The 57671-nt window shown below is 33.9% G+C and carries 63 protein-coding genes, 3 pseudogenes and 2 riboswitches; of the genes and pseudogenes, 19 read left to right on the forward strand and 47 right to left on the reverse strand.

From position 1 onward, the window contains the following. Positions 1–328: 328 nt before the first annotated feature. The 4 genes from thrB to ACH6CY_RS09470 form a co-directional block, all read right to left on the reverse strand. On the reverse strand, positions 329–1216 hold the full coding sequence (gene thrB, locus ACH6CY_RS09455) for a homoserine kinase (protein ID WP_374067094.1): 888 nt from the start codon (positions 1214–1216) through the stop codon (positions 329–331). Continuing rightward, on the reverse strand, positions 1213–2274 hold the full coding sequence (gene thrC, locus ACH6CY_RS09460) for a threonine synthase (RefSeq protein WP_374067095.1): 1062 nt from the start codon (positions 2272–2274) through the stop codon (positions 1213–1215). The genes thrB and thrC overlap by 4 nt, the downstream gene beginning before the upstream one ends. 3 nt (positions 2275–2277) lie before the next feature. Beyond that, the gene (locus ACH6CY_RS09465) at positions 2278–3570 is read right to left on the reverse strand and encodes a homoserine dehydrogenase (protein ID WP_374067096.1); all 1293 of its coding nucleotides are present in this window, start codon (positions 3568–3570) and stop codon (positions 2278–2280) included. 118 nt (positions 3571–3688) lie between these two features. Continuing rightward, positions 3689–4651, reverse strand: coding sequence for a protein kinase family protein (locus ACH6CY_RS09470; protein WP_374067097.1), 963 nt, complete (start codon positions 4649–4651; stop codon positions 3689–3691). A 132-nt stretch (positions 4652–4783) separates the two neighbouring features. On the opposite strand from ACH6CY_RS09470, the gene ACH6CY_RS09475 reads away from it, so the two are divergent. Next, a complete protein-coding gene (locus ACH6CY_RS09475) occupies positions 4784–5299 on the forward strand; it encodes a phosphatidylglycerophosphatase A family protein (protein WP_374067098.1) in 516 nt (171 codons plus the stop codon). 47 nt (positions 5300–5346) lie between these two features. Here ACH6CY_RS09475 and ACH6CY_RS09480 read toward each other — a convergent pair whose 3' ends face one another. Together ACH6CY_RS09480 and ACH6CY_RS09485 are read right to left on the reverse strand one after the other, a co-directional pair. Then, positions 5347–5799: a flavodoxin domain-containing protein gene (locus ACH6CY_RS09480; protein WP_374067099.1), complete on the reverse strand. Its 453-nt coding sequence runs from the start codon at positions 5797–5799 to the stop codon at positions 5347–5349. Between the two features lie 410 nt (positions 5800–6209). Beyond that, a complete protein-coding gene (locus tag ACH6CY_RS09485) occupies positions 6210–6485 on the reverse strand; it encodes a YutD family protein (protein WP_374067100.1) in 276 nt (91 codons plus the stop codon). A 209-nt stretch (positions 6486–6694) separates the two neighbouring features. Between ACH6CY_RS09485 and ACH6CY_RS09490 the strand changes: the two genes are divergently transcribed. After that, positions 6695–7657, forward strand: coding sequence for a M23 family metallopeptidase (locus ACH6CY_RS09490; protein ID WP_374067101.1), 963 nt, complete (start codon positions 6695–6697; stop codon positions 7655–7657). Positions 7658–7708: 51 nt separating this feature from the next. On the opposite strand, the gene ACH6CY_RS09495 is transcribed toward ACH6CY_RS09490, so the two are convergent. The 15 genes from ACH6CY_RS09495 to ACH6CY_RS09565 all read right to left on the reverse strand — a co-directional run bounded on the left by ACH6CY_RS09495 (position 7709) and on the right by ACH6CY_RS09565 (position 24746). Then, on the reverse strand, positions 7709–7807 hold the full coding sequence (locus tag ACH6CY_RS09495; protein ID WP_374067102.1) for a MetS family NSS transporter small subunit: 99 nt from the start codon (positions 7805–7807) through the stop codon (positions 7709–7711). 19 nt (positions 7808–7826) lie between these two features. Next, entirely contained in the window at positions 7827–9308 is a 1482-nt protein-coding gene (locus ACH6CY_RS09500; protein ID WP_374067103.1) for a sodium-dependent transporter, read from the reverse strand. A 200-nt stretch (positions 9309–9508) separates the two neighbouring features. Continuing rightward, on the reverse strand, positions 9509–11065 hold the full coding sequence (locus tag ACH6CY_RS09505; protein ID WP_374067104.1) for a Na+/H+ antiporter NhaC family protein: 1557 nt from the start codon (positions 11063–11065) through the stop codon (positions 9509–9511). Positions 11066–11206: 141 nt separating this feature from the next. Next, positions 11207–11383, reverse strand: a riboswitch (Lysine riboswitch). A gap of 56 nt (positions 11384–11439) precedes the next feature. Continuing rightward, positions 11440–12222 (reverse strand): sporulation protein YunB, encoded by a 783-nt coding sequence (gene yunB, locus ACH6CY_RS09510; protein WP_374067105.1) that lies wholly within the window; start codon positions 12220–12222, stop codon positions 11440–11442. Between the two features lie 60 nt (positions 12223–12282). Further along, positions 12283–13362 (reverse strand): HD-GYP domain-containing protein, encoded by a 1080-nt coding sequence (locus tag ACH6CY_RS09515; protein ID WP_374067106.1) that lies wholly within the window; start codon positions 13360–13362, stop codon positions 12283–12285. Between the two features lie 101 nt (positions 13363–13463). Then, a complete protein-coding gene (locus ACH6CY_RS09520; RefSeq protein ID WP_374067107.1) occupies positions 13464–14906 on the reverse strand; it encodes a bifunctional metallophosphatase/5'-nucleotidase in 1443 nt (480 codons plus the stop codon). Between the two features lie 1415 nt (positions 14907–16321). Beyond that, complete coding sequence (gene sufB / locus ACH6CY_RS09525; protein ID WP_374067108.1) at positions 16322–17719, reverse strand: Fe-S cluster assembly protein SufB; 1398 nt, start codon at positions 17717–17719, stop codon at positions 16322–16324. Between the two features lie 24 nt (positions 17720–17743). After that, complete coding sequence (gene sufU, locus ACH6CY_RS09530) at positions 17744–18175, reverse strand: Fe-S cluster assembly sulfur transfer protein SufU (protein ID WP_374067109.1); 432 nt, start codon at positions 18173–18175, stop codon at positions 17744–17746. Then, positions 18165–19385 (reverse strand): cysteine desulfurase, encoded by a 1221-nt coding sequence (locus ACH6CY_RS09535; RefSeq protein ID WP_374067110.1) that lies wholly within the window; start codon positions 19383–19385, stop codon positions 18165–18167. Before ACH6CY_RS09535 ends, sufU begins: the two co-directional genes overlap by 11 nt. Beyond that, positions 19385–20689: a Fe-S cluster assembly protein SufD gene (sufD, locus tag ACH6CY_RS09540; protein ID WP_374067111.1), complete on the reverse strand. Its 1305-nt coding sequence runs from the start codon at positions 20687–20689 to the stop codon at positions 19385–19387. Before sufD ends, ACH6CY_RS09535 begins: the two co-directional genes overlap by 1 nt. Before the next feature lie 22 nt (positions 20690–20711). Then, on the reverse strand, positions 20712–21497 hold the full coding sequence (gene sufC / locus ACH6CY_RS09545; protein WP_374067112.1) for a Fe-S cluster assembly ATPase SufC: 786 nt from the start codon (positions 21495–21497) through the stop codon (positions 20712–20714). 295 nt (positions 21498–21792) lie between these two features. After that, positions 21793–21978, reverse strand: a complete 186-nt coding sequence (locus ACH6CY_RS09550; protein ID WP_374067113.1) for a YuzK family famiily protein — start codon at positions 21976–21978, stop codon at positions 21793–21795. 189 nt (positions 21979–22167) lie between these two features. After that, complete coding sequence (locus tag ACH6CY_RS09555; RefSeq protein ID WP_374067114.1) at positions 22168–22998, reverse strand: MetQ/NlpA family ABC transporter substrate-binding protein; 831 nt, start codon at positions 22996–22998, stop codon at positions 22168–22170. Positions 22999–23059: 61 nt separating this feature from the next. Continuing rightward, positions 23060–23728, reverse strand: a complete 669-nt coding sequence (locus tag ACH6CY_RS09560; RefSeq protein ID WP_374067115.1) for a methionine ABC transporter permease — start codon at positions 23726–23728, stop codon at positions 23060–23062. A gap of 1 nt (position 23729) precedes the next feature. Then, complete coding sequence (locus ACH6CY_RS09565; RefSeq protein ID WP_374067116.1) at positions 23730–24746, reverse strand: methionine ABC transporter ATP-binding protein; 1017 nt, start codon at positions 24744–24746, stop codon at positions 23730–23732. A 157-nt stretch (positions 24747–24903) separates the two neighbouring features. Further along, positions 24904–25018, reverse strand: a riboswitch (SAM riboswitch). 182 nt (positions 25019–25200) lie between these two features. Between ACH6CY_RS09565 and ACH6CY_RS09570 the strand changes: the two genes are divergently transcribed. After that, positions 25201–25614 carry a TlpA disulfide reductase family protein gene (locus ACH6CY_RS09570; protein ID WP_374067117.1) on the forward strand — a complete coding sequence of 138 codons (414 nt, stop codon included), beginning with the start codon at positions 25201–25203 and terminating at the stop codon, positions 25612–25614. Here ACH6CY_RS09570 and ACH6CY_RS09575 read toward each other — a convergent pair. From ACH6CY_RS09575 to ACH6CY_RS09590, 4 genes are all read right to left on the reverse strand, one after another. Further along, positions 25609–25923 carry a thioredoxin domain-containing protein gene (locus tag ACH6CY_RS09575; protein WP_374067118.1) on the reverse strand — a complete coding sequence of 105 codons (315 nt, stop codon included), beginning with the start codon at positions 25921–25923 and terminating at the stop codon, positions 25609–25611. The two genes, ACH6CY_RS09570 and ACH6CY_RS09575, sit on opposite strands and share 6 nt — an antisense overlap. An 11-nt stretch (positions 25924–25934) precedes the next feature. Next, on the reverse strand, positions 25935–26297 hold the full coding sequence (locus tag ACH6CY_RS09580) for a toprim domain-containing protein (protein ID WP_374067119.1): 363 nt from the start codon (positions 26295–26297) through the stop codon (positions 25935–25937). A 100-nt stretch (positions 26298–26397) separates the two neighbouring features. Further along, positions 26398–26784, reverse strand: coding sequence for a glycine cleavage system protein GcvH (gene gcvH, locus ACH6CY_RS09585; RefSeq protein ID WP_374067120.1), 387 nt, complete (start codon positions 26782–26784; stop codon positions 26398–26400). 50 nt (positions 26785–26834) lie between these two features. Beyond that, positions 26835–27191: an arsenate reductase family protein gene (locus tag ACH6CY_RS09590; protein ID WP_374067121.1), complete on the reverse strand. Its 357-nt coding sequence runs from the start codon at positions 27189–27191 to the stop codon at positions 26835–26837. 174 nt (positions 27192–27365) lie between these two features. On the opposite strand from ACH6CY_RS09590, the gene ACH6CY_RS09595 reads away from it, so the two are divergent. From ACH6CY_RS09595 to ACH6CY_RS09615, 5 genes are all read left to right on the forward strand, one after another. Beyond that, positions 27366–27635 (forward strand): hypothetical protein, encoded by a 270-nt coding sequence (locus ACH6CY_RS09595; protein ID WP_374067122.1) that lies wholly within the window; start codon positions 27366–27368, stop codon positions 27633–27635. Between the two features lie 16 nt (positions 27636–27651). Beyond that, on the forward strand, positions 27652–27972 hold the full coding sequence (locus ACH6CY_RS09600; protein ID WP_374067123.1) for a spore coat protein: 321 nt from the start codon (positions 27652–27654) through the stop codon (positions 27970–27972). Positions 27973–28105: 133 nt separating this feature from the next. Next, positions 28106–28558, forward strand: a complete 453-nt coding sequence (locus ACH6CY_RS09605) for an OsmC family protein (protein ID WP_374067124.1) — start codon at positions 28106–28108, stop codon at positions 28556–28558. Positions 28559–28894: 336 nt separating this feature from the next. After that, positions 28895–29140 carry a hypothetical protein gene (locus ACH6CY_RS09610; RefSeq protein WP_374067125.1) on the forward strand — a complete coding sequence of 82 codons (246 nt, stop codon included), beginning with the start codon at positions 28895–28897 and terminating at the stop codon, positions 29138–29140. A 48-nt stretch (positions 29141–29188) separates the two neighbouring features. Further along, positions 29189–30295, forward strand: coding sequence for a putative manganese transporter (locus ACH6CY_RS09615; RefSeq protein WP_374067126.1), 1107 nt, complete (start codon positions 29189–29191; stop codon positions 30293–30295). A gap of 461 nt (positions 30296–30756) precedes the next feature. On the opposite strand, the pseudogene ACH6CY_RS09620 reads toward ACH6CY_RS09615, so the two are convergent. From ACH6CY_RS09620 to ACH6CY_RS09630, 3 genes and pseudogenes are all read right to left on the reverse strand, one after another. Then, a pseudogene (locus tag ACH6CY_RS09620) lies at positions 30757–31073 on the reverse strand (metal-sensitive transcriptional regulator). A gap of 149 nt (positions 31074–31222) precedes the next feature. Then, complete coding sequence (locus tag ACH6CY_RS09625; RefSeq protein ID WP_374067127.1) at positions 31223–32521, reverse strand: MFS transporter; 1299 nt, start codon at positions 32519–32521, stop codon at positions 31223–31225. Between the two features lie 30 nt (positions 32522–32551). Then, positions 32552–32995, reverse strand: coding sequence for an Rrf2 family transcriptional regulator (locus ACH6CY_RS09630; RefSeq protein WP_374067128.1), 444 nt, complete (start codon positions 32993–32995; stop codon positions 32552–32554). 265 nt (positions 32996–33260) lie between these two features. On the opposite strand from ACH6CY_RS09630, the gene ACH6CY_RS09635 reads away from it, so the two are divergent. The 5 genes from ACH6CY_RS09635 to crcB (ACH6CY_RS09655) are packed head-to-tail and all read left to right on the forward strand — an operon-like array spanning position 33261 to position 36043. Continuing rightward, positions 33261–34019 carry a metal ABC transporter ATP-binding protein gene (locus tag ACH6CY_RS09635; RefSeq protein WP_374067158.1) on the forward strand — a complete coding sequence of 253 codons (759 nt, stop codon included), beginning with the start codon at positions 33261–33263 and terminating at the stop codon, positions 34017–34019. Between the two features lie 17 nt (positions 34020–34036). Then, complete coding sequence (locus ACH6CY_RS09640; RefSeq protein WP_374067129.1) at positions 34037–34888, forward strand: metal ABC transporter permease; 852 nt, start codon at positions 34037–34039, stop codon at positions 34886–34888. Beyond that, positions 34888–35313 carry a Fur family transcriptional regulator gene (locus ACH6CY_RS09645; RefSeq protein ID WP_374067130.1) on the forward strand — a complete coding sequence of 142 codons (426 nt, stop codon included), beginning with the start codon at positions 34888–34890 and terminating at the stop codon, positions 35311–35313. Before ACH6CY_RS09640 ends, ACH6CY_RS09645 begins: the two co-directional genes overlap by 1 nt. Further along, positions 35286–35690, forward strand: a complete 405-nt coding sequence (crcB, locus tag ACH6CY_RS09650; RefSeq protein ID WP_374067131.1) for a fluoride efflux transporter CrcB — start codon at positions 35286–35288, stop codon at positions 35688–35690. Before ACH6CY_RS09645 ends, crcB (ACH6CY_RS09650) begins: the two co-directional genes overlap by 28 nt. After that, the gene (gene crcB, locus ACH6CY_RS09655; protein ID WP_374067132.1) at positions 35687–36043 is read left to right on the forward strand and encodes a fluoride efflux transporter CrcB; all 357 of its coding nucleotides are present in this window, start codon (positions 35687–35689) and stop codon (positions 36041–36043) included. Before crcB (ACH6CY_RS09650) ends, crcB (ACH6CY_RS09655) begins: the two co-directional genes overlap by 4 nt. A gap of 39 nt (positions 36044–36082) precedes the next feature. Here the strand turns inward: crcB (ACH6CY_RS09655) and ACH6CY_RS09660 are convergent, their stop codons facing one another. The 12 genes from ACH6CY_RS09660 to ACH6CY_RS09715 all read right to left on the reverse strand — a co-directional run bounded on the left by ACH6CY_RS09660 (position 36083) and on the right by ACH6CY_RS09715 (position 47590). After that, on the reverse strand, positions 36083–36880 hold the full coding sequence (locus ACH6CY_RS09660; RefSeq protein WP_374067133.1) for a VLRF1 family aeRF1-type release factor: 798 nt from the start codon (positions 36878–36880) through the stop codon (positions 36083–36085). A gap of 408 nt (positions 36881–37288) precedes the next feature. Further along, the gene (locus ACH6CY_RS09665; RefSeq protein ID WP_374067159.1) at positions 37289–37708 is read right to left on the reverse strand and encodes a universal stress protein; all 420 of its coding nucleotides are present in this window, start codon (positions 37706–37708) and stop codon (positions 37289–37291) included. A gap of 273 nt (positions 37709–37981) precedes the next feature. Continuing rightward, the gene (locus tag ACH6CY_RS09670) at positions 37982–39478 is read right to left on the reverse strand and encodes a SulP family inorganic anion transporter (RefSeq protein ID WP_374067134.1); all 1497 of its coding nucleotides are present in this window, start codon (positions 39476–39478) and stop codon (positions 37982–37984) included. 236 nt (positions 39479–39714) lie between these two features. After that, positions 39715–40632 (reverse strand): M14 family metallopeptidase, encoded by a 918-nt coding sequence (locus ACH6CY_RS09675; RefSeq protein ID WP_374067135.1) that lies wholly within the window; start codon positions 40630–40632, stop codon positions 39715–39717. Positions 40633–40928: 296 nt separating this feature from the next. Further along, entirely contained in the window at positions 40929–42158 is a 1230-nt protein-coding gene (locus tag ACH6CY_RS09680) for a methyl-accepting chemotaxis protein (protein ID WP_374067136.1), read from the reverse strand. 57 nt (positions 42159–42215) lie between these two features. Further along, on the reverse strand, positions 42216–42575 hold the full coding sequence (locus tag ACH6CY_RS09685; protein WP_374067137.1) for a response regulator: 360 nt from the start codon (positions 42573–42575) through the stop codon (positions 42216–42218). A gap of 24 nt (positions 42576–42599) precedes the next feature. After that, positions 42600–43061 (reverse strand): chemotaxis protein CheW, encoded by a 462-nt coding sequence (locus ACH6CY_RS09690; protein ID WP_374067138.1) that lies wholly within the window; start codon positions 43059–43061, stop codon positions 42600–42602. Between the two features lie 114 nt (positions 43062–43175). Further along, the gene (locus ACH6CY_RS09695; protein WP_374067139.1) at positions 43176–43634 is read right to left on the reverse strand and encodes a chemotaxis protein CheX; all 459 of its coding nucleotides are present in this window, start codon (positions 43632–43634) and stop codon (positions 43176–43178) included. A 247-nt stretch (positions 43635–43881) separates the two neighbouring features. Continuing rightward, a complete protein-coding gene (locus tag ACH6CY_RS09700; RefSeq protein ID WP_374067140.1) occupies positions 43882–44844 on the reverse strand; it encodes a siderophore ABC transporter substrate-binding protein in 963 nt (320 codons plus the stop codon). 103 nt (positions 44845–44947) lie between these two features. Further along, a complete protein-coding gene (locus ACH6CY_RS09705; RefSeq protein ID WP_374067141.1) occupies positions 44948–45706 on the reverse strand; it encodes an iron ABC transporter ATP-binding protein in 759 nt (252 codons plus the stop codon). Then, on the reverse strand, positions 45700–46647 hold the full coding sequence (locus tag ACH6CY_RS09710) for an iron chelate uptake ABC transporter family permease subunit (protein ID WP_374067142.1): 948 nt from the start codon (positions 46645–46647) through the stop codon (positions 45700–45702). Before ACH6CY_RS09710 ends, ACH6CY_RS09705 begins: the two co-directional genes overlap by 7 nt. Then, a complete protein-coding gene (locus ACH6CY_RS09715) occupies positions 46637–47590 on the reverse strand; it encodes an ABC transporter permease (RefSeq protein WP_374067143.1) in 954 nt (317 codons plus the stop codon). Before ACH6CY_RS09715 ends, ACH6CY_RS09710 begins: the two co-directional genes overlap by 11 nt. Positions 47591–47809: 219 nt before the next feature. Here ACH6CY_RS09715 and ACH6CY_RS09720 point away from each other — a divergent pair, with 219 nt between their 5' ends. Next, positions 47810–48235 carry a BrxA/BrxB family bacilliredoxin gene (locus ACH6CY_RS09720; RefSeq protein ID WP_374067144.1) on the forward strand — a complete coding sequence of 142 codons (426 nt, stop codon included), beginning with the start codon at positions 47810–47812 and terminating at the stop codon, positions 48233–48235. 89 nt (positions 48236–48324) lie between these two features. Here the strand turns inward: ACH6CY_RS09720 and ACH6CY_RS09725 are convergent, their stop codons facing one another. The 3 genes from ACH6CY_RS09725 to ACH6CY_RS09735 all read right to left on the reverse strand — a co-directional run bounded on the left by ACH6CY_RS09725 (position 48325) and on the right by ACH6CY_RS09735 (position 52273). After that, positions 48325–49491 carry a coiled-coil domain-containing protein gene (locus ACH6CY_RS09725; protein WP_374067145.1) on the reverse strand — a complete coding sequence of 389 codons (1167 nt, stop codon included), beginning with the start codon at positions 49489–49491 and terminating at the stop codon, positions 48325–48327. Positions 49492–49785: 294 nt separating this feature from the next. Then, positions 49786–50556, reverse strand: coding sequence for a type I 3-dehydroquinate dehydratase (gene aroD, locus ACH6CY_RS09730; RefSeq protein ID WP_374067146.1), 771 nt, complete (start codon positions 50554–50556; stop codon positions 49786–49788). Positions 50557–51388: 832 nt separating this feature from the next. After that, positions 51389–52273, reverse strand: coding sequence for a DNA/RNA non-specific endonuclease (locus ACH6CY_RS09735; protein WP_374067147.1), 885 nt, complete (start codon positions 52271–52273; stop codon positions 51389–51391). Between the two features lie 324 nt (positions 52274–52597). On the opposite strand from ACH6CY_RS09735, the gene ACH6CY_RS09740 reads away from it, so the two are divergent. Next, on the forward strand, positions 52598–52744 hold the full coding sequence (locus ACH6CY_RS09740) for a hypothetical protein (RefSeq protein WP_374067148.1): 147 nt from the start codon (positions 52598–52600) through the stop codon (positions 52742–52744). A 213-nt stretch (positions 52745–52957) separates the two neighbouring features. On the opposite strand, the gene ACH6CY_RS09745 is transcribed toward ACH6CY_RS09740, so the two are convergent. The 3 genes from ACH6CY_RS09745 to ACH6CY_RS09755 all read right to left on the reverse strand — a co-directional run bounded on the left by ACH6CY_RS09745 (position 52958) and on the right by ACH6CY_RS09755 (position 54584). After that, positions 52958–53317: a DUF5412 family protein gene (locus tag ACH6CY_RS09745; RefSeq protein WP_374067161.1), complete on the reverse strand. Its 360-nt coding sequence runs from the start codon at positions 53315–53317 to the stop codon at positions 52958–52960. A 58-nt stretch (positions 53318–53375) separates the two neighbouring features. Then, positions 53376–53528 (reverse strand): type I 3-dehydroquinate dehydratase, encoded by a 153-nt coding sequence (locus tag ACH6CY_RS09750; protein ID WP_374067162.1) that lies wholly within the window; start codon positions 53526–53528, stop codon positions 53376–53378. Between the two features lie 204 nt (positions 53529–53732). Then, a complete protein-coding gene (locus ACH6CY_RS09755; protein ID WP_374067149.1) occupies positions 53733–54584 on the reverse strand; it encodes a VOC family protein in 852 nt (283 codons plus the stop codon). A gap of 167 nt (positions 54585–54751) precedes the next feature. Between ACH6CY_RS09755 and ACH6CY_RS09760 the strand changes: the two genes are divergently transcribed. From ACH6CY_RS09760 to ACH6CY_RS09775, 4 genes and pseudogenes are all read left to right on the forward strand, one after another. Continuing rightward, positions 54752–55060, forward strand: coding sequence for a winged helix-turn-helix transcriptional regulator (locus ACH6CY_RS09760; RefSeq protein ID WP_374067150.1), 309 nt, complete (start codon positions 54752–54754; stop codon positions 55058–55060). Positions 55061–55529: 469 nt separating this feature from the next. Further along, positions 55530–55766, forward strand: coding sequence for a hypothetical protein (locus ACH6CY_RS09765; RefSeq protein WP_374067151.1), 237 nt, complete (start codon positions 55530–55532; stop codon positions 55764–55766). A gap of 216 nt (positions 55767–55982) precedes the next feature. Then, positions 55983–56117 (forward strand): annotated as a pseudogene (locus tag ACH6CY_RS09770) (IS3 family transposase); the annotation flags it as partial. Between the two features lie 23 nt (positions 56118–56140). Continuing rightward, positions 56141–56296: pseudogene (locus tag ACH6CY_RS09775) on the forward strand (ATP-binding protein); the annotation flags it as partial. A gap of 297 nt (positions 56297–56593) precedes the next feature. Here ACH6CY_RS09775 and ACH6CY_RS09780 read toward each other — a convergent pair. Beyond that, positions 56594–57553: an IS30 family transposase gene (locus tag ACH6CY_RS09780; protein WP_374067152.1), complete on the reverse strand. Its 960-nt coding sequence runs from the start codon at positions 57551–57553 to the stop codon at positions 56594–56596. Between the last annotated feature and the right edge of the window lie 118 nt (positions 57554–57671).

A 57671-nucleotide genomic window follows, 5' to 3' on the forward strand; every position in this document is an offset into this window, starting at 1 on the left:
AATCGGGTTTATCGTTCACTCGTGGTCAGAAAATTAGGCGATGTGTTCGATAAATCGGGTTTATCGTTCACTCGTAGTCAGAAAATTGGGCGATGTGTTCGATAAATCGGGTTTATCGTTCACTCGTGGTCAGAAAATTAGGCGATGTGTTCGATAAATCGGGTTTATCGTTCACTCGTAGCAAGAAAATCTGTTGAAATGTTCGATAAAACGGATTTATCCAACATTTGTGAACATAAAACTAGTAAATATGTCTGTTAAACATTATTCACAAAATAGAAATGGTGGAGTGAAAATCACACCACCACATTTAACACAGAATCTGATATTATATTTCATTTACCGTTACTCCGTTATTTTCCACTTGCAACGTTAGCCATTGAAAAGCGGGATAGGCATTTTTCCATTGTTCTAGCTTTTGATTAATTATCTCTTCATTTGCCAGCGCAATCATGGTTGGACCAGCTCCGCTTAAAAATACGCCATAAACATCTTCTTTTACAAGCTCCGTTAATGCATCATAATGAGGAATTAACGCTTTTCTGTAAGGCTGATGGAAACGATCCTTCTCCATCATTTCACCCAACAACTCCCAGTTCCCTTGACAAATTGCAGCTACACTAACATTGGCCACACTACTAGCTTGTACACTTTCCTTATAAGAAAATGTTGCTGGCAGGACAGACCTTGCTTCGGTTGTTTTTAATTCAAAAGAAGGGATAATCGCTAAAAAAATCAGATCATGAATTGGAACATGAATCCAATTTAATTCATTATCATAATGCCCAATGACGCACCCACCTAGTAAAGAAGGAGCAACATTATCAGGATGCCCTTCAACCGCTGTGGCAATCTCTAATTTTTGCTCTGTAGTTAAAGTTAGCTTTAACAGCACATTTGCTAGTTCAATCCCAGCAACAATAGCGGTAGCACTACTTCCTAATCCTCTCGCTAAAGGAATATCGCTTGTCATCTTCACCCTACATGCCGGAACTTCATTGTACCCAAATTGATTGGCTACTTGAAAAGCAATTTGATATATTAAATTCGTTTTATCGGACGGAAGGTCATCCATTCCATCAGAGAGAGGAATGAATTCCCATTCCTCTGATAATTCAGCTTCTAAAGTTAAATATAAATTTAACGCTACACCGATTGAATCAAAGCCAGCCCCCAAATTTGCAGTGGTTGCTGGCACACGAATCACCCAACTCATACAGATACACTACCTAAGATTTCTTTCATTACTGTCTCTTCTTCATTGGGAAGGACTTTTGGCTTTATTGCACTATAATCAATCGCAGTATTTGGATCTTTCAATCCATTACCTGTAAGTACACAAACTACTTTTGATCCTTTTTTAACTTTGCCTTGTTCTAGTGCTTTGAATAAACCTGCTACTGATGCATTAGATGCTGGCTCAGCAAATATTCCTTCATTTTCCGCCATCCATTGATAGGCTTCAATCATCTGTTCATCTGTTATTTCATCAATTGTTCCTCCAGATTCATCACGTGCAGCCACTGCTTGTTTCCAGCTAGCTGGATTACCAATGCGAATCGCAGTACCAATTGTTTCAGGATTTTCAAATACACGATCATGTACAATCGCAGCTGCACCACTCGCTTCATACCCCATCATTTTAGGTGAGCCAGTATGTTTTTGTTCATGATACTCCTTAAATCCTTTCCAATAAGCAGTAATATTTCCCGCATTACCTACTGGAATAAACAAATACTCAGGCGCGCTACCTAATACGTCACATATTTCAAAGGCTGCTGTTTTCTGTCCTTCGATTCGATGTGGATTGACAGAGTTCACTAAAGTAATTCCATCTTGTTCACCCAATTTGCGAACAATGCGTAATGCATCATCAAAATTTCCTTGAATCGAATAGATTTCAGCACCATACATGACTGCTTGCGCTAATTTTCCTTGTGCAATTTTACCTTCAGGAATAACAATGATACAACGTAAACCTGCACGTGCAGCATATGCAGCTGCTGATGCAGATGTATTTCCTGTTGATGCACAAATAACTGCTTTTGTACCATCTTCAATTGCTTTAGCCATCGCCATTACCATTCCACGGTCTTTAAACGAGCCAGTTGGATTAATTCCTTCTACCTTGGCATATGCTTCTACATCATATTTTTCGGATAGATTTTCTAGCTTAATTAATGGTGTATTACCTTCATGTAATGTAAGTAATGGTGTCTCTTTTCCTACAGGTAAATGTGATTGATAATGTTTTAATAATCCTTCCCAAGCCATTTTTTATTCCTCCCCATCTACTCGATAATGGCTAATTAAACGTTTAACAACACCTAATCCTTCTAATTTTGCCATACTCTTTAATAATTGCTCTCTACTAATTTTGTGTGTAACCATTACAATTTCTGCCGTTTTCTCTTGATCACCCGGTAATTGAAGAATTTTCGCAAAACTAACCTCATGATCAGAGAATACATTCGTTATTTCTTGAAATGCACCAGCCTGATCATCTACATCTAAGCGAATAAAATGACGCGAATATTTTTCTTTGTCTTCTTTTAATTGACGATCGAATTGTGGATCGACATGTGCATTACCACTAATTCCTAATCTGATATTTTTAACCACTTCCATTAAATCTGATACTACTGCTGTCGCTGTTGGTAAGCTGCCGGCACCAGGTCCATAAAACATCGTTTCTCCAACCGCTTCACCGTATACATATACCGCATTAAATTCATTTTTCACTAGTGCTAAAGGGTGATCTTTAGGCAATAAAGTCGGCTCTACAGTAACCTCTGCCTTTCCATCACTCATTGAAGCAATCCCAATTAATTTAATCGTATATCCAAGGCTGTCAGCGAAACTAATATCTTCTTGCGTAATATTTCGTATACCTGAAACATCGACATCTTCTAAATGAAGTTCCATTTTAAAAGCTAAATTTGCAAGCAATGTCATCTTTCTTGCCGCATCTAATCCGTCTACATCAGCAGATGGGTCTGCTTCAGCAAAACCTAAGTCTTGCGCTTCTTTTAATACTTCTTCATAAGCAAGTCCTTCATCAGACATTTTAGTCATCATATAGTTTGTTGTCCCATTGACAATACCCATTATTTTTTGAATATGGTCAGATGCCAATCCATCTGATAATGAACGAAGAATAGGTATTCCACCTGCTACACTCGCATCATAAAGAATATCGCAGTTGTTTTTCTTAGCTAATCGTAACAACTTTTGTCCATGTACAGCCATAAGGTCTTTGTTAGCTGTGACAATATGTTTTTTATTCTCTAATGCTCGTTCTAATAATTTATTCGTATCTTCAATACCGCCCATTACTTCAATAATGACGTCAATATTTCTGTGATCGACCAGTTCTTTTGGATCACTCGTTAACCAATCTCGTTTAATAACAACATCTCGTTTTTTCTCCATATTGTTCACAAGCACTTTAGTAATCTCTATTTCGCAACCAAGCTTATGCTTAATATGTTCTTTATGGTCTTGTAGAATCTTAACTACACCCGTTCCAACTGTTCCTAGACCACATAAACCGACATGAATTTTTTCCACAAAGAACGCCTCCCCCTGTTTTCTTTAAAAACACATTTGTTTATCTATAGTGGACATTATACCTTCCCTGTGTCACTTATTCAAGAAGCAATTACCTAAAATTTCTGAAAAAATAAAATTACCAATCTAATTCATATATTTGATTCTTAAAAGGATCTATTCTATTATTTTGAAAAAATGATTTAAGATGTGTTTCATAGTTGTGTTGATTATCTAATAATTTTCGGTAAGCAAAGTACGTTTCTTCGCTATTTGATTCTTCGATTGCCTGATCAATAAAATCAAATAAATGAATGGGGAGAATCAGACGAGCATACAACAAACGCCAGCTAAATATGGATAAAGGAGCTATATCTTCATATTTTTCCAAAAAGTGAACAACTTCTTTATGACCATCTTTTTTTAGAAAGTACGGTCGTATATATTCTGCTACATCTCTAACAGGATGATCGTATATAAATTGATTGGAAAGTATAAACGGCTGTTCCAATTGATTCGTATAGCGTTTAAATGCAATACATCCTTGATCAGATAAAGTAAATCTTGTTTCTAGATTTGATTCGTTTAAATATTGAATCGCATTTTCTGTTACGCCTATTATATATGGAAATGTATCAACAAGTAACCGCTGATATCGCGTAACAGGTCGAACTTGTAGTTGTGATTGATAATATGCTTCATATAACTTGATTTTTTGCTCCCATAGGTTCTGCCACTCACCATAAGCGTTAGCATAGCTTGGTAAGTAAGCATAATTTTTTCCTATAGAATGAAATGTGGCCAATCTAGTCGGTGTATCTAGCGTTTCATAAGGGTGCTTCATTGCTTGTAATGCGATATAATTTTGATCATTTTCTTCAGAAATATATACCCCTTGTATATTTTTTATTGGTTTTGCAATCCTTAAATAATCTTGTTCAATTAAATGATTCGCAAACCAACTTTGTTCCATGTGAACATGCTCTATGTCATCAGTAGGAATAATGAAATAGTAGTATCCTTCAACATAATAAGCCTGTCGATCACCAACTTTTACTAAATCCCCATTAAAATATGGTACATATTGATGTATAATATCCATTATACACGCTCCTTTCTGATGGTATACTTTACGTATCAACTCTTTAGAAAAGAACCGTTTCTATTTGTTTGAATTAACTGTAGAAGGGTATAGTAAAGGTAAAAGTTTGTAAATGGATGGTGGGATAATATTATGATGAAACAAAGATCACGAACAGCATTAGAACAAAAAGCAAGAGATTGGCTATATGAACGTGGTGTAACCATTGAGGATATTGGTGAGCTCGTTTACTATTTGCAAAGTAAATATCATGACGATTTAACAATGGAGAATTGTATGTACAATGTGGAAAAAGTGTTAGGTAAGCGTGAAGTACAAAATGCCATTTTGACTGGAATTCAATTGGATATTCTTGCAGAAAAGAAGCAGCTTGCTTCACCATTACAAGAAACCATTGAAGTAGATGAAAGCTTATATGGTGTTGATGAAATCATTGCTTTTTCTATAGTCAATGTTTATGGTTCCATTGGGTTTACAAACTATGGATACATTGATAAGCAAAAACCAGGTATTTTAAAGAAATTAAATGATAAATCAACTGGGCAATGTCATACTTTCTTGGATGATATAGTAGGAGCTATTGCCGCAGCTGCTTCTAGTCGTCTAGCACATAGTGTCGCAGAGGATGAAGATTTAGATGAAGAATAAACATTTGGATAAAAAGAAACAGGTTATTAATGTATACCTGTTTCTTTTTACTTCATACTATTTTCAATAAATGCCTCTGCAAACGATTCGCAAGTTTTAATATCTTCAATTTCTGGCGAGAGCTCAATTTTTAACGGAGAAACTACTAGGTTACCCTTTCGTTCTTGCACTAATTTTGCGAACGAATCAATTGCACCACCGTAATAAGTATACATGGAGTCACAAGAACCGAATAGACCAAACGTTATCCCAGTTAAATCAAGTTGTTCCAATTCATCATATAAATCCTCTGCTTCAAATGGAAGATCACCATCACCATCTGTATATGTACCAATTAGTACACCATCCGTATCAAACAACTGATCTATTTCAAACGCATCAAAACCAATTTGATATCGTTCCACTTTTATTCCTTGTTTTTCAATATGTGACTCGATGATCTCAGCTATTTCTTCTGTATTTCCAGTCATGCTTGCATATAAAATGATTATACTTTTCATATTGAACCCTCCCTTTGATGCACTTATTTATTCTTTTCTTCACAAAAAACTCATAAAATGAAACACACTTTTTTTGAAAAAAATAACCGAAACATTTGTAAATATATTTGTTTATTTTCTTTTCATCTATATGAAAACAAAGCATAGGTTGCTTCACTTATTTCATTGCCTTTCCCAATAAGTATTCACATATTGTTCTACAACATTATAATTGATAATGATTTTCAATGTCAATTATAATGTAGTTAAATTAGTACAGTGGTGACATAGATCCTCTGTTATGCTGATCAATCATTTAAAATTAGTAGAAAGACATAATAAAAAAGCAACTATTCACTGAAATATAACCTATTTTTCAAATCAATATAACAGCATTTTTTGAATGTTCTAAAAAAATTAAAACACACCGATTATTTATCGATGCGTTTCGCTATAAAATACGCACAACCAAAGTTACAGTACTCATATAAATAGTCTTCTACTGTACTAAATTTCGTATCAAAAGTCGCTTTGGGACTTTGATCATCATAAAATCCTTTTAACCGGAGTTGTTCATATCCCCAATCGCCTACAATAAAATCGTACTTTGTTAAAATATCACTATATCGTTCTTCAAACGCTTTCTCATCAAAACCTGATTTGCTTTCTTCAATTATTTCGTATGTTCTTCCTTGCACTTCAATCATATACTACTCTTCTCCTTTAAAGCATCAAATGAGCAAATAATAAAGATGTATGTTCAATTAGTTTATCATAATTTAGATAAAAAAAACTAGATGAATAAGTAAAGTTGTATATTAAAACAATGAATATTATCGGATTATTTTACCATTTATTGTTTTTTTATTCTTGCACATACTAACATATATGTTAATTGTGCAAGGAGGTCGGAACCATGTTAAAGAAAACATTACTTATATTTTGTATCATTTTTCCTTTTTTTATTTCCCAGGTAATAGCTAATGATAAAGAGTCAGAAGCTATTGCAGCTAAATTAGCTTTATTTAAAAAAACAGCAGCCTTAACACAAATACCTTGGTATTACTTAGCTGCAATTAATCAATATGAATCCAATATTAAAAAAGACAAATCTGAGAACAACTTAATTTCTATTGACATTCCAGAAACACTTTGGTTTGGCGTCACTAATCCTGATCATCTTTCAAACGCCGAAATAATAAGTGTCAATGAAGGAATTGGGCAAGACGGAGATGGTGATGGACTTGTTGAACGGACTAATGATGAAGATGTGCTTTACAGCATGGCCAAATGGATTGCACGTTATGGAACATCGAAACAAGATATTAACATTGCATTATGGAATTACTATAACCGTGCACTTACTGTAAAATCTATTGAGCAAATCGCTCTTGTATACAATACTTTTGGCACAATTAATCTCGACGATAGTGATTTTCCAATTCCATTACAATATAACTATACTTACCGTAGCACATGGGGAGATGCACGAGGGTTTGGTGGTAGGAGGATTCATGAAGGAACAGATATTTTCGCAAGTTATGGGACACCTGTAAAAGCTAGTAGATATGGGATTGTTGAAATTGTAGGTTGGAACCGATTTGGTGGTTGGCGAATCGGTATCCGTGATATCTATAATACGTATCATTATTATGCACATTTGAATGGCTTTACAGATGGGTTAGCTGTTGGTGATGTAATTAAGCCAGGTGATGTAATAGGTTCTGTTGGTTCATCTGGCTATGGTCCACCTGGAACTTCGGGAAAATTCCCTCCACATTTGCATTACGGCATGTATAAAGACAACGGATATAGTGAATGGGCTTTTGACCCTTATCCACACTTAAAAAGGTGGGAGCAGCAAGCAAGAAACAAATAGAAAAGACTGGGACAAACGTTGTTGATCTACGTTTCCCAGTCTCTAATCAATTTATTTTGATTTAATTATCGCATAGGTTATGCTAGCAGCTAATCCACCCCAAATAACAACCGCCCCTATGATAAACATTGCAATTGCTGAAACTGACATGTTTCACTCATCCTTTCATTTACTTATTGTCTTGTTTGTTAGGCCATTTTTTGATTGTCATTAATGGACCAATAAATATTGCACCTAAAGCAACCATCCAACCAAAGCGAAATAAAAACTTATATGGGTAACCAGCATAATTAATTTCTAGATCCGTGCTTAAATTCTGTAACATCATATACCCTAAAACAATTGGCGTAATGACAGAAAGACAAAATCTCCACCAAGATCCTAACTTAATATCGGAAACATCATTCGCATAACGTTGTAAGTCCTTAAGTGACCTAGCAAACCAAGCAATGGCTACCACTTCAAACAATCCAGCTAAAGCAACACCATAATTATTAATAAAATAATCAACTGTATCTAATAGATTTAATCCACCTTGATTTGCATAAAGTAATGATACAAGCGCGGCAAGTCCTCCACCAATTGTAACAGCGACACCACGTGACACATTAAATTTTTCTTGTATACCTGCAATATACGTTTCTGAAATAGATATCAATGAAGATAATCCCGCTAATAGTAAAGAGGCAAAGAATAACACACCAAACAATCCTGAGGCAGGCATCTGACTAATAATTTCAGGAAAAACCATAAATGCAAGACCTACACCAGTTGTAGCAACATCAGCAATTGCTTGATCTGTTTGTGATGCCATAAATCCTAAAGCCGCAAAAACACCAATACCAGCAAGTAACTCGAAAGATGAATTTGCTAGGCCAGTAATAAATGCGTTGTTTGTAATATCAGATTTTTTAGGTAAATAAGAAGAATAAGTAATCATAATCGCAAATGCAATCGACAAGCTGTAGAATATTTGACCGTAAGCCGATACCCATACTGATCCATCCATAATAGAAGACCAATCAGGTGCAAAGAATGCCTCTAAACCTTCTACTGCTCCTGGAAGTGTTACAGCACGTATAACAATAATGATAAATATAATTGCCAATAATGGAATAAAAATTTTGTTTGCTGCTTCAATCCCTTTTTTTACGCCAAATCCGAGAATAATAAAAACAATCACCCATATTGCTAATAATGGAAACAAAACAGATGGAACCATAGAGCCGAATGTACCAGCTTCAGAAACTTGTAAAAAATCACCTACGAAAAATGCGGTAGGATCATCACCCCAACGTTGACTGAAAGAAAAATAAGCATACATTGCTGCCCAAGCAACAATAATTGGATAATAGGTTGAAATGATAAAAGAAATAGCAATCTGCCACCAACCAACCCATTCCATCCCTTTACTTATCCGCCTAAAAGCCCGAGGTGCTGAACTACGATACTTGTGACCAATCGTATACTCCATTATTAAAAGCGGTATCCCTGCTGTTATTAATGCAAATAAATACGGGAGAAAAAATGCACCTCCACCATTTTCATAAGCAGTAGCTGGAAAACGCCAAATATTTCCTAGCCCAATCGCCGATCCCATCGCTGCAAGTAAGAAACCTAAACGTGTTCCCCATTGTGAACGATTTTCCATGTATAATTCCCCCTCTTCAACTATTCAAATTTTCTGAAAATAAAACAATGTAGAATGTTTTAAATTTTTATTTTTTTCTGATATTTATTGATTATAGCGAGACTACTTACACATGTCAAAAAGAAAATTATGACTATTTTGTGTATATGCTGTTTTCACCAAAAAAAGAGTTGTCCGTAATATTTCGGACAACTCTTTTTTTACGCTCGTTTCTTGTTAACAATCGAGCCTAGTATGAACAAGAGGAGAACAATAACAATGATAGTAGCTATTAGCGAAACAAAGGTTTGTTGTGTAAAACCATAAACAAGATAGCCTACTCCAGCTGCCAAAGCACTCATAAAGGCATATGGTATCTGTGTTAATACATGATCAATGTGGTTTGAACCCGCCCCTGTTGATGAAAGAATCGATGTATCGGAAATTGGTGAACAATGATCGCCAAAAACAGACCCTGCTAAAACAGCAGACATTGCAGGTAATACTAAATCAATATCATAGGCAATTGCAATTTGGGCTGCTATAGGTAACATAATACCAAATGTGCCCCACGATGTTCCTGTAGATAAAGCCATAAAACCAGCAACGATAAATAATAATATAGGTAAATAATTCGCATTGAAAGATAGACGCTCAACAACCTCAGCTAAATAATCTCCAGTACCAATTAAATTAATAATCGATCCGATCATCCACGCAAGAATTAAAATATATATAGCTGGGAGCATCGATTTAATACCCTCTTTAAAAATTAAAATCGTCGTGGATGTGGAAGAACCTTGCTTTAGACTTAGAAATAACGAAACGAATACAGTCGCTAATCCTCCTGCAAATAAAGATAAATTTACATTTGTATTTGCAAATAAAGTGAAAATAGTTACTTGTCCTTCTGTTCCTAAATAACCAGTTATAAGCATTGAAATAACTGTTATTAGTACGAGTATGCCTATAGGAAGTAACAAATGACGTATCTTCCCATCTTTATTCGGAGTTAACTTCGATTTTAAATCACCAGCAACATTTTCTTTCGACGTATCAAATAATTCTCCAGTAGCCATTGCTTTATCTTCATGTTTTCGCATTAAACCAAAATTAAAATTAAATATAGCAACAATAAAAACAGATAAGATAGCTGCAAAAGCATAAAAGTTTAGCGGAATCATTCGAACAAATGCTTCTAGCGGTTGATATTCCGTTATTCCCGCTGCTGCAAAAATAGAACCTAATGTACCAATAATAAATGCTCCCCAACTCGATATTGGCGTAATAACCGTAATTGGTGCTGAGGTTGAATCAATGATATAAGCCAATTTCGCTCGAGATACTTTAAATCGATCAGTCACCGGACGTGCTACTTGTCCTACTGCCAAACTATTAAAATAGTCATCGATAAAGATTAGAATACCTAATACAGATGGAATCAATTGCGCCCCTTTCCTTGTTTTCACACGACGTATTGCCCATTCTCCAAACGCTTTATTCCCACCGGATGCTGTCATAAATGCGGTTGTAATGCCTAATAACAATAAAAATGCGAGCAAATATATTTTACTTAGATTCCATCCCTCACCAATGACATAAAAAATATCACGAAAAACAAGCCAAATTTGTTCGAAGCTATCTATTATATTAAATTGATGTAATAAAAGGGCCCCCACAACAATACCAGTACCTAATGATAATAAAATTTTTCTTGTTAAAAGTACAAGCACGAGCATTAGAACAGCAGGGATTAATGAATAAATTGTTCCCTCCACATCATTACCTCCTCAAATTAAATTAAAGAATTTCTCTTTTTGCACTGTTTTCAGGCATCAAAAAAAACAGTAATAGAAATAAACCTATTACTGTTTTTGCATAATTTACAACAAATGATAGTTCAATAAATTATCTTTGATTCGATCAACAGTTCATCACGTGAAAGACATGACAGTATATCTTTTATTCAAAAATATACCAGTAAGGAAGCACTGACAAATGCAATAACCCACTTCGGCAATATAATCCTTTTAACTATCATCTTCGTTGTCAACTCCAATAGTTTACTCATTTTATATTGCGCCTCTATCTCATCGATCTGATAAGGTTTTTAATTCTTTTTTCCTCTCAATATTCTACCAATTTAGCATGATTATTGCAAGGGGTCTACTGGAATAGATAAATTTGGATCTACATCACCATTATTATTATAAAATTGTGGCACCTCACCATTATATCCACCACTACCAATTGGGATTTCTTGCTTTATGTGAGCCGTCTTCGTACCAAAAGGAATAATCGTTCTTATTTCAACTTCAATATGTACGGTTGGCTCAATGTGTATACTATTAATTTTAACACCCGTTACCTTCGTCTCTACTTCAGTACTAACATACCCCACTAGTTCAAGATTAACTGGTATCTTCGGACCTAAATTTGCCAGTAACGGAAGGTTTAATACTTGGCCCAGAGGGATCTCAATCAAATTCGATTTTTGTTGGATCGTTTCTGACGTTGATTGTTCTTGTTGTTCGATATCAACATCTAATGGAGCACTCGTATCTGGAACAACCCCTTGCTCTAATTGATGAATGAAATTTTCTACCCGATATTGAATATTCCGCTGCACACGATTTTCCATTGCTGCGTTAATTTTGTAACTAACCACTTGTCCGTCATCACCATATTGAAACTCAATTAAATCTTCTACTTGCAAATCTTCATTCAATTTTTTATTCACTGCAATGCCCATCGCCATATTTGCATATTGTTTATTTTTTGTTTCAGCAATGTCTAATAAAACTGGTTTAATACCTTTATTTACAATTATCAGACTAATTGAAGTGAGCACTACGAACAGTACAGCCGTTAAAAAAAGCAACTGACGAGTAGCAGGTGGTTTTCGCTGACGTTTTACCCGTGTTTTTTTCCACACAAAAATCCCCCCTATTAGAGCATATGCGCTATATTAGAGGGTAGACATCTTTTGTTTAATCTAAATTGCGTAATCAATCACTGTTAGATTAAGTTCCTTAGACAAATCAATATCATAAGGAGTAATATTTTGTTCTTGCTCTTTAATTACACGAACAATCGGTCTTTCATACATAAGATGATTTTGTTTAACTACTATCGCAATACGATTATCATTCAAACGAATAGTCGATCCATTTGGAAAAACGGCAATTGTATTTTTAAACGTACGAACAATTTCTTGATCGTAAAGTGAGCCACTTCCTGCATACAATATTTCCAGCCCTTCATGAGGAAGCATCGCATCACGATAAATGCGGTTACTTGTAACAGCATCAAACACATCAGCGACTGCTAATATTTTTCCAAACGGATGAATATCTTTTTCTTTAATTCCCCTTGGATAACCCGAACCATCTAAACGTTCATGATGCTGATACGCACAATGTGCTACTAATAACGGGAGTGCTGTGGATTGTCGCAAATAGTTAAATCCTTTTTCCGTATGTGATTTAATCATTTCAAATTCTTTATCATTTAATTTTCCAGTTTTATTTAATATTTCCTCTGAAATAAACATTTTACCAACATCATGTAGCATCGCACCTAGGCCTAATTGATGGATTTGTTTAGCAGGTAGTTTCAATTCTGTTGCAAGGGCTAAAGCATACATCGTTACGTTAACAGAATGAGAGAATAAGTAATCATCACTAATTAATATATGAGACATAACAGTTAACACTTCTTGATCATCTCTTAACTGATCGATCATCGAATCAACAACTTTTGACATGTTCTCATTCGTTTTATCTATCAAATGCAACTTATTTCCTAGATCCATATCTTGATACGTTGCAAATGATTGTTTCACTGTTTGTACCGCTTCGATACGTAGTTCTTCCGAAATCGGTGAAGGAACTAAAATATCTTCAGTCATTTCATCTTTTATATACACATAGGTAATACCTAGTTCTCGTAAGCGATAGACCATTCCACTTGTCAATTTCATATTCTTTTGAATCAGCACTTTGCCTTTATCATTAAATATTGGTTTAGCTAATTCTGAACCCTCTTTAATGGACCTCGTAGCAACTAATCTCATAACGCTCTCCTAACTAAAAGCAATAATCTAACTCAACTACCACAAATAGTATCAAATTTTCAAACAATAATCTACATTATTTTTATATAATCTGTGACTTTTTAATCATTACCGGCATATTTCATTAAAGTTTGTACAAGTAAATCGCGCATAAATTCAGGCACAAAAAATTCCTTCGAGGTTGATCGAGCAATTTCAGGTAATAATTGTCCGAACGTAAACATATCTGCTAGTGCTAAACTATAGGTTCGGTTCATATCTAACGGCTTTTGATTACAGGTGACAGTTTTCAACACTTCATTTCCTTCTATATCTATCTTGGAATCAAGTTCTAATCCAGCAAATGTCATTTTTCCAATTACCTCACCACGAAATCCATAACCTTCAACTTTTAATTCCATAAACGTTTTAGTTAAAACACCACGAATAACTTCTATTAATTCCTTACCAGTTAATTGAACAACGCACGGGTTAATCGGATGTGGACAAATTCGATGAACAGTAGCATAGTTCACTTCACCAGCTGGAAGTGACTCTAGTAATAACCCTGCATTTAACATAGCAAAATCAGCTTTGGTCCAATCGAGTAATGTATCTGTTAATCGTTGTAAAATCATAGTTATTCGGTACCATTCTACTTCTAGTGGATGCTGCAGATTAGCTATTCGTTGATCCAACAACTGATTCGAACGTATTGTTTGCTCTTGGATTAATTGAGCCGATTCCTTATCATCTGACAAGTGATCAATTTGTGTTGCATATGCTTGCTTATTAACTAATTTCTTTTGGGTATGGTCCCAGGTTAGAATTACCTCTCCGACAAAGTGACCAAATTTTCCAGCTGCAGTTAAAATCGATTGATTCACTTCTTTTCCATTTCGAAACAAATGATGGGTATGTCCACCAACAATTACATCTATCATTGGGTAATTTTTTGCTATTTGTTCATCATCATTTATACCAAGATGAGATAATAATATAATAATATCTGCTTGCTTTGTTAATTGTTCTATTTCTCGTTCTAATGCCTCATATGGATCTTCTACTGTCCAACGAAGTGGTTCATAAAAAGCATAGAAAGGGGCAGTTAGACCGATGATGCCTATTGTTAAACCTGAACCCGTTTCTCTATAAGTTGTTGCACGGAGCCAATCAGGGTTATCCCCATCACTACTATGTAAATTTGCACAAACAATTGAAAAATCCGCTTCATCATATAGTTGATACAAGCTGTCATGGTTTAGTGTAATCCCTTCATTATTCCCTAATGTTACGACATCATAATTCGCTTGATTTAATAAAGATACATTTCCTTGTCCTAATAGGGCTTCAGACATCGGATGTACACGATCTAGGTGATCTCCATTATCTAATAAGAGCATATGTTGCTTTTCTTTTAAATGTTTTGCTCGTTTTTCTTTTATAAAAGAAACAATTTTAGGCCAATTTTCAAAATGGCTATGTAAATCACTTGTATAATACAAAAATAACTGTTCTTCCATTTGTTCATACCCCTTTAGTAGGTTCCACTGTTTCTTATTCACTGATATTCGCTACTTCTCATTATATTTTAGCATCCTTTCTTTTGAAAGCGATTATCTATTTATAATTTAAAGAAAAGAGCCCGATAATCATCGGACTCAACTTCTTACTATATTTTTATTAACGGATTGAACCTTCCATCTCGTAACTAATGACTAAAAAAAATCATTAACTATAAAACGCAGTCAAATTACCTGTTAATATAACGTTTGACATTATAGCTTCATCATTAAATATCAATTAGACTTGGTATAAAGTTAGCACGAAAACAAAGAGCAATTAACATATGCAATTAAACTACATTGAGACTTTTCATTCACACTAATTGATAAAATTATAATATATAGAGTTGTTCGTTTTTCGAAAAACTCTTTCTTTATATACCATAACATTTTTCTTGAAAAGAGAAAAGCAAATGATTTTCAAGAAAGAAATTACAACTACACAAGAAATCAAAATCGAAACAATGAAGTTAGAGAATTCACATGAAATGATTGCACAACAGTTTGCTCAATAATTTCACCTCCAAAAGACCATTCAGTTAACTGTTTTAGCAGGAGATATTTAAAGCAAGAATACTAGATTTCTTAACCTTTTAATTTTTATTTCATAAAAAAATGAAATGCTTTAAAAAAGTAAAACTACTTATATCAAAGTTTCCTTACAAAAGTGACATTCTCTTTGTTATTTGAAAACGCTTTAGGTATTTGTTGTTCTTATTCTTAATTCTATTTTCTTATTTTTTTATAGAAAACGTAAATCGCATTACTAAGTACGATAGCTAAAACAACTAGGCATCCTAGCACAAATTTCGGATTCAATTCTTGTTGGATAATTTCTACTTATCAAGTACAATCAATAACACTCAACCTATTGATAAATATTGAGTTTCACATCATTCACTCATCACTATTTTCGTTAAATTCTAAAGATAGAGTAGATTAACTTGTTCAATCACTATTAGTCATTTCTATTATATTACATCTATATTCCAATTCGAAGTTTTGTTTTCAATTTTTTCCTATTTTATTTCAACTTAATCATTTATATCCGAAATTGTTAAGAAGAGAATTTCCATTAATACAACTTAGTCAATTCTCCTACTGACGGACGATTATTTTTTAAGATCCCCATGCTTGCTTTACTGCACACATTTATCGAAAGTTGATCCTGTTAAATCATATGCACGTATAAATTCACACGTATTTTCCTCTCTCATAAAGTTACATCATTTGGCTTTTAAACTCTACAATAAACACCATGCTTGTTCTTTTTTAGTAATGGAAAATTCTTCTTAGTTTCAGTTTATTTTGTTTAGTCAACCAATTTATATTACTTTAGACATGAATTGATTTTATTTAAGCACAAACAAAAAACACCCTTGTCACAGACGTTGTTGTGACAAGGGCTTTCAGTATTAACCGATTGAACCTTCCATCTCATAAGAAATTAGACGATTCATTTCAACTGCGTATTCCATTGGAAGTTCTTTTGTAAATGGTTCTATGAAGCCCATTACAATCATTTCAGTTGCTTCTTCCTCAGAAATTCCACGACTCATTAAATAGAACAATTGCTCTTCTGATACTTTAGAAACTTTTGCTTCGTGCTCCAATGAAATATTTTCATTATAAATCTCATTGTAAGGTATCGTATCTGAAGTAGATTTATTATCCATGATTAATGTGTCACACTCTATGTTAGAACGTGCTCCATCTGCTTTACGCCCAAAATGGACAATGCCACGATAAGTTACTTTACCACCGTGCTTGGAAATTGATTTAGAAACAATCGTTGACGACGTATTTGGTGCTAAATGATACATTTTTGCTCCTGCATCTTGGTGTTGCCCTTTCCCTGCAAATGCAATCGATAAGGTCATCCCACGCGCGCCTTCTCCTTTTAAAATAACAGAAGGGTACTTCATTGTTAACTTAGAACCGATGTTCCCATCAACCCACTCCATTGTTGCATTGGCATCACATGTTGCACGCTTTGTCACAAGGTTATACACATTATTTGCCCAGTTTTGAATCGTTGTATAACGACAATAGGCATCCTTCTTAACAAAAATCTCAACGACCGCGCTATGCAGCGAATTCGTTGTATACGTAGGAGCTGTACAACCTTCAACATAATGAACAGAAGCACCTTCGTCTACAATGATTAATGTACGCTCAAACTGTCCCATATTTTCTGAGTTAATTCGGAAATATGCTTGCAACGGCGTATCTGTTTTTACTCCTTTTGGAACATAAATAAATGATCCACCAGACCAAACAGCAGAATTCAATGCTGAAAATTTATTATCTGTTGCTGGAATAACTTTTCCAAAGTATTGTCTAAACAATTCTTCATTTTCTTTTAATGCCGTATCTGTATCTTTAAAGACAATTCCTAGCTTCTCTAAATCTTCCTTCAAATTATGATAAACTACTTCCGATTCATATTGTGCAGATACACCAGCTAAATATTTTTGTTCTGCTTCTGGTATACCTAATTTATCAAATGTTTGTTTAATTTCATCTGGTACTTCATCCCATGAACGCTCTGAGCGCTCTGATGGCTTAACATAATAGGTGATTTCATCAAAATCAAGTTCCGAAAGATCTCCACCCCACTGTGGCATTGGTTGCTTATAAAATTGCTCCAATGCTTTCAAACGATAATCAAGCATCCATTGTGGTTCTTCTTTCATTCGAGAAATTTCTTCGACTACTTTTTTTGTTAGCCCTTTTTCTGTACGAAAAATAGAAACATCACGGTCGTGAAAGCCATATTTATATTCTCCAACTTCAGGTGCCTTTTTAGCCATGTCCTACCCCTCCTATTGTATTAATTATTTATCTATCCCTTTTTCCATTGCTTTCCACGATAAAGTTGCACACTTAATTCTAGCAGGAAATTTCGCTACACCTTGCAACGCCTCTATATCTCCTAAATCCATATCTTCTGTGTCCACATCATTCCCTAACATCATTTCAGAGAAAACTTTAGACATATGCAACGCATCTTCGGTGGATTTACCTTTTATTGCTTGTGTCATCATAGAAGCAGATGACAAGCTAATGGAACAACCCTCTCCTTCAAATTTAGCGTCTTTTACAATATCATCCTCTACTAATAAATGTAGTTGAATGCGATCACCACAAGTTGGATTATTCATGTTAATCGTTAGAGATTCTTCATCAAAAGAGCCGCGGTTGCGCGGATTTTTATAGTGATCCATAATTACCTGTCTATATAAAGTGTCTAAATTATTAAAAGACATCACCAAAAAACTCCTTTGCTCTTTGTAAAGCTGTTATAAATCGATCAACATCATCTGTTGTATTATACAAATAGAAACTAGCTCTTGCTGTTGCAGTAACTTGTAACCACTTCATTAATGGTTGCGCACAGTGATGTCCAGCTCGAACCGCAACACCTTCAGCATCTAATACAGTTGCTGTGTCATGTGGATGCACATCTGCTAAATTAAAAGTGATTAATCCTGCACGATTTTCTGGTCCGTATATTTCTATTCCATCTATTGTTTTTAATTGTTGCATCGCATGCGTAACTAGCTCTGTTTCATGCTCAGTTATATTATCCATACCAATTGTATTGAGAAAATCAATGGCAGCTCCCAAGCCGATAGCACCAGCTATAATTGGTGTACCACCTTCAAATTTCCACGGGAGCTCCTTCCAAGTCGAATCATATAAATCAACGAAGTCAATCATTTCGCCTCCGAATTCAACTGGTTCCATCTCTTCCAATAATGCTTTTTTACCATAAAGTACACCTATTCCAGTTGGTGCACACATTTTATGACCTGAAAAAGCATAGAAATCACAATTTAATGCTTGCACATCTACTGCCATATGAGGAACAGCTTGTGCACCATCAACAACAATAATTGCACCATTCTTGTGAGCAATGTCTGCAACTTCTTTAATTGGATTAATTGTCCCTAATACATTGGAAACATGCGTCATAGCAACAATTTTTGTATTTGGTGTAATTGTTTCTTTCACATCTTTTAGTGTTATCGTACCATCCGATTGTAGCGGAATATACGTCAAAGTGGCTCCAGTTTCTTTAGCAACTTGCTGCCACGGAATGATATTACTATGATGCTCCATTGGTGTTAAAACAATTTCATCACCATGAGAGAGATTCTTATTTCCATAACTGTAAGCTATCGTATTGATAGCAGTAGTCGTACCACGAGTAAAAATCACTTCTTCTGTTGATTGGGCATGAATAAAAGCTCGAACCTTCTCTCTTGCTCCTTCATACTGATCCGTTGCACGTGTCCCTAGCGTATGAACACCACGATGTACATTTGAATTATTCAATCTGTAATAAGCGTTTACCGCTTCAATAACTGACATAGGCTTTTGTGACGTAGCTGTTGAATCCAGATAAACTAAAGGATTCCCATTAATTTCTTGGTTTAAAATTGGAAATTGAGAACGGATTGCCTTTACATCCATTAGTAAACTTTCCTCTCAATCACTTCTGTAAGTTGTTCGCGTACAGATTTTATTGGAATTTCATTCACAACAGGTGCTAAGAAACCATGAATAATTAAACGCTCTGCCTCTTGTTTAGAGATTCCTCTACTCATCAAATAATATAACTGAAGTGGGTCTACTCTACCAACAGAAGCTGCGTGCCCAGCAGTTACATCATCTTCATCAATTAGTAGGATTGGATTTGCGTCTCCACGTGCGTTTTTACTTAACATTAAAACACGAGATTCTTGCTCAGCATTTGCTTTTGTACCACCGTGTTCAATTTTTCCAATTCCATTAAAGATTGCAGATGCACTGTCTTTCATCACACCATGCTGTAAAATAAGTCCATTCGATTGTTTTCCATAATTCACAATTTTAGCAGTGAAATTCTGTGTTTGATCTCCACGTCCTACTGAAACTGCTTTCGCATAGGAAGAGGAATGATCTCCAATTAAGTGCGTAATATTTTCAGACACTGTATTACCATCATTCATTTGACCAAGTGCCCATTCAATATTTGCATCGCGATAAGCGATACCACGACGATTCATATAAACAGTCGTACCATGCGCAAAGTTATCTACTGAACCAAAAGAAATAGAAGCATTATCGTGCGCAATAACTTCCGCTACAACATTTGCAACGGTTTGTTCATCTTTATTGTGTGATATATAGTTTTCCACATATGTCAATGAGCTGTTCGCTTCTGCAACAATGATAACGTGGTTGAACAATCCTAAATTAGGGTCTTCTTGCCAGAATATCGCTTGAAGTGGCTCTTCAATCACTACATTTTTAGGAACATATACAAAGGCACCGCCATTCATTAATGCAGCGTGTAGTGCCGTTAAACGATGCTCATCAAATGAAACAGCATCTTTCATATAATAACGTTGCACAAGATCAGGATGTTTTTCTATTGCAGAGAAAATATCAGTAAAGATAACGCCTTTCTCTAATAAATCTTGCGAAAAACGTTGATAAGCTGTCGTCTGATTTCGCAAAATAACGATATTATTATCTTTTTTTGTATCGACAAATACTTTAATATCATTTGGAAGATCTTGTAATGAATCGATTGCTTCTCCAGCTACATCATGCGTAAATGTAGTGAAATTCCATTTTGTTATATTCGTTTTATCCGGTTTTGGCATCTCTAACATGTCAACACGCTCTAAAGCCTGTTGACGTAATGTAAGCATCCATTCCGGTTCATTGTGTTTTGTTGAAAAATCTTTTATATATGCTTCATCATATGGTAATTTTGTTTGCACAGCCATCTAATCCCTCCTTACTGTACTATTATGCGTTATTTCCTACAGTTTCCTCTTTAATTCCTAATTCTTGCTTGATCCAGTCATATCCTTCTGCTTCTAAGCGCTCTGCTAATTCTGGACCACCAGATTTCACAACACGTCCTTGCATCATCACATGCACATAGTCTGGTGTAATATAATCTAATAAACGTTGGTAGTGCGTAATAATTAGGCAACCGAATGATTCATTACGAAGTTTATTGATTCCTTTAGATACGACTTTTAATGCATCAATATCTAGACCTGAGTCAATCTCATCTAGAATTCCAATTGCCGGTTTCAATAACATCAATTGAAGAATTTCGTTACGTTTTTTCTCACCGCCAGAAAAACCTTCATTTAAATAACGTTGAGCCATATTTTTATCAATTTCTAAATAATCCATTGCTTGATCCATTTCTTTGATAAATTTCATCAATGGAATTTCATCGCCTTCTTCACGACGTGCATTAATCGAAGAGCGTAAAAAATCAGAAGTTGTTACACCACTAATTTCACTTGGATATTGCATCGCTAAAAACAATCCAGCTTTAGCACGTTCATCTACTTCCATTTCTAAAACATCTTCCCCGTTTAACAAAATACTGCCGCTTGTTACTTCGTATTTAGGATGACCCATAATTGCAGAAGCCAATGTTGATTTTCCTGTTCCGTTTGGCCCCATTACTGCGTGGAATTCCCCACCCTTAATTGTTAGGTTTACACCTTTTAATATTTCCTGACCTTCAATTTCAACATGAAGATCTTTGATTTCTAAAGTTGATCCAGACATATCGATACCTCCAACATTTAATTTATAGGAACTGAATAAATATCCTAGTCATTATCAGTTTATTCTCATTACAATCTTATACTATTTCGAATCTATAATCAACAATTTCAGCCATTCTTCAAGTTGGTTTTCAAACTTATTGGTTTATAAATTCGTTATTGTAATTACAATAGCATAATTCAATTTCTATATAAATGATTTCTGTACAATCTACTAACATACTTTTTATTAAACTTTACGAAAAATCCCTCATAACGTTATTGTTACGAGGGATTTTGTTAAATTTATTCATTTATTAACGGTGTGCTTGTTGCTCCATTTCTGTAACTATCTTCAAACATTTTCGATGGCTTTTTTCTCTTTTTCGCTCGATTTCTAAACGTTTTTCTAAATTTTGGCCGTATTCAGCATAACCAACGCCATGATTTTGCTGCATCGCCTTTTCCATTTCAGATGTGTAATTTAAAGCTAAATTGTCCATGGTTTAAAATAAACCCTTCCTTTCTTGATTTGACATCATTATTGTAACACTTATAAAAAAATGCAACAAAACTACTGACAAACCATACAAAGGGGTTTGAGCTTATCTATATCCAAACCAATCAAATAACAATAACATAGCAATAATAGGTTCGATTTTCTATTGTTTATTAGCTTTTGCTTTTTCTACTTATTCGGCACCAACAGGAACGACTTCCCCATTGTATTTTTCTGTAATGAAGTTTTGAATTTCTTCTGATTGAAGTACATCTACCAATGTTAATAGTGCCTCATCTTTCTCATCTTCACTACGAACTGCGATAACATTTACGTAAGGAGATTCTCCCCCTTCAATAAATAAGGAATCATCAACTGGTGACAAACCAGCTTCAATGGCATAATTTGTATTAATTACCACAAGGGCATCTTCTTCTCTTTCATACATCTCAGGTAATACAGCTGGATCTACATCAGGAGAAAATGTTAAATCTAATTCATTTTCGACAATGTCATTAATCGTTGCTTCTGCTTTTTTAACATTTTCATCTAAAGTAATTAAGCCTTCAGACTCAAATAGAGCTAGTATTCGTCCATGATCTGGAACAGAACGACTAATGATAACCTCTGTTCCTTTAGAAATATCTTCTACACTTTTGATATTTTTAGAATAGACAGCCATTGGTTCTACGTGAATACCACCCAAATTCACAAAATCATATTCAAAATCTTCCACTTGAGATTCCAAATAAGGAATGTGTTGAAAGTAGTTCGCATCTAAATCACCGCTTGATAAATCTTTATTCGGCAAAACATAATCTTGATACTCTTCTATCACTAGTTCAATCCCTTTATCCGTTAGCAACGGTTTTGCTTCTTCTAATATTTGGGCATGAGGTACACTAGTTGCCCCCACTTTAATTGTTGAAGTTGCTGATTCGTCTGAACCTTCTCCCTCATCTCCACAAGCAACTAATACGACAGCAAATAATCCAACAAACAATAAAAGTAATACTTTTTTCATTTTAATTCTCCCCTTTAGCTTATGACTTTTATATTTTTCTTGTAATAAACAAGAATTAATATTACCTTTTGTCCAATTTATTCGTAATTCCATCACCAATAAATTGAAAAACAAAAACAATGATAACAATCAACACAGTACACATGAACACTACATCATTGTACCCCCGTAAAAAACCATAGAAATAGGCATAATCCCCTAACCCACCAGCACCAATAATACCTGCGACTGCTGTGTATCCTATTAACGCAATAGCCGTAACAGTCAAACCAGATACTAGCGCTGGAGTAGATTCCTTTAATAACACTTTAAAAATAATGGTTGATGTTTTTGCACCCATTGACTTCGCCGCTTCAATCACTCCTTTATCTACTTCTCGGAGTCCAATCTCTACTAATCTTCCATAAAAAGGGGCAGACCCGATAATAAGTGCAGGTAATGCTGCATTTGGCCCACGAAGCGTTCCGATTAAGAAATCCGTAAAAGGGAATAATAATAAAATTAAAATAACAAATGGAATTGCACGGAATACATTAACGATCGTAGCTACAATGATATTAATTACTTTATTTCCCCAAATACCACCCGGTGATGTTAAATATAAGAATAATCCTAAGACCATCCCTAAAATAAATGTTCCAATTAATGCGATTAACGTCATATAAAAGGTCTCAAGCATTGCTTCCACAATACCTGACCATTCTACATTTGGAAAAAGTTGATTGAACATGTTACTTCACCTCCACTTGAACAGATGTGGAAGTAATAAAGTTGATTGCTTTTTCTATTTCCTCATCTTCACCTGTTATTTGAACAAAAAGTGTTCCATATGCACCAGACTGTGTTTGCTTCACATTCCCGTGCAAAATATTTAAGTCAACATTATATTTTTTCGCAACTTGACTAATTGTAGCCTGATTTGCTGTTTCACCTAAAAAATGCAAGCGTAAAATTTTCCCTTGATCGATCTGTTTCAGTATTGATTCATCTGTCAATTCATCATTCGGTTTACCCATCACTTGTTCTACAAACTTTTTGGTAACCGATTGTTTCGGGTGAGAAAAAACATCCATCACATTCCCTTGCTCAACGACACGTCCTTCTTCCATTACTGCAACACGATGACAAATTTTCTGTATCACATGCATTTCATGTGTAATTAAAATAATGGTTAATCCTAATTTTTTATTAATATCAACAAGTAATGACAGAATGGAATCCGTTGTTTCAGGGTCTAATGCCGATGTCGCTTCATCGCACAACAGCACTTTCGGGTTATTAGCTAAAGCTCTTGCAATACCAACACGTTGTTTCTGTCCACCACTTAATTGAGCAGGATAAGCATCTTCTCGATCAGTTAATCCAACAAGACGAATTAATTCATCAGCTCGTTCCAATCGCTCAGCTTTTGAAATGCCAGCTATTTCTAATGGGAACATAATATTCTCCCGTACCGTGCGTGACCATAATAAATTGAAATGTTGAAAGATCATCCCAATTTCTTGTCTTGATAAACGCAATGCATTTTTTGATAAAGCTGTAATTTCTTGATCATTAATCGTTACATGACCTGATGTCGGCTCTTCTAGACGATTAATTAAACGAATAAAGGTACTTTTACCCGCTCCACTATAACCAATGACACCAAATATTTCTCCTTTATCGATGGATAAATCAAGTGCATTAACAGCCTGGATCGTTGTGTCCTTTGTTTGAAACACTTTTGAGAGCTGCTTAATTTTAATCATTTTATTCCTACTTTCTTTAATCACCTATAATTTTTCTGTACTTTAGCTCATGGATGCTTAAAATAATTTTACAATCTATGAATCTTTCTCCTGCAATATAAAAAGCGCCTTCCTGTTGTAGAGAACAGAAAGACACTTTGTCTATAATTAATCTGTTCTCTCATCTGCAAAAGCAATTATTGCTCTACAGGAATTGGCACCATTTTAAACATAAACTGTTTAACGGTTGCCGGGCTTCATCGGGCCAGTCCCTCCACCTCTCTTGATAAGAGATTCAAATGCATATTCTATTTTTTGTTTAATTGACATGGTAGCATGATATTAATCATATGTCAACTTTTTTTCAAAGTTGAGTAAGTACAGTACTATCCTTTACAATAATGCTGTAACATCAAAAATTGCTTATAGAAAATTAAGTACAAAATAGATAAACGTATTAGGAAGGGGTATATTGTTGCAATCGATTAATTTTACTTTACCGTATATCAACCAACCAGGTATTTTCAAACTAGCCGACTATAGAGAAAAAATTGTAATTTTAACTTTTTGGGTATCGTGGTGTCCGGACTGTAGTTCCGATCTGCCTAAAAAAGAGCAACTTTATCGTTCAATAAATGACGATAAAGTAGAGATGGTGACAATAAATGTGACAGGAAGAGAACGAAATGATGGAGAGGCAGTAAGTTATACAACTAAATTCCTTACCCAACCTACATTAAAAGACAATGATAGGGAAGTCTATGATCTATTTAAATGTGAAGGTGTACCAACTACTGTGATTATTAATCAGCAAGGTGAAATCTATCGTGTATTTGGTGAACAAAGTACAATGATAGAGATTGTAGAAGCAGTAGGTACAATTTTATGATTTATTAAAGCCAAATACTGACCAAGTTTTTGCTATTTTTTCGATATTACTTATAGAATAAATTTTTTCAATTGTATTGTCAGCAAACTTAATGTAAACACAAGGAACACTTCCGATTTTATTCGTTTGCATAAACGTAGGAAATAAACCTGCATTCATCTCATAAAAGAGATGAGCATTCGTTTGTTTTTCAACTTTTCTTAAAATGTCTCTGGCCAATTGGCAAGTTCGACAAAATGGACTATAAATAAATATCAATTGTTGCGATTGATTGAATACATGACTATTCTCTTTCACTATTTGCTTCATTTGAAACTCCTTCAAATAAGATAAATCGGATCCACATTAATATGTTTGCTAACTAATGCTGTCGCGAGCTCTACTTCAGGTGTAGCAGCTACCTCACGATAGGTTTTATCTATATAAATGTGTTGTGCATGAGGAAGTTCTATTGTTAACTGTTTTCGAAGCTTATGACCAGCTTCATCTTCATCGACTAAAATAAATACGTCACAATCATCTAATTGGAAATCATTAATTAATTGTTCCATTTTCTCAACACCTAATGTACCATTTGTGCATATGATAGTAATAGCGTCTGTAACGATTTTCTCAATCTGTATCTTATCTGTTAAACCTTCAACAATTAGTATACGTTTTGATTCAGCCATATCTTTATTCATTTCGATTCCACCTTTTCGAAAAAGCAAATGTTTCTATACTATATCATATGAACAAATCATCCCTTGTTACAATTATAATTGTAACAAGGGATGATTTAATTTATTCCTTTTCTTCGATCATTGTTTGGTATTGTTCTGCAGTCATCAGTTTGTCAATATCACTCGTATTATTAGGTTCAACAACAATCATCCAAGCTTTTTCATAAGGTGATTCGTTAACAAATTCAGGGCTATCATCTAATTCTTCATTCACTTCGATAACCTTCCCAGAAAGCGGTGCATATAATTCTGAAACGGTTTTTACTGACTCTACGCTTCCAAAAGGTTCATTTTCTTCAATCGTATCGCCTGCTTCTGGCAATTCAACAAAGACAATATCACCTAATTCATCTTGTGCGTGCTCCGTAATACCAATTCGAACTGTTTCTCCTTCTATCTTTATCCACTCATGTTCTTTTGAATAATGTAGCTCCTTTGGAATATGCATTGGTAGACCTCCTTGAATAATAAATTTATATTAAAACTATTAAGATTATTTTATCTCCATGCTTGTTCAAATAATTCTTCTTTAAATCCAATCGTTACTTGTTTACCATCTGTAGTGATTGGTCGTTTGATTAACATGCCATCAGATGCTAACCAGTTTAATTTCTCTTCATCCGTAGCCTCTGGTAGCTTATTTTTCAAATCTAGCTCACGATATTTTTTTCCACTTGTATTAAAAAATCTTTTTATTGGCAACCCACTAAGTTGAATTAGTTTTTTTAATTCCTCTTTTGTTGGTGGATTTTCAACAATATGTATCTGTTCATAAGCTATATTATTTTTATCTAACCATTTCTTTGCTTTTTGACACGTACCACATTTAGGATAAGCATAAAAAGTTAACGTCATCGAAGTCCCCTCCTATATCATTCTACATGATTGTACCCTACAATCCAAATGCTACTTTCTATTATATAGAAGGTAGCATCGCTTTGACTAGTGTTTTGCATCTTTAACTTGCGTGTATAGTATTGCAAAAAATACACAAATTACGTATGTAACCTAATTAAAGGAGGTTTTTTTATGCAACAACAAATGAATACTGGTAATTTAAATCAATCGAATCAAGTCATGCAACAACCACCAACTATGGTTAGTTCAAAAGATTTGTTATACCTAATCGATATGATGTCATGGAATTTAAATGCAACAAAAAAAGCACATTTTTTTGCTAAACAATGCAACATACCAGAAGTTAAACATGCTTTAGAGCAAGCTTGTCAAATGCACCAAAAGCATTACCAAAAAATATTGCAACATACAGCTGTTCAGCAAAATGGTATGTTGCAGTAGATAAAGGAGATTTTCAATGAATCAGCAAAAAGTACAAAATCCAGAGACACAAGTACAAAAAACGCCCGAAATGAATGATCGTGACTTTCTTAATGATATGCTTTCAACTGAAAAATATATGACACAGTCGTATAGTAATGCGCTTAATGAAGCAAGTAATCATGCGTTGTATCAAGATTTGTTAGCTATTTTTAACGAAACACAAAACATGCAACGCACATTATATAATTTGATGTTTAAAAATGGGTGGTACAGTTTAGACAGAGCCGATCAAAACAATGTACAACAAACACACCAACAATTTAGCGGATATACCAACCAGTTCCCTGTACATTAATCAAATGATTAATTAAGCGAATTGCTTTTATTTACATTCCTTCCATCTAAATTTTTAAATTGTATTGCTTTTTTAGATGGGGGGATTTTACTTACTCATACAATAATCCATCTATAAAAGGAGAATCTTAAACATGCCATTAACTACTTTTCAAGCGACTGCACAGTTACAAGAAGGTGTTCAAGTAAAAGTTACATCCCGCAATTTTGAAATCATCGTAGATGAGCCCAAGGAACTTGGCGGAAATGATACAGGAATGAATCCTGTCGAACTAACTTTGGCAGCATTAGGGGCTTGTCAAACGATTGTAGCTCAAGTGTATGCAAAAAAATTCGATATTACATTTGATGATTTATGGATTGATGTAGAAGGAGAACTAGACACTGATGGTTTCTTGGGTAAATCAACTGTCCGCCCTGGTTATTCTAATATCCGTTTTAACGTATATATCGCAACAAATGACGCGAAAGAAAAAGTAGAAAAATTTGTTTCGTTTATTGAACAAACATGCCCCGTTGCAGATACAATCACAAATACGGTAAATGTAAAATTGAACGAAATTATAATTGAACCAGTTAAACATTAACCTTTTAAAATACCAAACAATCATACACTTGCTAAATGTACAATTTGAAAACATCAAGATAAATTACACATAAAAAATAGGGATACAATGTTGCATCTCTATTTTTATATTGCTCCATTGTAAAATTAACACAAAAAATAGCCCCTTTTCTAGACAAATGATATGCTCCCCTTAAGGTAGACAGATTAAAAAAATCTGTTTTCATCTTAAAGGGAGTTTCTTATGTCTGATAAATGTAACTTTTACTCTAGTCCGTTTAAGTATGAAGTATTAAAGACATACAAAAATATAGATTATATGTTAAAAGAATGATGTTTAAAATATGGAATTGCAGAAGTGCCTCTATATGTTTGGACTGAGAATTATGAGAATTACGGCCCGAATGGATTGAATGATTCAAAAACATGCAAGACATACTTTAAAGATTTAAATGTAGGGGATTACCTATCAGGGGTTTATTCTCATTGTGAAAGCATTCGTAAGCATGAAATTTCTATCTCATCAGTACAGCAAAAGAAAAGACAAGTATCATTTCAATGCTTGCTAAAAACAGTTGACGATGATAATCGTTATCAACTATAATTTATCATATTAAGTCGACAACTTAAAATTCAAAGAAAGAGGTGAAATATGAATTTTGATTTATGGACATTCATATTAGATAATCTTGAAGCAGCCGGGGTTATTGGTGGATATGTTTCTATTTCAATCATTGGAGTCGGTTTACTCACTTATGCTGCAAAAGGTAGAATTTCAGGTGATAATCAAATTGGTCCTAAATGGTCACAACCTATAATTGGTGCTTTATTAGGAGTTATTCCAGGATGTGGTGCAACAATTGTCGTTTCTTCAATGTATAAAAACCAAAAAATCTCATTTGGTGGTTTACTTGCTACATTCATTGCTACATTAGGTGAAGGATCATTTGTTTTATTGGGGGCTTCTGATGAGGCTAGTGTAGCAGCAAACTTAACAGCATTTTTAGTAGTTAGCTTAGTGGGAGTAGTTGTAGCTATTATCTCTGGTTATATTGTTGATGCAATTGGAGTTAACTTCAATACTAATGATGTACTTGAACAATCTTTGCAAGAAAAACATCACTCAAGGAAAGTCACTACTATAACACATAATTTCATTGAAAAATTTGGGTTTTACATGATTATAGCAATGGCAGTATTCTTACTACCAAGCTCAATTATGGCATTATGGGGTGGTGGAATTGCTGACTATGATAATATAGCCGTTTGGGTAGCCATCTTATTTACAATCTTTTGTATTATTTATTACTTAGTATATAAATTTAGTTACAAAGGACATCAATGTACTTGTGATGACAATGCAAGATCAACTTTATTACATGCAGTATTCGATATTTCTACAGTCGTTGTATATGTATTCATCGGACTATTTATTGCTAACTTTATCATTGATGTTTTAGTAGGTGCAGAAACTTTTGATGCGTGGATGACTTCATCAGCACTCGTTGTTGTAGTAATAGCCGCTTTAATAGGAGCAACCCCAGGTTGTGGTGGTATGATTGCAGTTGCAGTAGCATTTACTACAATTGACAACTTCCCAATAGCTGCCTTGATCGCAGCAGGTATTGCAACTAGTGGAGACGGAATCTTCCCATTACTAGCGGCAAACAAAAAAGATGCCTTAATTATCACTTTATTCGGATTTGTACTTGCCCTAGTGGTAGGTTATACAGCTTTAGCGTTAGGAATCAATATTTAGAGACATAACTCTTCCGTTTAACTTGTCTAAGTTATAAGCATATATAGACTAAAGGAAATGATTTCTTACTTTACGTAATTGTATGAACAGCGCATAGTTAGTTTTCTAGTATGGCGTTTTATGTGAATCGATGAGCAAACATGATAAATATTGAAAGTCCTCCACTTAACGCTTTTTTAAGCATTTGAAGTGGGGGACTCTCAAGTAAAGAAACGTTATTGTAGTAAGCTGTAGTAGATCGACAGGAGAAATATGCACCGATCAAATTGAACATAATCCTTCCGCCATAAGTGATGAAACTGTCATCATAAGAGAGCTTAAAAATGATAACATGATGGAAAAAAGGGAATGCACTTGTTCGATTTATTTAAAACTTTTTTTATGTTAGAAGGGAACGAAATCCAAGGTCATTCCCGTAATCGTTACATTCATTTTTTTATTTTCATTCAAGGTAACACGCCTCATTTAGAGAACTGCTTGATTACTTTCACTAATTCTTCAATAGATGCTTCTCCGTTACCTGATTGATTTGCATCTGCAACACAATGCTTCGTATGGTCTTCTATTAAAGAAAACCCAACTTTTTTTAGTGCTGCTTCAATGGCTGATAGTTGTACAAGCACATCAACACAATATCAATTCTCTTCCACCATCTTTTGTATCCCACGAACTTGACCTTCTATTCTTTTAATCGATTGATGATACTTTGTTTATCTGCATCTGTGCGATGATTCAATTTATGATTTGGATGTAAATCAATATCATTTATTTGATTCATAGAAAACATCCTTCCCATATTTTCTTTTATACTATCCCCTCAAATAACAGTTTACAACGTGCATTAAAAATAACGCACTTTTTAGCCGATATCATATTTAATTCTTTCCAGTTTTGAATGCCTATGTTTAGATATGACAGAGTAAATTTCTACAAATGAACATTTGAGATATTCGTTCTTTTTATTTTTATATATCTCCATATAATAAGCGGAATGAGAATCAGTGAAAGGTATGCTCCAGTAAAACCTAATATTCCATAACTCGAATTGGCAACAATCACACTTGAGGATATACTACCAATCGACCCACCAATTGCCACACCTACATCGATCGTTCCTTGGATTTTGGCTCGATTTTTAATTGTTGTGGAATCAACGACGATTGCCGTGCCACTAAGCACACCAAAATTCCAGCCTAAACCTAACAAAACAAGAGAAAGTGTAATTAATCCAATGGCATCTCCTGGTGTAAATGCTGCGATTAACCCTGCAAGTGTTAATGTTAGTGCTCCTGCCACAACCATTTTCATCCGCCCAACTTTATCTACTAGTGTTCCTGTAACAAGGGATGGCAAATACATCGCTGCAACATGCAGTCCAATGACAAAGCCAACTGCGGATAATGGACTTCCGTTTTGTTCGATGTGTACTGGAGTCATTGTCATAATACCTACCATGATCACCTGTGACAAAATTAATACAATAGCACCAACAATAATACCAGAACGTTGAACCCCTTGGTTCGGCTGATATGGAGTAGACGTTTCCGCTCCTAACTGTTTATTATCCTCAATAGCACGTGCAACAAGTAATGGATCTGGTTTTAAAAAGATAAAAAATACAATTCCTGCTAAGCTATAGGCGACCATCGCAAGTAAAAATGGACCTGCTAATGTCGGCATACCTAAACTCTCAGCTATATACCCCATCGGTGCAACAAGATTAGGACCAGCGACAGCACCAAATGTAGTTGCAACCATTGCGATGCTTGCCGCTTTTGCTCGTTGCTTCTTTCCTGCTAAGTCAATACCTGCATACCGTGCCTGTAAATTTGTTGATGTACCAGCACCATAAATAAATAATGAAAGTAATAGAAAAACAACACTATCTATATTGGCAGCGACAACAACACCAAGTGCACCTAAGCCACCAGCTATAAAACCAAAAGATAACCCTATTCTTCTTCCGCGTGCTTGTGTCATTCGACCAACAAGATAAGCTGAAAATGCAGCTCCTAAAGTAAACAGAGCTGTAGGTAATCCCGCTAAACTGTCAACACCTAACATTTGTTGTGCTAATAATGCGCCAACTGTTATTCCAGCTGCTAATCCTGCTCCTCCTAGCGTTTGTGAAAGTAGTATAACCTTTAAGGTTCGTTTATATAACGCCTTTTGTAAAGCGGGAGAGCTTGCTATTTTTTGTATATCTTCGGTATGGAATTTTAACATTGCTTCGTCTCCTTATTTACTGATACATGTTTAAACAGATTTTGATATTAAGACGGACATTTTCCCTTTATCAACTTGTTTTACAATGTCTTCTAATGTCTGTTCTTTCAAATAGTTTTCCATTTTCATTTCTGCTTCTTCCATTACTTCTTGAATCAGGCAATCATGATTATGATGTAAATCATTATTATTTAAACGGCAATTGAATAACGTTGCTGATCCTTCTATTGCATGAATAATTTCTAAAAGTGTTATATCAGTTGCATCTTTCATTAGTTGATAGCCACCCTTTACTCCCGGTGTAGATTGAATAAATCCTGATTTAACTAGCTTAGTGAGTACTTTAGACAAGTATGTCGGGGATACCTTTTGAAATTCCGCCAAAGGACGCACACCAATTGTTTTTTCTTTTGGTATTAAAGCAAGAAACACCATTGTATGAAGTGCATAATTCGTTGCTTTTGAATATTGCATGTTTAATCTCCTAATTATAGATTTAATGTATCTAGAATATCTATTTTTTTTGATCTCGTCAATCAATTATTTTTTTCACCGTCCAAACACTATTTTAAAAGTTTCAAATACAGACCTGGAATAAATAGTCATGCTTGCATCTAACTTCTTAACCGAAATATTTTATTTATCACTTTTGGTTTAAAACGGAATAATTCTTATTTACAAAACGGAATAATTACGATATAATACAAAAGAAATTCACATAGAAAGTCTGGTGTTTACATTGACATCTCCTATCGTTCGTATCGAGCATCTAAGCTATGCCTATGAATCAAAACACGCATTACAGGATATAAACCTTGAAATACCAACTGGGGCATTTTTAGGGTTGGTTGGACCCAATGGTGGCGGAAAAACAACACTTATAAAATTACTACTCGGCTTATTGAAACCTCAAAAAGGTTCTATTGAACTATTTGGCGAAAAAATAGAGCACTTTAAAAAATGGAATAAGATTGGTTTCGTCTCACAAAAAGCTAATTCATTTAATCGAGGATTTCCTGCAACAGTGCGAGAAGTTGTTTCAACTGGATTAACTGCTAATGTTGGTTATTTTCGTTTTTTCACAAAACACCATAAGCAAAAAGTTGAACACGCGGTAGATTTAGTTGGCATGAAAGAATATCTAAATACTAATATCGGCTCACTTTCTGGCGGTCAACAACAACGCATATTCATCGCCCGCTCTTTAGTTAGCAACCCTACACTACTTATCCTTGATGAACCGACAGTCGGAATTGATACAGAGAATGTAAAGAAGTTTTACGATTTACTCCATCAATTAAACGAAGTGAATAACATTAGCTTATTACTCGTTTCTCATGACATTGGGACAATGACAAAGCATGCAAATGGGATTGCTTGTTTAAATAAACAACTTCATTTTCATGGTGATACCGAATCGTTTGCTCATCTATCAGACAATCAATTGTCTAATTTTTATGGTCACCCACTACATGTGGTAACGCATCAACATGAATAATAAAGGAAGTGACAGAATTGCTTAATCAGTTTTTTACGTATGAATTTTTACAAAATACGTTTTATACCGGTATATTGATCGGATTGATTGGACCATTATTAGGAACATTCGTTGTTGTTAGAAGGCTATCGCTCATTGCTGATGCCTTATCACACGTTACGCTTGGTGGAATAGCTTTCGGTTTGTTTTTGGAGAAAAAATACGGATTGATATTTTTGACACCTTTTTATACAGGCATGGGGTTTTCGGTCATTGGCTCCATATTCATTGAGCGTTTGCGCAGTGTATATAAAGCATATCAAGAATTAGCAATTCCAATTATTTTGTCTGGTGGCGTCGGTTTAAGTGTTATTTTCATTTCATTAGCTAATGGATTTAATACGGATTTATATAATTATTTATTTGGATCTGTTTCTGCTGTTAGTCGAAATGATTTATGGAGTATTGTCATCATTACTATTATTGTTTTAACCGTACTTGCTTTATTTTATAAAGAGCTGTTCATGCTATCTTTTGATGAGGAGCATGCAGTTGTTTCGGGGATACATGCAAAACGAATTCATTTTATTTTCATTATCTTGACTGCTTTAGTCATATCAGCTTCAATTCGAATTGTCGGTGTTTTACTCGTTTCTGCGTTAATGACGCTTCCCGTTGCAGCAAGTATTAGAATAGCAAAAGGATTCAAACAAACGATATTATTTTCTGTTATTTTTGGTGAATTATCTGTTATTATAGGGTTATTGACAGGCTATTATTTTGAAATACCACCCGGTGGCACGATCGTAATGACTGCTATCATCATTTTAATTGTAACTATCCTTGGAAAGAAAGTTTGGAGCTATTTTACAAGAAAGACGGTGATTTAATGAGAGTAGAAGAGGCCTTATCACTCCTAAAAGAAAAAGGATACAAATATACAGATAAACGCCAAGTAATCTTATCATTTTTCAATCAAGAAAATCGATATCTTACTGCAAAAGACTTGTTAAAGCACATGGAGCCCAATTTTGAAGGTATTAGTTTCGATACAATATATCGCAATTTGCATTTATTTGATCAATTAGAAATATTAGAGTCTACTGAATTAAATGGAGAAAAACATTTTCGGATGAGATGTGACCATCACCACCATCATCATTTTATTTGTAAAAATTGTGGTATCACAAAGGAAATCCATCAATGTCCAATGGACGATATCGAAGACGAATTAAAAGGTTTTATGATAGATGATCATAAGTTTGAAATCTATGGGATGTGTCCAAATTGTCAAGAACAAGCACCTATGTACTAGTCATCTTTATTGGTTTAGGTGGAGCGCTTGGATCTGTATTACGATATACAATGGCACACCTATTTTCAACAAATATTTTTCCCTATGGTACATTAATCGTAAACATTTTAGGCTGCTTTATCCTTGCTTTTTTGTCTAACCATGCTTTTATTACAAAAAAACTCCCTAAGCAGGTCACTATAGCTATTAATACAGGAATCATTGGATCGTTTACAACTTTCTCTACCTTCACAGTAGAAACATTGACATTAATCACTAATAATCTGTTCTTAGGTACTACTTATGTGTTTGCAAGTATTATTGTTGGCCTACTTGCATGTGTAGTAGGTTATTTGCTAGCAAAGAAAATACCAACAGATAAGGAGAGTATTCAATGAACCTGTTTTATATTGCGTGTGGGGGTTTTATTGGAGCCAATGCTCGCTATTTTTTAGGACTTGCACTGAATCAAGTCAATCCTTTACGCCCATATGGCACTTGGATTGCTAATATCACAGGTTCTTTCTTATTGGGTATTTTGTTTATTTCCTTAGAAAATGGCTTCATTTCCCCACCTCTATGGCTACTATTAGGTACTGGATTCTGTGGAGCATACACTACTTTTTCTACTTTTGGTACAGAAACATTAGCCATGATTTTATCAAAAAGATATTTTCAAGCATGTATTTATTGTTTAAGTTCCATCGTAGTAAGTCTTGCTGGGGTTTCTATTATTTTTTTACTAAACTAAAGAGCGAGTGTGCATCATGCGTACACTCGCTCTTTACCTTTATCCAATAATTTTTTCTATCACATAGTGTTCTTCACGATCTAGAATATTTTGGTGCATTATTTCTTCTATTTCTTTTTGCATATATCCTGCTAGATCGTTTGCTTCTTCTTTCTCACCAGATAGATATATTTGCTTCCATTGTTTATCTTTTGCTTGCTTATCTAATGATGGCGCTAGGCTTTTATACCAACGTTTTTGATTTTCCTTAAATCTTTTCTTAAATTGATCTATCTGTGTATTTCTACCACCTTTGCCCATTGATGCATCTGCACGATGTGGACCAGCATATTGGCGCCAATCTTCTGTATCAATATCTAATTCAAAGTGTTTAATTTCGCCAACCTCTCCTAGCTCCGTTTCTATTGTTTTCACTTTATTTTGTTGCACTAAAATAATACCTGACTTCGGAAACTGACTGTATATCGTCTCTAATTGTTCAATAACTGGGGTCTCTTGCCAATAAAAGTTCGTTTCAACAGATACTTGTAATATTTCTGCTAGCCAAAATGAATCATCTGATGACGCAATAATAACGACACCTTTTTTCAAGTTTTTCTGATTCTCACTAATAAATGCTTCTATTTTTTCACGAACAGTTTGGAATTTTTTCAATTCTTCTTTATCTTCTTTTAGATAATTTTCAAAACTGTTTAACCCATTTTTTAATTGAAGCTTCCATTCCCCACCTTGTTGATCAGGGTCAGCTGGGTTAGTGTTTAAATACATCGTCAACACACTATCAGGTTTCGTTAACTGCAATGCCTTTAACTCATTCCACTGTTTATTTATTTGCATGCTTTATACGTCCTCCTCTAGAATGTCATTCAAATCTTACTTAGTAAAGTGTATCCTAAATATAGATTAGTCAAACCTCTTTCTATACAAACAAAGTTTCAATAGACGACATCATTAAGACAAAACAATTCAAATGAAAAACAGATCGATTTAGTACAATAGGAGTGAGTAAGAAATTATTACATTATTTCACTAAATATATGATTAGCTATCTAGTCATCTACGAATCATATATTTTATTATTATTTCACGCACTATCTCACCTATCAGCTTTTTGAAATAGAACATATACTGTTAAGTATTAGACTTTCAAAAACTCATTCATTTTTCTACGTTAGTAATAACATTTATAAAGGCACCGCAATGCTTTGCCCCAACAACGCATTTCTTTTTTGTAGATGTTAAAGATTATTTTACAATTAAAACTGGACATTCTACCCGTTTTGCTACTTTGTGGCTAACACTGCCTAATACCATTTCTTGAAGGCTATTTAAGCCCCGACTACCAATCACGCAAACATCTACCTTGTTTTCATTAGCAAACTTAACAATAGCAGGTCCAGGCTCTCCATGAAGGATTTTAATTTCATACGAAATGTTTTTTTGTTTTAATTTTCGTTCCGTAATTGTCAATTTTTCTTTTCTACTACGATCAAGATCCATAGCATTCCAATGATGTAATACATCTGTCTTTGACGCATTACCGTCTACTACAAAAACAATGGTGATAACTGCGTTTGGATTTTTTTCAGCTAGTACAATTGCATTTTGGCATGCTCGAATAGCATGCTCCGAACCGTCTGAAGCTAACAAGATATGATTATACATCACACATTCCCCACCTCGATTTATTTTCTTTGATTATATCATTTTTTAGTGTATTTGCGTTCCTATCTCATTTGTTATACACGTCTAATTTTCAGTTATTGTTTCGTATTAAAACAGAAGCACAAGCTAGAGATTAAATAAAACAGAGAGCACCACCACATTTAGTATAGAGCCTATTTTTAACATTCACCCTTTAATAATACGCTGAGCAAAAAAAAAGCTCAGTTACTATTGCATTGTACAATGCGATCATAACTGAACTGTCTTTTAATATTAATGATTTGCTGCGTTTGCATGGTCTTTATCAAACATCGCACGTCTTTCAATCAATGTGCTACTTTCTTGATTTAAACCAACGATAGTAACCATCTTCCCGTTTTCTTTATATTTAAGAACAATTTTATCAATCGCTCCAACTGCAGAATCATCCCAAATATGTGTCTGACTAAAATCTAATTCAACTTGTTCAATATCTTCTTTAAAATTAAATTGAGCAATAAACTCTGTAACGGAAGCAAAGAACAGTTGTCCAGTAATTTGATAGACTTTCTTTTTTCCGCCTTCGATCAAGCATGTGTTCACATGTACTTTTGAGATTTTTGCCGCAAAGAAAATCGCACTTAAAACAACTCCAGCCAGTACACCTATAGCTAAATTATCTGTGTAAACTACTGCTCCAACTGTAACAATCATTACTATAGCATCTGATACCGGCATTTTGTGTATAGTAATCAATGAATGCCAATCAAAAGTACCAATAGATACCATAATCATCACACCAACTAGTGCAGCCATTGGAATTTGAATAAGTAAATCATTAAATACTAGAATAAGCGTCATCAAAAATACACCAGCAGTTAAAGTTGAAAGTCTACCTCTTCCACCTGATTTTACATTGATAACAGATTGTCCAATCATGGCACAGCCAGCCATCCCACCAAAAAATCCACTAATCACATTAGCAATCCCTTGACCTTTTGCTTCTTTGTTTTTATTACTATCTGTATCTGTCATATCGTCGACAATTTGCGCCGTCAAAAATGATTCTAATAGGCCGACAATGGATAATGCTAAAGCATACGGGAAGATAATCGATAACGTTTCAAAGGTTAATGGAATATTAGGTATTAAGAACAATGGTAAAGTTTGCGTTAATTCACCCATATCACCAACTGTTCGGACATCACTACCTGTATATATAGCAATCGCACTAATAACTACAATTGCAACTAACGGTGCAGGCACAATCGTAGTCAATCTTGGTAATAAATAAATAATTGCTAAAGCTCCAGCTACCATTGCATACATGACCCATGTTTCGCCTACAAAGTGTGATAACTGAGCAGTAAAAATTAAAATGGCTAACGCATTTACAAAACCTATCATTACTGATCTAGGAATGAACTTCATTAGTCGTGCTATGCCACCGATTCCTAAGATGAATTGAATAATACCAGTTAAAATAGTAGCAGCAAACAAATATTGTAAACCATGATCCGCAACTAATGAACCCATTAGTAAAGCCATTGCACCCGTAGCAGCCGAAATCATCCCTGGACGTCCTCCGGTAAATGCAATCACTACCGCTATACAAAAGGAAGCATACAAACCTACCATTGGGTTTACACCAGCTATAATAGAAAAAGCTATTGCTTCTGGAATTAAAGCAAGAGCTACAACAATTCCTGCCAATATATCTCCTTTTACATTACTGAACCATTCCTGTTTTATTCTCAAAATAGTCAATTTAACACCTCTTTCATTTTTCATATGGCCTTTAACTCTCATAAAAGCCGTGACCGTTGTGAACAGATTGGATAATACCATAAATAACAACAAAAGCAAAATCGAACGTAAGCGCAAACATATTGAGTTTACTTTAAAATACGTTAGTTTTCAAACCTATTCGACATTAAACTAGCTTTATTTCTAAAAACATTTCGATCATAGAAAAAAAGCTAAAGTATATATTCAGCTTTTAATGACTTATATTTTATTTTTGACAGCTAAGGATTTCGATTTTCAGCTAATAATAATGGAACGTTTTTATTTTTTATATATATAGAATCATAGTAAGTCAACGGAACAGGATTTGGCCCAACATAAGGTGCTATTTCAATTGTAAAACTTGGTCGTTTGTAATAACTAATAAACCAATCAGTCAAACCGCCTCCACTTGGATTTTCACCTGGATAGATGAGCTGATAACCAGTTAAATCCGCAAGTTCCATAGCAATTTTTTTTGACCATTTCTCTAATTCGTTTTCACTTTTATATTTCCAAAAAATCTCTTCTCCAGATGAATGATAAGCAGCAGCAATCTTGATTGACTGTGATTGCACAAAATGAAATATAGCTAAAGATTCAGGTTCAGATAAAAAAGAGAATCCTTTAAAATTTTCACATGATTGTACTCCAGGATCAAATTGAATTGTTTCCCAATCAGCAGGATATTGTCGATTTAAATCCACACCCCTTATGTTAGCTTTCCAAGCTGAAAAATCATCTGATCCGTTATTCCATTTTATTAATAAGTCTTTTTGTTCAAAATCATGTTCACCCTTTTGCACGAGTGTAACACCATCTGGGTTAACCATTGGAACAAACAAAAACGTGCATTCATCAAGGATGCTTTTTATTCTATTTGCTTCTACATTAGAAGTGTTGACAGCTACTCTCGCATAGGTTTCTATGATATCCATTAATAAAGCTGTTGTTAACCATTCTCTTGCATGATGCGCTCCACTAATAAATATTTTATCTTCTCCATTTCCAAGTTTTATTGCAATAATTTTACGCTCCCCCACTGAATATCCAATCGTTTCTGTAGATATCAAGCTAGGATACCTCTCCATTAATCGATTACAATCTTCACATAATATATCATAAGTGTATAATTGCTTTGGTTGAATAATTCTGCCCACAAATAACCCCTCCTATCTTATATTTATGTAAGACAAAAGGGGGTATTACACTTCCACAAAAAATAACTTTTCAACATCGTTAACTTCTTCTTATCACAGACTAGTGCATTGTCAACTAAAAACACGAACTATAATCTTTTATCATATTAGGATTATAATTCGTGTTCTATTGCTCGTTATTTAATTATACCCAATCTCAATAATTTAGGCAATATAAATGATGATACATCGATAGACGTTAAAGTGAGCTATATTCAGTCCTCTACATTACTAATCGGACGTTTGATCTTTTGTTCTTAAAAGTGAGCTAATAATTCTCTAACCTTTTTATCCAGTTCTTGTTGGTTCGTTCGAATATTATTCACTGATTTTGTTAGATTTTCTGATGATGTTGTTGCTTCTTCAATTCCAGCAGCCGATTCTTCTGAAACAGAAGCAATATTTGTAATGGAATCATTGATAACCTTCGTATTATCTAAAACATCATAAAGATTGTTAGATACATCTTCAATTTCCGTTCCAATATTTGTGATTATCTTCTTCAACTGATCAAACGTAGATCCTGTCGTTTTGATTTGTGATGAACCTTCATTTACTGCCTGATACCCTTTTTCTAGCACATTCACTGCTGCCTTTGATTCTTCTTGTATCCCATTCGTAGTAACTGTAATATCAGTAATAGAATGACTTACTTGTTCTGCTAGCTTTCTTACTTCATCTGCAACAACAGCGAAACTTTGCCCATGTTCACCTGCGCGTGCCGCTTCAATTGCTGCATTCAAAGCTAATATATTTGTTTGTTCTGCAATACCTTGAATGACTGTAACTAAACTAGTAATTTTATCTGTCATAATGTCTAGTCCTTTTACTTTGTCCAAGGATTGCTTTATCGTTTGATCAATAACACTCATTTTATCAACGGATTGATGCATTAAATTTGTGCCTTCATCTGTAATAGACAACATAGATTTAGATTCTTCTTTAATGTTTTCTCCATTTAATACAACATTCATAATCGTATTTGTAAATTGTTGCATTGTCTCAGTCAATGAAGAAGCTGAGTTAGCTTGTTCTTCAGACCCACTAGAGATTTCCTGTAAGATCGCTGTAATATTGTTACTATCTTTTTCTAGCACATCTCTACTTTCATCCAAAGTCTTACTTTGCGTATCTATTTGATCAGAAATATTCGATACAAATGCATTCATTTGATGTGGATTTTCATATGATGTATCAATTAATTCATTTAATTGAACGAACTCTTTGTTTTTTACATAAGCTTCTGGTAGTTCTTCCTTCTCATTTTGCGACATTGTTTCTATTCTGTCGCTTACGTATTTAAGTTGCTTTATTATTTTTTTCGCTGTAAAATGTGCAATGATTAAGTTTAAAAGAATCACCAAAGATAATCCTATAATTAATGGCGTTGTAAATTCATCAAGTTGGATTATCGTGTAAACGGTTATTAAACTATGTATCACAATAACGAATAAAAAGCTAAAAAACAAATTTATTCTTAACTTCATATGTATCACTCCATCTTAAAATATTATTTATTAACACAGACAGGTACAGTATTGCTTTTAAGCGAGAATTTTGCTTAATGCCTGTTGAATACGTTCTTGATCAAATGGTTTTACTATAAAGTCTTTTGCACCAGCTTGAATCGCTTCCAAAACCATTTGTTGTTGCCCCATTGCAGAACACATTACAATTGTTGCTTTCGGATCACTTTTTTTAATTTCTTTAACTGCTTCGACACCGTTCATTTCTGGCATGGTAATATCCATGGAGACTAAGTCTGGTTTTAATTCATTGTATAGATCAATGGCTACTTTTCCATTTTCCGCTTCTCCCACTACTTCATGCCCTAATGAAGTAAAAATATTTTTTAATTGCATACGCATGAATGCCGCATCATCTGTAACCAAAATTCTTGCCATTACTAACACTTCCTTTTTCTATTTCTATTGCTCATCTAATACTTGTTTCACTTCACTTACTTCTTCATAATTTAGAATGTGTTTTAAATCTAAGACTAGTAGTAAGCGATCGTTTAACTTCGCAACACCTTTTAAGAAATTACCATTCACTCCCTTAATTGTTGTAGGTGCATCCTCGATAGTAGAAGCATCAATATCAATGACATCATTTGCTTCATCCACTACAAAACCAACTTGCACATGATTCACATTAGATAAAAGCACTCTCGTTTGATCTGTCTTTTGTGAACGCATTAATCCCATACGTGTTTTTAAATCAATGATGGGAACTACTTCCCCCCTAAGTGTAGTAATTCCATCAATAAATTCAGAAGCCTGTGGTAACGCCACTACTTCTTGTAACAGTTCAATTGATACAATTTGTTGAATACTTGCAGCATAAGATTGACCTTGTAATTGGAATACAATGTACTTTTCGATACCCATTAGTTATCTCCTTCACCTATATAGTATGTATAATGTTTCCTATGAAAATAATACCATGTTTCGCGAAAATAATCGAAATATTTTTTGTTAATACCAAAAACATTGTTAAAAAATTTATTGGTTAAGTAATAAATACACTTCTAGATTTCCAACTGATTCATATTCGATCGTTACAAAAAATGACCGCTTAAAACCTGTTAACTGTGCATCACCTTTCAATACAGTTGGATAAGTTATATCAGTATTAATTTCAACACTAGCTAAATAAGTTGATAAACTACCAGCCACCATATTCCCTAACTCTCCGGCAAAAGAATCTAGCATTTCTTGAGAGAGTGGCATACCGAACATCTTCTCGCTAATATGACTAAAAACATCCGCCTCTGCTTGTAGCACTAATTCTCCTTTTATATCTCCGGTAAATCCTACTAAAACCCCTAACCTTATTGAAAGTGGAGGAGAAATAAGTTGTGGAGAACCTATATTGGGATCAAGCGGAATAACTTTTTTCATCGTTAAAATCGTTCCGTTATACACTTCTTTAATCACTTCGTTTAAATTCTTTGTTTCCATGTAGTTCTTCCTTCCTTGATGTATCGTGCTGATGTAAAAAACATTCAAAATATTTCTTTTAAACTATTTCTTTATTACTATTATTATTTTCGACAAAAACACTGAATAAGTAAAGTGTTTTTGGCTATTCTTTTAAATTCATACAATTATAGCCGAATTTACTGAAAAAAAACCAGGTGTGTGAAGCAATCCTAAAAGTTAATTTTCACTTAAACTTTTAGGATGCACCCACTACTCCCGGTTTTTCTTATTCTTGTACTCCTTCTTTTACTTCGTTTGCCATCTCAGCGACAGAAACTAATCCTCCACCTGAGATGTACCAATAATAAGGGTCAAGATATATAATATTTTCATTGTTAGCTGCGTTAGTTCCTTGTACAAGGTCGTTAGCTAGCGTTTTTTCAGCTGACGCTTCACCGCCAACGATCATATTACGATCAATGACAAACAAGTAATCAGGATTGGTTTCTGCAATGTATTCAAAACTTACATTCTGTCCATGCGTGGAAGCTTCAATTTTCTCATCAGCAGGAGTTACACCTAATTCATCATGTACAAAACCAAAACGCGATCCTGGGCCATATGAACTAATTCCGCCATCGTTCGTTAGAATTACTAAGCCTTTTCCTTCCGATGCTTCTGTTATTGATTTAACCTCATTAACTGTGGTCATTACTTCATCTAACTTTTCTGTTGCCTTTTTCTCTGCTTCGAAAATTTCACCTAGTTTTTTTACGTTTGATTTGAATGATGCTAAATAATCTGCTGTATCTATCCCCATATAAATTGTAGGTGCTAGTTCAGATAACTCTTCGTATACACTTGATTGACGCCCAGAAATAATAATGAGATCCGGTTCCATTACTGATAATGCTTCAAAATCGGGTTCTTTTACTGAACCTGCGTTCTTGTACGCATCATCGCTATATTTTTTTAAATGTGGTGGCAAGTTACTTTGTGGAACACCAGTAACTTTTACACCTAATTCATCTAACGTTTCTAGTGAACCATAATCAAACACAACAACACGTTCAGGATTTACTGGTACAGTAGTTGTTCCTAATTCATGTGTTACCTCAATTTCTTTAGCAGCTTCTTCTGTGTCTGCATTTGTTTGGTCATTTGATGCACCACTGCCGTTGTTTGTGCCACAAGCAGCAACAACGAATAGTAAAGCTATTATCGATAAAAAGAATAGTGTTCTTTTCATGTATACCCTCTCCTCTTAAATATTTTTACCATTTCCACCTTTATTATTTCACCTGTTAAAAGTATCACGTCTACAGACTAAATAAATGTAGATTTAATAAACACTATTGGAAATACAAACAAATTTTACATTGATCTATATCTTGGATTTTTATATCCATATCATATACATCGCGTAGCACTTGATTATTGATCATACTATCTTTTTCCCCTTGATGTATGATTTTACCATCACGTAAAGCGACAATATAATCTGAATATACTGAAGCAAAATTCACATCATGAATAACAAGTACGACTGTTTTTCCTAGGTCATCAACTAAACGACGCAACACTTTCATAATTTGAACGGAATGTTTCATATCTAGATTATTTAATGGTTCATCTAGCAAAATATATTCCGTATCTTGAGCAATAATCATTGCAATAAAAGCACGTTGCTTTTGTCCACCACTTAGTTGATCCAAATATTTATCTTGCATTGATTCTAATTCCATATACTTTATCGCTTCAGCCACTTTCTCTTTATCTTTCTTTTTCAATCTCCCTTGAGAGTATGGGAAACGACCAAAGTTAACTAGTTCCTTTACAGTTAAACGAATATTTAAATGATTAGATTGTTTCAATATTGCTATTTTCTTCGCTAGCGAATTACTTTTCACTTGTGATATCTCATCATCATCAATGCGTATTTCCCCAGCATCTTTTGTAATTAATCGACTAATAAGCGATAAAAGTGTACTTTTACCAGCGCCATTTGGTCCGATAAAGGAAGTGATTTTTCCTTTAGGAATAGAAACGGAGACATTGTCTATTACTGCATGATCATTATATTTTTTGGTGATTTCATGTACTGTTACCATGCTTTATTCTCCTTTAAAATCAAATATAAGAAATATACGCCGCCTATAAAATTAATAATGACACTTATCGTTGTGTCAAAAGTAAAAAGTCGTTCTAAAATTAATTGCCCACCAACAAGTGCGATGATACTAACCAATGCAGATCCTATCAATAAATACGTATGTCTATATGTTTTCAGGAATTCATATGTCACATTTGCAACTAACAATCCAAGAAATAGAATAGGGCCGACTAACGCTGTTGCAACTGAAATCCAAATCGCAATGACAATAAGTAATCGTTTCACCATATATTCATAGCTAACCCCTAAATTTATTGCGTGAGACTTCCCTAATGACATAACATCTAGGTAAGGGAGAAAACGCATAAAATAAATGAAAGTAAGTGCAATAATTACAATGGCAAATGGAATAATATCCGTATTCATATTGTTGAAGCTAGCAAACATTTTATTTTGTACAATTAAAAACTCATTTGGATCAATTAAAACTTGCATAAATGAGGATAAACTACTAAAAAATGTTCCAAATACTAAACCAACTAATAATAGAAAATATACATTTTGATGTTTCTTAAACAGTAAATGGTATAGAAAAAAAGCAAAAACAATCATAATTGCAATTGATACTAAAAAATTGATAGTAGGGTTGACGCTAACGATACTTGTTGAACCAAAAATAAAAATTAGAAACGTTTGTAATAATACATATAACGAGTCTAAACCAATCACACTAGGTGTTAAAATACGATTATTCGTAATCGTTTGAAATACGACGGTAGCAATAGCAATCACTACTCCGGTAATTATCATTGCTATTACTTTACTTATTCTTCTAGGAAGAATATAATCCCAATTACCTGGAATATTTGTAAATAGAAAAATTGCTATAAAGATGCTGGTGATAACAGCTAATAGAATAATTTTTGTATTAAGACGCATTGTTTGATCTCCTCAAAATCAAGTATAGAAAGATCCCACTACCTACAACACCAACTGTTACACCAATAGCAATTTCATATGGAAAAATAATCAATCTACCAACTATGTCACAAGCTAATACAAATATACTTCCTAACAATGCTGTATGAGGCAAACTGTTCTTCAAATTATCTCCTCGATAGATAGAAACAATATTAGGAATAATTAGCCCTAAAAAAGGTATCATTCCAACGGTTAAAATAACTACAGATGTCATAATAGCTACAATGATCAATCCTATATGCACGACTTGTTTATGATTTAATCCTAAATTTTTAGAGAAATCTTCTCCCATACCAGCAATGGTAAACTTATTGGCATATAAGTAAGCGATGATCAGCAATGGTAAACTAACATAAAGCATTTCATACCTACCTTGAAGTATTAGTGCGAAGTTACCTTGTAACCAAGAGGACATGTTTTGAATTAAATCGTTTTTATAGGCAAAAAAAGTTGTTATCGAACTAATAATATTACCAAACATTAAACCAACTAATGGTATAAAAATAGGATCTTTAAACTTTACTTTCTCAAGTATTTTCATAAAAAGAAGTGTTCCTATTAATGCAAAAACGAAAGCTACAGCCATTTTTTGAATCGGACCTGCGGCAGGAAATAGAAGCATTGCAATTAATATACCAAAGCGAGCGGAATCCATCGTCCCTGCCGTAGTTGGAGAAACAAACTTATTCCTGCTCAATTGTTGCATAATAAGCCCACCGATACTCATTGTTATACCAGCGATAATAATGCTTATTAATCTTGGTACTCGACTAATCCATAGGATATGAACTTGCTCCTCTGAGAGGTGAAGCATATCTGTGAATGAAAGCGAAGATACTCCAATAAAAAGAGAAAGCACACTTAACAAAAGTAGTATGATGATTAAATAGCGTTTTTTCATAGTAAAATCCTTTATCTATTACATAACATTGATATTCATTATCGATTATCTTATCACGTTATATGAAACTGTCAATATTATTTTAAGTATTTTATAAACTAATTTGTTGTTAATCTTGATTTAAAACGGTGTGGTAGTAGTGCTTGCCAACTTTATTTATGTTATGATTTGATGTAAGAATCAATTTGTTTAATTTTTTACTATAAAGGAGCTTAACGTATGAATGAATTTCAGTTATATATGAAAGAAATGAGTCAACCAATGCGAGATGAATTGACTAATGCTGGCTTTAAGGAGTTAACAACTCCAGAAGATGTAGAAGCTTTTATGACTAATATAGAAGGAACATCCTTAGTTGTAGTGAACTCCGTATGTGGATGTGCTGCTGGCTTAGCTAGACCAGCTGTGCTAACTGCATTAAAAGAGGGGATCAAACCTGATCACCTTGTTACCGTATTCGCTGGACAAGATCGTGAAGCTACAGACAAGATGCGTGAATACTTTGTAGATATTGAACCATCCTCTCCTTCTATTGCTATTTTATCAGGAAATCAAGTAGCTCACTTCATTCCTCGTGAAGAAATTGAAGGAAATGAATTAGAAGCAATTAAAGAAAATGTAATAAAAGGATTTCAAACAATATAAAATAAGTGAACAACTTATAGCAATGTAAGTTTAAACACAAGTAAAAAAAGAGGTTCAAATCTCCAATGATTTGAACCTCTTTTGATAAATTAATTAATCACACGACGAACATGTCCATTAAATGTGTTTGCCCAGTATCCACTACCCATGTTAGCAATTGCAACACCAGTAGAGTTTTGGGAACCAATAAATTTATTACCACCTACATAAATACCAACATGTCCATTTGTTTTATACGTATTGAAGAACACTAAATCGCCTGGTTTCATTTGACTTGGTGAAATCTTCTTTCCAACACCACTTAGAGCGCTCGTGCTTGCTGGTATATTTACACCACCTTGCCTGAATGCCCATGATACATATCCTGAACAGTCAAATAAACCTCTGGAAATATCAGATGATGTACGTCCACCACCGAATTTGTATGTAGAATTACCAATATATTTATATCCCACGGAAATAATTGAGCTTGCATTTCCGCTTACAGGCTGTACTTGAGAGCTGTGCTTTTCGATATTCTTTTGATTATTAGAGTTAACGATAGCTTGTGCATTTTCTCCCACTTGTCTTAATTCATTTGCTTCAAGTTCCAATTGATTAATCATTGCTTTACTATCAGCTTCTTTTGTTTCTAATTCTTCTTTCTTTTCTTCGTTTTGTTGCTTCTGTCCAAGCGTTTCCTCTTGCATTACTTCAAGCTCTGCTTGCATATCTGTTAATTCGTTTAATTTCTCTTCTAACTCAGTCTTTTGCTTTTCTACTTTTTTCATATCTGCTTCATAAGTCTCAATTATCGTTTTGTCAGCACTTGTAATTTTAGATACAATGGCGAAACGATCAATAAAATCACTAAAGCTAGTAGAACCAAATAACACATCCAAATATTGTATAGAACCACCATTTTTTTGTAATGCTGAAGCTCGTTGTTTTAGAATTTCAGCACGTTTTTCTATATTTTTTTCTAAATCTGCTATACCTGCTTCAAGTTCTTCCATTTCTTCTTCTTTTTTCTCAATTTGCAATTCTGTTTCTTTTATTTTTTCTTTATTGGCATTAATAGCCTCATCCGCACGTTCAATGTCTTCATTTAGTTCTATTAATTCTGCTTGAATTGATTCTAACTCTTGTCTTTTTTCTTTTAATTCCTCTTGTGTGTCTGCATATGTCACATCGTTATTCAATGGAGCAGCAACCATTAATCCAAATATAATTGTTATGCCAGCTAATACTTTTTTACTATTCACTCGCTTCCACACTCGCTTTCTATGTATATAATGATCTATTTTTATATATTATGTTTAAATATTATTGAAATTGGTTATATCTTAATAGAGAAACTATAGGAAAAAAAGCACCCTATATTTTTACCAGCAATGACAGTATAACATCCTCAGATAACAAACATGTAATATGAATGTTACAATTATATTTCAATCTTGAAAATCATGCATCCGTTTTCATGGATTTTTGTAATCTATTAGAAATATTAAGTTTAATAACCTAATATTGTATAATATTATTAATAAAGACAAGTGAACAGAATAAACTGTTCACTTGTCTTTATTTAATGAAAAAATGTCTACTATTTGTTTCAATTCCTCTATATTAACCTGACCAGGAGCAGATGACTCGGTAATAGAAGCAAATGTCACGGAAGAACCAAATATTTCTCCTGTCGCTCTTGTTAGCATACCTAGCTGAGCCATAGCCATCGTAATAATTGGAACTTGTGCATACTTTTCTTTCATTGTATAGGTAGCATCCAATAGTACTAATACATCGGCTGGCGTTTTTGGCATCACTGCAATTTTAGCAATATCTGCTCCTGTCTCTTGAGCTAATGTTAATCGATTAATGATTTCCTGCTTTGTAGGAGTTTGTTGAAAATCATGATTTGACAAAATAACTGCGATATTATTTTGCTTTGCATGATCGATAAGCTCATCACGAATAGAATCAGGTAGAAATAATTCAATATCAATTAAATCAATATAATTAGTCTTTATTACAGCTTGATATAATGCTTTATATGTACTAAGATCAAGAGGCTTGTTTCCACCTTCATGTTCTGTTCGAAACGTGAAAATAATAGGAATGTTTTCTATTTTGTTTTTTATTTGTTTTAACATTTCAATAACTTCCAAAATACTTGTTACTTGGTTAAAGAAATCAACTCGCCATTCTACTAAATCAACTTCATACGCTTTGATTGCTTCCACTGCTATATTTATTTCTTCAAGTGTGCTACCAACAATAGGCACACATATCTTCGGTTTTCCTTGACCGATGATAACGTCCTTTACTCGAATTATTTTTTGCACGTCATCCCAACCCTTTGTTTAAAAATTCTGTCATTATTATAGCATTGATTCTTTGTAGATGACATATTGTTTGTATAAGTAAATTGCTTAAATAAAATAAAAATCCACCATAAAATTATCAGGTAATATTTTTCGGCTGAAGCTGGAGAATCAAGTGGAAATGTAGAAACTAAAAAAAAGCTAAAAACGAAATAAAATATCGTATTTTTACGCTCCAGAATTTTTAACGATTCACCATATAATACAATTAATAGCGGTTTATTTTTTCTTAAAAAAACAGATCACTTATAAAGAAGATACATAAGCCTACTATTAAAATGTAAAAGGATGACCCTAAAATACCACTATTAAATAGTACATACACAGAGTGAATAAAAGTGCTAAAAAATAAAATATTAATGTAGTTTCCGCAGACTGCTTAGTTGTTCTTTTTTCTTCACTAGTCATTCTTCTAAAAAAATCATTTTTCTTCTCCTAACTAATAAAGCGATGTAACAAAATGATAATTTATCCCAAAATTACCTTTAGTCTATTGTAAAAGAATTTAAGTTTAAATTCCAACTAAATTTTCAACAGATTACTTAGAGAATACTTGCCTAAATTCATAACTAGATAAAAGATGTAACTTAGCGTACATACCAAATAGACACTAACAAAAAGTAGATTATTTTATCTGTTTCTTTACTAATCTATCACCAATTCGGAAGACTTTTAAATAAACAAGGATTTTTACTAGTATTTTCTAAAAACATTCACCAGAAAGCACCAACTTAATTAGCAGGTGCTTTCTATGTTCTTTAATTGATTTGCTTTGTCTCAAAGTCCTAAAGACTCACTCTCCAACGATCCCATCTCCATCATTATCTCGCATATAGGGATATAACCAGTGATCATTTGTTATTGGCATACTGAAACCAGCTTCTTTTGCCTCTTTTATTGTCACCAGTCCATTACTGTCAGTATCAATGTTAGAAATATCACGGCCTTCTGCGTGGGAGTTTGATGAATTGGAAGGCTCATTCTCGGTTAAACCGAGTAATTCATTAACTTGATCAGGATTCACATTATCGAATGTATCAACGATCTCATTCCCTTCTAACGTATAGGTGTACTGATAACTAGAAGGAATTTGTGTGTCTGTATTCGGGTATGTAATGATTGCCTCAAAGTTAGTCACTCCACCCGCTTTACGGATCGCGTCTTCTAAATAGGCTTGATCACCATGTCGATTCAGTGTACTATCCTGTGGGGTAATATTATAAGCATTTGACACACCACCGAGAGAGTCCGCAATGATATGTCCTTCATCTAAGACATCACTTTCCACGCCTGGAACCTTTGCCTCATCAGAATAGTATCTGCCGGACGACAGTACAGGTTCATTATCGTCATCTTGTAAAATAATTTCGTCAGCAATAACACGTATTAGTTGTCCATATTCATTAGTAAATGCCCAGTATTCGCGATCACCAAAACCAATATCAACGACAACGTTTGGTTCGCGATGACCAGACAAATCACCACCATCAACTTCAATACCTTTGTATCCCGAAAACCGTTCATTTTTTGATTGATTTGATGCTTCCTCTACTGCTAGTTCATCAACAACCGTAGCGTCAGTTTCTTCATCTGCAGATGCATCTTGTACGTTGGTACAACCAATCAAAAAGAAGCTGGCTATTAAAATTAAGATTAAATAGTTCATTTTTTTTTTCATTTTAAAACTCTCCTATAATAGTTTATATTATTCACTTTAAAAATCTTAGCGTGTTAAAACAGGTTAACCTATTTATACCTCCAATTACTTTACGAGCATCAGTATTATTAAATTCACCCTCTTTTTCTGTCAACTAAATAAATATTATAAACTTTTTAAATCTACTTTTCTGCTAATTTAGCACAATAATTGATCAAACGCTTCATTTAAGTGCTTATTCAGTAAAGAAAAAAGATATTTATACAGAATAAGTTGAGTTTTTTTAAGAGAATACAAAAAAACAATTGCAGTATTATTTCTCTCACATATGGTAGTTCCTATAAAATGAAACCAAACAAATTGAATTCAGGTAGTAATCTTATAAATCGTATAATGCTTCCAGAACATGTAGCTGTTTTGAAAGCTGGACAAGAAGCAATGTACGATGTAGATAAGCCTAGATTAATTAGAAAAAATGCAATTCGTTATTAGTATAGCAATCTAAAAGCATATATACTTTATTAAGAAAAAACGGGTAAATGCAAATAGAGGATCTTATTATCAAGCCAATTACTCGAAATCAAATCTATATTTTAAATTTGTATATATACTCTTCTAATAACATAAAGAAAAAGCTTCACCAAATTTGGTAGAGCTTTTACATTTAACTAACCTAAATTCAAGATGTTAATTATAAAAATTTTATTAATAATGTAATTCTCTTTGTAAAGGTAGCATTTTGTAATTTTTAGCATGTCTATAGTCATACTTATCTTCAAAAATATTTAATTCTTCTCTACAAATACGAACCTCCGTTACACTTAACCAAGTAACTTTCGGATCATAATCATACCAATTAAAATAGATTGTATCTTCTCCTCCGGTTTCCTTATTAAACAATGATGCTTTAACATTGAGACCGTAGAAACTATCAATATGATAAGTTCTTATACTATATTTACCACTTGGCCTTTCAATAGAATCATTTAATATACCTTGAGGTAAATTTTTATAGTGATTGTAAAATAAAATACTAAAAATGAAGCAAGAAGCACCAAAAACAATATTCGTTTTTCTCGGAAATCTTTTTTTCTTTAGATCGAAATTCGCGCATCATTTTCTTTTATTGTATAGGTAGACTCAATAGTACTAATACATCGACTAGCGTTTTTGGCATCACTGCAATTTTAGCACTATCTGCTCCTGTCTCTTCGGCTAATGTTAAGCAATTAATGATTTCCTTCTTTGTAGGTCTTTGTTGAAAATCATATAATATGAATTATTTACTCTAACAAAAGCACGAGTGATCATTTTGACAGACTTATCATTCGACTTCTACTGATCGTTATTTATTATATTCCCAATTCTTTATCATCAATAAATTATTGTTTTCCTTTTTTAACCTACTATGCAACTGTGACTGCTTATTTAACTTGATGCTTTACTGCAACGTCTATGTTTATTATTTATTACTAAATGATTAATGTGCAACTAGGTAAATACGGTTTCCTGAAGGATCTATTGTAACGATAGAATCATTTTCCTCAGTAACAGATACCCCAATGTCCGCTAACTGTGAAATAATTTTATTTTTCATTTTTTCACTTGAAAATATTAGTGTAAATGATTCTAGTCCAACACTATTAGGAGAAGGTGTTGGTGCACCTATACCATTCCAAGTATTTAAACCAATATGGTGGTGGTATTTTCCATCAGAAATAAAAAGTGCTTGACTACCGAATCTGTTTACAACTTCAAAACCAAGTCCATTAACATAAAATTCTTCTGTCTTTTTCAATTCTGATACATGCAAATGAATATGTCCCATAACTGTTTCAGCCGGTAGCCCTACCCATGACGACTGTTCTTCAACAGATAAGAGGTCGGGAATATTTAAGGGATCAACTGTCATTTCTACTTCACCATTCCTCCAATTCCATTCGGAAGAGTCCCGGTCTATATAAATTTCAATTCCATTTCCATCTGGGTCAGATAAATAAAGCGCTTCACTTACAAGATGATCAGATGAACCGAACTGTAAACCAATTCCAACAAAATGCTGCACTATTTTAGCTAAATCCGTTCGCTTAGGTAAAAGTAGAGCAAAGTGATATAATCCCGTTGTTCTTCCTTCTTTGGAAATTACATGATCTGGTTGTTCGATCGTTAATAAAGCAGTTTTTCCATCAGCACTAAATGTAGCAGACGATGCTGTTTGCTCCAGCACCTTAAATCCAATGACTTCTTTATAAAAAGCAATTGAACGTTTTAAATTTTGAACTTTTAGATTTACTTTTCTTACAAATGTTATAGGTTCACGATGAAAATTCATTTAGTTACCTCCTGTTAATTGACAAATCCAAACATATTATATTATCTAGTTACTTAATGTAAGTTAGTGTATAATAGTTAATTGATATAGTCAAGTATCTTTTTTTCAAAAAATAATTTAATTATTTTTATAATCCGTTTATAATAATATGTGAGGAGTTGATTTAAATGGATAAGTCGATTTGCCCTAGATTTGAAAAAGCTATCGGTTTTTTAAGCCAAAGATGGACAGGGTTAATTATTTACCAGCTTCTATCTGGCCCACAGCGTTTTTGTAGTATTGAATCATCGATTGGTGTCAGTGGCAGAGTCCTATCAGAAAGGTTAAAAGATCTTGAAAACGAGGGAATTGTTAAACGAGAAGTTTTTCCAGAAACTCCCGTTCGAATTGAGTATTCATTGACTGAAAAAGGGATTGCCTTCAAACCTCTTATGCTCGAGATAGAAAAATGGTCACAAAACTGGTTAGAAATATAATAGTCATAACTATAATGTGCTATATTTCACACGATAAAATTGCGAGATACTAGGTAGTAGCCAAGTGAATTCCTAACTAGGAATGGATTTTCAGCTCGTATGAGTTCCTACAAGACAAGAAACAGCGCGAACTGAAAATCTACTCTCCTTAAGGATGTTAGACTAAAACACGTTCTGTGGCATCGTCTAACTGAACCACGCCCTGTTGGATCAGGAGCGGTATCTACGAGAAGAGAGTATATTTCCACAACGACGTTTGTTTTACTACATTAAAATAAAGAGTCGTATTTTCTATTAAGAAATATTGTTTTATCTCAAGCTCGCTATATTAATCGTTATCCTGTCCCTGCTGATGGAGAAATAGAAAAAAATTGATCATGAGCTTATTGAATTAGAGTCAGATGATGCTACTACTTCATATAAAGTAAACGTTAAAGAAGAATTTCGAATTGAAAATGATTCGTTTGAAATGCATGTAGATAAATTTTCAGACTCTGAAATGATTGTTAAGTCCGACTTTCATATACAAGATTCACCTTACGGATCAAATTTTTTTAATTTAGATACTAGCGAAGTGTATGTAAGTGAAGAAGAAATAAATGATAATGGAGAAAAAGTTGTTACAATTTATAAAGTTTTTGAAACATACTTCTATGTACAAGGAATTTTACTCAGAAGACATGTAGAGTACGAGTGGCTACTATAAGGAGGGCTCTCTTTTTATGATCTTTGAAAAAGTCCATCTGGGTACCAATCCCCGAAAGTTAGAGTGAAAAATCTACCTTTCGGGGTGTTTTTATGGTTAGATATAGTGAAGAATTTAAAATAAAGCTTTTTACGGAGTATTTGTATGGGAATCTTGAATGTAAATTATTGACAAAAAAATACAACACACCCTCTCTAACACCATACAGAGTTCGTTAGTGGTCGGGTTTTTCCTAGCCACCAAGCACTTGAACTTGAATTTTTTCACTATGTGCATTGGTACAATCATATTCGAATACATGTATCATTAGATTATCAATCACCAAATGAATACAAGTTAGTACACCTTTAAATTTTTGTACAGTTTAGTGTTGACATACCAATTTTAAATCATGGGGGGATATATTTCAGGATCCAAAGATAGCAAACGCAATTTTAGATAGAGTTCTACATCACGCAACTGTGATTAATATTGTAGGAGATTCCTATCGCTTGAAAGATCATATACAAATCGAAAACAAAAAGTCGTAAGCTCATTCAGAATGATTGCATATGGTTTTGCGTAAGCTAAACCATATGCAATACAGAGTCAAAATTGTACATTACTAAATAATCAAAAATGTACATTCTTATGTTGACATTTATATCAACCCTTCCATTTTATTATCACTATATATTTATCGAGTTATGATTTATTGTTAAATAATGAAAGTCACAATTACCATAATTAAAATAACTATAAAAACTATAATTGAAATCACCAAATCCTTAGTCATCTTCACTTGAAACATCCCTCCCTTTTAATTCAGATTTTCATTTTTTTATTTGTCAAATTAAGCAAGACAAAGTTTCAATTTCTACATGCTTCATAAAACACTCAATTGGTGTTTGATAATTTAATGATTTTCTTGGAATGTTGTTTCTTTGAGATGCAATGGTTGATATATATTCCTGTGGAACACAGTTGAAATCCATTTCTTTTGGTAGACCGTTTTTGCGTAGTAAACCGTTTGAATTTTCATTCAATCTTCTTTGTGATGGTGTTCCTGGATCAGCAAAACAGATGTCAATATTATGTTTATTACCGATGTTTTTCCAATTCGAGAATTCTTTACCACAGTCAAAGATAATGGATTTGAATAAGTGCCTAGGAACGCCTTTCAGCCAGTCGTTTAGAGCTTCTTCAATATCTTGGGCTTTTCTTCCTTTAGGTTTGATCGCAATGATGCATTTACTTAACCGTTCAACTAAAGTGATTACGGCACTCTTGTGTTTGTTACCAACAATGGTATCACCTTCTAGATGGCCAAATTCATTGTTGTAGTATAAGTGTTCCTGATCGCGCTCACTTATACTACGTCTAAATGCTTGTTTGCCTCTATTTTCTTGGTGACCGTTTGGTTTTCTTTTCCCTTTCATCCGTAATTTTTCTTGTTTGAAAACACCCTTTTCAAACTGCCGATAAAGTGTACGCATACTACAAGAGATGCGTCTTTCTTTTCTACCAACGATGACATCTGGAGTCCAACCAGCCTCTACTCTTGCGTTGATGTAATCTACTTCATCTTTGGAAAGCTGAATCGGTTTACGACCACATTTTTGCTTGTTTTTCTTGTATTCAAGATAAATATCAATCGCTGTTTTTCCTTCTTTTAGTTGTCTGATGACTCGATAGATTGCCTCATGACCTCGCTTGAGCTTTTTGGCAATTTGACGACCCTTAAGACAGATTGAAAAATATTCTTCTATGAATATGAGTTCTATTTTGGTAAGATGGGTGTATGACATGTCTGTGCACTCTCCTTAACTTTGGTAGGTTACTTTGAGTGTATCATAACATGTCTTTCTTTTGTCTCGCTTAATTATACAATTAGGGTATTTTAAGAGAGCAGTTTTTAAAGTTTGT

It is taken from the genome of Paraliobacillus sp. JSM ZJ581 (genome assembly GCF_044383835.1).
GTDB lineage: Bacteria > Bacillota > Bacilli > Bacillales > Amphibacillaceae > Paraliobacillus.

Coding starts and splice junctions, on each gene's coding strand:
- ACH6CY_RS09760 (WP_374067150.1), top strand. CDS start 54,752: ATGGATAAGTCGATTTGCCCTAGATTTGAAAAAGCTATCGGTTTTTTA.
- ACH6CY_RS09705 (WP_374067141.1), bottom strand. CDS start 45,706: ATGGTAACAGTACATGAAATCACCAAAAAATATAATGATCATGCAGTA.
- ACH6CY_RS09700 (WP_374067140.1), bottom strand. CDS start 44,844: ATGAAAAGAACACTATTCTTTTTATCGATAATAGCTTTACTATTCGTT.
- ACH6CY_RS09695 (WP_374067139.1), bottom strand. CDS start 43,634: ATGGAAACAAAGAATTTAAACGAAGTGATTAAAGAAGTGTATAACGGA.
- ACH6CY_RS09715 (WP_374067143.1), bottom strand. CDS start 47,590: ATGAAAAAACGCTATTTAATCATCATACTACTTTTGTTAAGTGTGCTT.
- ACH6CY_RS09680 (WP_374067136.1), bottom strand. CDS start 42,158: ATGAAGTTAAGAATAAATTTGTTTTTTAGCTTTTTATTCGTTATTGTG.
- thrB (WP_374067094.1), bottom strand. CDS start 1,216: ATGAGTTGGGTGATTCGTGTGCCAGCAACCACTGCAAATTTGGGGGCT.
- ACH6CY_RS09765 (WP_374067151.1), top strand. CDS start 55,530: ATGCATGTAGATAAATTTTCAGACTCTGAAATGATTGTTAAGTCCGAC.
- gcvH (WP_374067120.1), bottom strand. CDS start 26,784: ATGCATATTCCAAAGGAGCTACATTATTCAAAAGAACATGAGTGGATA.
- ACH6CY_RS09480 (WP_374067099.1), bottom strand. CDS start 5,799: ATGAAAAGTATAATCATTTTATATGCAAGCATGACTGGAAATACAGAA.
- ACH6CY_RS09550 (WP_374067113.1), bottom strand. CDS start 21,978: ATGGACAATTTAGCTTTAAATTACACATCTGAAATGGAAAAGGCGATG.
- ACH6CY_RS09475 (WP_374067098.1), top strand. CDS start 4,784: ATGATGAAACAAAGATCACGAACAGCATTAGAACAAAAAGCAAGAGAT.
- ACH6CY_RS09560 (WP_374067115.1), bottom strand. CDS start 23,728: ATGTTCAATCAACTTTTTCCAAATGTAGAATGGTCAGGTATTGTGGAA.
- ACH6CY_RS09720 (WP_374067144.1), top strand. CDS start 47,810: ATGAATGAATTTCAGTTATATATGAAAGAAATGAGTCAACCAATGCGA.
- ACH6CY_RS09495 (WP_374067102.1), bottom strand. CDS start 7,807: ATGTCAGTTTCAGCAATTGCAATGTTTATCATAGGGGCGGTTGTTATT.
- ACH6CY_RS09670 (WP_374067134.1), bottom strand. CDS start 39,478: ATGAAAAATGAAAGAGGTGTTAAATTGACTATTTTGAGAATAAAACAG.
- ACH6CY_RS09565 (WP_374067116.1), bottom strand. CDS start 24,746: ATGATTAAAATTAAGCAGCTCTCAAAAGTGTTTCAAACAAAGGACACA.
- ACH6CY_RS09690 (WP_374067138.1), bottom strand. CDS start 43,061: ATGGGTATCGAAAAGTACATTGTATTCCAATTACAAGGTCAATCTTAT.
- ACH6CY_RS09535 (WP_374067110.1), bottom strand. CDS start 19,385: ATGGATGTAAAGGCAATCCGTTCTCAATTTCCAATTTTAAACCAAGAA.
- sufC (WP_374067112.1), bottom strand. CDS start 21,497: ATGTCTGGATCAACTTTAGAAATCAAAGATCTTCATGTTGAAATTGAA.
- ACH6CY_RS09660 (WP_374067133.1), bottom strand. CDS start 36,880: ATGCAAATAAATAAACAGTGGAATGAGTTAAAGGCATTGCAGTTAACG.
- crcB (WP_374067132.1), top strand. CDS start 35,687: ATGAACCTGTTTTATATTGCGTGTGGGGGTTTTATTGGAGCCAATGCT.
- ACH6CY_RS09605 (WP_374067124.1), top strand. CDS start 28,106: ATGCCATTAACTACTTTTCAAGCGACTGCACAGTTACAAGAAGGTGTT.
- ACH6CY_RS09515 (WP_374067106.1), bottom strand. CDS start 13,362: ATGAGATTAGTTGCTACGAGGTCCATTAAAGAGGGTTCAGAATTAGCT.
- ACH6CY_RS09590 (WP_374067121.1), bottom strand. CDS start 27,191: ATGACGTTAACTTTTTATGCTTATCCTAAATGTGGTACGTGTCAAAAA.
- ACH6CY_RS09555 (WP_374067114.1), bottom strand. CDS start 22,998: ATGAAAAAAGTATTACTTTTATTGTTTGTTGGATTATTTGCTGTCGTA.
- ACH6CY_RS09645 (WP_374067130.1), top strand. CDS start 34,888: ATGAGAGTAGAAGAGGCCTTATCACTCCTAAAAGAAAAAGGATACAAA.
- ACH6CY_RS09575 (WP_374067118.1), bottom strand. CDS start 25,923: ATGAAGCAAATAGTGAAAGAGAATAGTCATGTATTCAATCAATCGCAA.
- sufB (WP_374067108.1), bottom strand. CDS start 17,719: ATGGCTAAAAAGGCACCTGAAGTTGGAGAATATAAATATGGCTTTCAC.
- ACH6CY_RS09665 (WP_374067159.1), bottom strand. CDS start 37,708: ATGTATAATCATATCTTGTTAGCTTCAGACGGTTCGGAGCATGCTATT.
- ACH6CY_RS09735 (WP_374067147.1), bottom strand. CDS start 52,273: ATGAAAAAAAAAATGAACTATTTAATCTTAATTTTAATAGCCAGCTTC.
- ACH6CY_RS09625 (WP_374067127.1), bottom strand. CDS start 32,521: ATGTTAAAATTCCATACCGAAGATATACAAAAAATAGCAAGCTCTCCC.
- sufD (WP_374067111.1), bottom strand. CDS start 20,689: ATGGCTGTGCAAACAAAATTACCATATGATGAAGCATATATAAAAGAT.
- ACH6CY_RS09685 (WP_374067137.1), bottom strand. CDS start 42,575: ATGGCAAGAATTTTGGTTACAGATGATGCGGCATTCATGCGTATGCAA.
- sufU (WP_374067109.1), bottom strand. CDS start 18,175: ATGTCTTTTAATAATTTAGACACTTTATATAGACAGGTAATTATGGAT.
- ACH6CY_RS09490 (WP_374067101.1), top strand. CDS start 6,695: ATGTTAAAGAAAACATTACTTATATTTTGTATCATTTTTCCTTTTTTT.
- ACH6CY_RS09630 (WP_374067128.1), bottom strand. CDS start 32,995: ATGCAATATTCAAAAGCAACGAATTATGCACTTCATACAATGGTGTTT.
- ACH6CY_RS09755 (WP_374067149.1), bottom strand. CDS start 54,584: ATGAATTTTCATCGTGAACCTATAACATTTGTAAGAAAAGTAAATCTA.
- ACH6CY_RS09470 (WP_374067097.1), bottom strand. CDS start 4,651: ATGGATATTATACATCAATATGTACCATATTTTAATGGGGATTTAGTA.
- ACH6CY_RS09615 (WP_374067126.1), top strand. CDS start 29,189: ATGAATTTTGATTTATGGACATTCATATTAGATAATCTTGAAGCAGCC.
- thrC (WP_374067095.1), bottom strand. CDS start 2,274: ATGGCTTGGGAAGGATTATTAAAACATTATCAATCACATTTACCTGTA.
- ACH6CY_RS09780 (WP_374067152.1), bottom strand. CDS start 57,553: ATGTCATACACCCATCTTACCAAAATAGAACTCATATTCATAGAAGAA.
- ACH6CY_RS09485 (WP_374067100.1), bottom strand. CDS start 6,485: ATGATTGAAGTGCAAGGAAGAACATACGAAATAATTGAAGAAAGCAAA.
- ACH6CY_RS09500 (WP_374067103.1), bottom strand. CDS start 9,308: ATGGAAAATCGTTCACAATGGGGAACACGTTTAGGTTTCTTACTTGCA.
- ACH6CY_RS09740 (WP_374067148.1), top strand. CDS start 52,598: ATGAAACCAAACAAATTGAATTCAGGTAGTAATCTTATAAATCGTATA.
- ACH6CY_RS09710 (WP_374067142.1), bottom strand. CDS start 46,647: ATGCGTCTTAATACAAAAATTATTCTATTAGCTGTTATCACCAGCATC.
- ACH6CY_RS09600 (WP_374067123.1), top strand. CDS start 27,652: ATGAATCAGCAAAAAGTACAAAATCCAGAGACACAAGTACAAAAAACG.
- ACH6CY_RS09580 (WP_374067119.1), bottom strand. CDS start 26,297: ATGAATAAAGATATGGCTGAATCAAAACGTATACTAATTGTTGAAGGT.
- ACH6CY_RS09595 (WP_374067122.1), top strand. CDS start 27,366: ATGCAACAACAAATGAATACTGGTAATTTAAATCAATCGAATCAAGTC.